Source organism: Spirosoma areae (genome assembly GCF_054781775.1).
On the sequence record NZ_BAAGTT010000023.1, the window covers coordinates 173,015 to 230,685 of the forward strand.

Consider the following 57,671-nt stretch of genomic DNA (forward strand, 5'->3'; position numbering starts at 1 on the left):
GCCCTGGGATGGCCCGGCGTCGATTTCGTTTACCGATGGCCGCATCGTGGGCGCTACCCTCGACCGGAACGGCCTGCGCCCCTCGCGGTTCTGGGTTACCAATGAGGACGTGGTTATCATGGCGTCGGAGGTGGGCGTGCTCGACATCGACCCGTCTAAAGTGGTCTCGAAAGGTCGTTTGCAGCCCGGTAAGATGTTTTTGGTCGATATGGAGCAGGGGCGCATCGTGTCGGACGAGGAGATTAAAGCCGACATCTGTTCCCGCCAGCCGTATCAGCAATGGCTCGATACCAACAAGATTAAAATCCAGGATTTAGAGGCCCCCATTCGAACCTACAATCATTACGACCCGGCCAAGCTGCTCAAGATGCAGCAGGCGTTCGGCTTTACGTCGGAAGACATCAGGATGATTCTGGCCCCCATGGTCGAAACGGGCAAGGAAGCCCTCGGCTCAATGGGAACCGACGTGCCGCTGGCCGTGCTGTCGGAGCAGAGCCAGCACATGAGCCACTACTTCAAGCAGTTGTTCGCGCAGGTAACCAACCCACCCATTGATTCCATTCGGGAGCGGTCCATCATGTCGCTCATTTCGTTTGTGGGCGCAACGTATAACCTGCTGAGTGAATCGCCCGAACACTGCCGTCAGGTTGAACTCGACCAGCCGGTTTTGACCACGCAGGAGTTCGACAAACTGCGCTTCATCGACCGGCCGAACTTTCAGGCCAAAACCATCAACTGCCTGTTCACCGCCGACGGGCAGGGCCGCTCGCTCGAACGAGCCCTCGACCGGATTTGCCGCTATGCCGAGGATGCGATTCTGGACGGGTACTCGATTCTGGTGCTGTCCGACCGCGCTATCGACTCCAGCCACGCGCCCATTCCGTCGCTGCTGTCCACGTCGGCCATTCACCACTACCTGATTTACAAAGGCTTGCGGGGTAAAGTTGGGCTGGTGGTCGAAGCGGGCGATGTCTGGGAAACCCACCACGTAGCTACCCTCATTGGCTACGGTGCATCGGGTATCAATCCCTACATGGCCTTCGAGACGATTGCCAACATGAAAGAAAAAGGCTTGCTGACGGTGGATTACGACCTCGACAAGCTCACTAAAAACTACGTGAAGGCCGTCAATGGCGAGTTGCTCAAAATCTTCTCGAAGATGGGCATCTCGACCCTGCAATCGTATCAGGGTGCCATGATTTTCGAGTGTCTGGGTCTGAATCAGGATGTGGTCAATCGGTATTTTACAGGTACGGTGTCGCGCATTGGCGGCATGGGGCTTGATGAAGTTGCCCGCGAGATTCTGGTGCGGCACTGCGTGGCGTTCCCCGAAATGCCCGTGTCGGCTCCCCGGCTGGAAGTGGGCGGCATTTATCAGTGGAAACAGCGGGGCGAAAAGCACATTTTCAATCCCGATACGATTCACCTGCTGCAACAATCCACGAAGAAGAATGATTATTCCATCTTCAAGAAATACTCGAAGCTCATTGACGACCAGACGCAGAAGGCCATCACCCTGCGCGGTCTGCTGAAATTTAAGAAAGGCGCGTCGGTGCCAGTCGACGAGGTTGAACCCATCGAAAGCATCTTCAAACGCTTTGCTACGGGGGCTATGTCGTTCGGGTCAATTTCGTGGGAAGCCCACACTACGCTGGCCATTGCCATGAACCGCATTGGTGGCAAGAGCAACTCCGGCGAGGGGGGCGAAGACGAACTGCGCTACACACCGCTCGAAAACGGCGACAGCATGAATTCGGGCATCAAGCAGGTCGCATCGGGGCGTTTCGGCGTCACGAGCTATTATCTGACCAACGCCCGCGAACTGCAAATCAAGATGGCGCAGGGAGCCAAACCCGGCGAGGGTGGTCAGTTACCCGGCTTCAAAGTCGATGACTGGATTGGCCGGACGCGCCACTCTACGCCCGGCGTGGGCCTGATTTCGCCCCCGCCCCACCACGATATTTATTCCATTGAAGATTTAGCCCAGCTTATTTCCGACCTCAAAAACGCCAACCGGGATGCCCGCATCAGCGTCAAGCTCGTGTCGGAAGCGGGCGTCGGCACGATTGCTGCCGGGGTAACCAAAGCCCATGCCGACCACATCCTGATTTCGGGGCATGATGGCGGCACGGGAGCCTCGCCCCTGTCGAGCATTCGCCACGCGGGTCTGCCCTGGGAATTAGGTCTGGCCGAAGCCCATCAGACGTTAGTAAAAAACAAACTGCGCGGTCGGGTAACGGTGCAGGCCGACGGACAGATGCGTACCGGTCGTGACCTCGCCATTGCCGCCCTGCTGGGTGCTGAGGAGTTTGGGGTGGCCACGGCTGCACTGGTCGCTACGGGCTGCATCATGATGCGGAAGTGCCACCTGAACACCTGCCCGGTGGGGGTGGCTACGCAGAATAAGGAACTCCGCGCCCTGTTTACGGGCAAGCCCGAACATGTCGTGAACATGTTCACCTTTCTGGCGATGGAACTCCGCGAGATTATGGCCGAACTGGGCTTCCGCACCATCAACGAAATGGTGGGGCAGGCGCAAATGCTCGAACTCCGCGATAACCTGCCGCACTGGAAATACAAAAACGTCAACCTCGACGCGCTGCTCTACAAAGAGCCAACGAACTTAGACGTGGCCCTCTTCAAGCAGGAAGAACAGAATCACGAACTGGACCATGTACTCGACCGCAAACTGATTGACCTGGCGCAACCCGCGCTGGCGTCCGGCGAGTCGGTGTATGGCGAATTTCCGGTGCAGAACATCGACCGGAGCATTGGCACGATGCTGTCCAACGAAATCTCGAAAGTGTATGGCGGTCCGGGTTTGCCCGATAGCACGATTCACGTCAAACTGCGGGGAACGGCGGGTCAGAGTTTCGGGGCGTTCGCTACGGCGGGCATTAAACTCGAACTCGAAGGAGATGCCAACGATTACTTCGGTAAGGGGCTCTGCGGTGCCCAACTGATTGTGTATCCTGACCGGACAGCGACGTTCAAACCCGAAGAAAACAGCATCGTCGGCAACGTGTCGTTCTACGGAGCCACGTCGGGCGAAGCCTTCATCCGGGGCATGGCGGGAGAGCGGTTCGGCGTCCGCAATTCCGGGGCTAAAGTGGTGGTGGAGGGCGTAGGCGACCACGGTCTGGAGTACATGACGGGTGGTTTAGCCATTATTCTGGGCCTGACCGGGCGCAACTTTGCCGCCGGGATGTCGGGTGGGGTAGCGTATGTGTATGATCAGGACGGCACGTTTGCCTCCAAAGTAAACCCCGAAATGGTAGACCTGGAAACCCTCACCGATGAAGACCAGGGCATCATCCGCGAATATGTCGAGAAGCATTTCCAGTACACCACGAGCAACGTAGCCCTTGCCCTGATTCAGGACTGGGATAACCAGATTGGCCGGTTTGTGAAGGTGATGCCCGGCGATTTCCGGCAGGCGCTGGCCGGTCGGGGCATCTCGCTGGCCGAGCAAATCCGCGATAAAAGCGTTGTTTATCAGGACATAACAGTGGATGTGACGCACGGGTGATGACTGTTCCTTATGCCCATAACGCTGAAATTCCTGACAGAAAACTTACTGGCTACCTACTCGACCACGCTCATCCTCAAAATAACGGTAAAGCTGCGTTCTACGAAATAGTAGGCTTTACCAAAGAAAATTCGGATGAGTTGCGAACAGCCTTGTTGAGTCATGTTCTCACTTATGAAGTTGCAAAGTTCATTCAAACTGACTTTGGGATTCGTTACGTTGTAGAGGGTTGGATGCAGTGCCCAAATGGGAAACAATACCCAATGCGGTCGGTATGGTTTATTGACAACGGCGAGAAAATCCCTAAATTAGTAACAGCATATCCAAACTGAGAGGTTATGATTAACGAAAGTGATTTGGTCGCACTGCTTATCGATTTGCCTGATGCTGATTTAGTGCGTGGTGACGTGGGCACTGTTGCTATGATCCATGGCGACCAGAAAGGATTTGAGGTTGAGTTTGTAAATGCGGATGGTAAGACAATCGCCGTGGAAACACTTCACCAAAGTCAAATCAAGAAAATCAAGCAGGAAAAAGCGATCTTACACGTTTCAGAGATGGAATTACAGCTATGAAAAACTGGGAAGAAATAACATCGCATTCAGAACTGCTGGCCGCACAGGAAATCAAGCAGTCACTCCACGAAGGCAATCTGGCCGATGTGGAGGAAGGTTTATCGCAATTGATTGACACAATGGCACGTTCGGAGAAGCGTGCGTTGCAGAGTCAGCTTATCCGGCTTATGATGCACGTAATAAAATGGCACATTCAGCCCGATAAACGGTCACGTAGCTGGCTAATAACGATTAAAAACGCTCGCTACGAAATAAAGAGCCTTCAGAAGTTTACCCCTTCCCTCAACACTGACTTTGTAAACAGCATTTGGGACGAATCCTTGACTGAAGCAACTGATGAAGCAGAAACCGAGACAGGTTTGTCAGCAGAGCATGTTGAGTTAACCTGGGAAGATGTGTTTGACAAGCCGTATACGCTTTAGATAAATGGGAAAACCTACCGGATTTTTAGAATTCACGCGCGAACTCCCCAAAAAGCGCGACCCGCAGCAGCGGTTTTACGATTTATCCCCTCGCTGTTGATGTCGGTCGTTCTTTTTATTAACGGATATAAATTCAAGTTTTACAGTAACGAAAACGACGAGCCTCCTCATATTCACGTCACGAAAGGTAGTGGTAAGGCTAAATATTGGTTGACACCGTCTGTTGAGGAAGAGTATAGCTATGGATTTACTGTTCGTGAACGTCGTGACATTCGAGAATTAGTTTTGGCAAACAGCACCCTGTTAATTGACAAATGGAATGGCTATTTCGGAAAATGAGATTTTAGACAAGCCAGCAAAGGACCCGCTCGACAAATTAATTTTTGAGCAGGGCTTACGCATTAAAAAACTGTTCTTCGATACCGAACTGGACTTGATGCTTATCTTATTAACCAACGGTCGGGTACTGAATCTGAAACTATCTGGTTTTGCCCGACTTAAAAACGCAACGGCTGAGCAACTTGCCAGTTATGAACTGGAAGATAACGGCATAGCCGTAAGTTGGGAATCATTAAACGAAGACCTGTCCGTTCGCGGCTTCATCAAACAGGCTGCTTTGGAAGAAACCTTATTTCATTTGGCGAAAGTCGTTTAAATTATAATGAAAAGGCAATTATCAGACAGCGAAAAGCAACAAGTAAAAACTCAGCAAATAGATAGAGATGGTTCTCTTCGCTGTTTTATCTCAGGTGAAGTTATTGGTGAAGACGACACTGTAGAATACGACCATATTCTACCTTTTTCTAAACAAGGAGATACTAATTTATCGAATATAAGAGTCGTTTTAAAAGAATATAATCGTAGAAAATCCGACCAGTCCCTATACGAAGTTCGAGATAATCTAAAACTGGAGCGATTATTCAATGAAAAAAAGAATAACATAAAGCTCCAAGATATTTTTGAACTTAAGGAAATCACTAAAAAATCATTCCACACTAATATTGAAGATGGTATAATAAAAATTGATGACGGTGTTGACTGCAAAAATTTCACTTTACTATTTGATAACATTCTGAATGTCTCGTATTTCTACGGACGGATTCCGATTAAATGGCTCGAAAATGATGACCAAGAGGGTCTCCAACCGAGAGTAATTGATTATAAGAGGTTAATAATTTTAAGAGATCACTTGAAAGATCATCCACAGTTAGCGCCATCCATCGCACGATTGATAGATAATCGTATTAAATTGTTTGATGGTCAGCATAAGTTAGCAGGCCAAGTATTAAATAATATTTCTGAAGTAGATATTAAAGCATATTTATCCCCAAGCGAGTTTGATAAAGCGAAAAAATTGTTTGACGACTTGATGATCACTAATCTTGATGCTCACTCAAAACTCAAACAGATTCCGTTTTACACATCTACGTTGCTTGATAGATTATCCGTAATTTACAAGGAAATGCTTGACGAGTTCACCTCTACAAAACCTGTAGAGAAGCACTCAGAAGCAAATTTTGTAAATTTTCTTATATCCGAAAAACAACATAGCAGAGCAGATGCTAAACAAATGTTAAAGAGCGCGATTCGAGTCAATGCTCTTGAGTTGTCAGCTATAAAAGAGTACACTGCAACTGCCTCTAAAGATGCAAATTTTGCTTTATCAATTGACTTATTGAATACCGTTGTATTCCCTAATACATTGTATTTAGAGCCATCATCAGCAAATTTTAAGTCTACAGGCGATTATCGCGATGCGGAGTTAGAGAATTTTAAAGTATTAGCTGCTTTATTAGTCCAATATGGGAATTTACCAAATTGGGTGCCTAATATTCGAGGAAAATCGTTGACTAACATACAACTGAAGGCCCGTAGAATTTGGCATAAAGGTTCTGTACTAACTTGGGCACCGTACCTGAAAAGTATATTAGGTGTTGCTTTCGATTTCGTTACAAATGACGATAGAGAAAAACTACTATATAGAGAAACAATTGATGTTGATCAAAAAGGCCGCATAGCTAATTGTTTACAGAGACTCTTTGGGCATCCGATGTGGGATGAACCAGAGGGTGAACTTGATACTTTTTTAGTATCCGCTAAGAGACAAGACGACTTATTCAACCGTAAAGGTCTCTCAGAGCGATTTGTCTTGATTGGAAAAAATTAGATACTACATAGTGTACTACCAATGGGAAAACCTACCGGATTTTTAGAATTCACGCGCGAACTCCCCAAAAAGCGCGACCCGCAACAGCGGATTCATGATTACAAGGAAATCGAGATGCCGCATTCGGAGCAGGACTCCGGGCGGCAGGCAGCCCGCTGCATGGACTGCGGTACGCCGTTCTGTCATAGCGGCTGCCCCCTGGGCAACATCATTCCTGAGTTCAATGACGCGGTCTATGAACAGAACTGGGCCTATGCTTATGAGATTCTGGCCAGCACCAACAACTTCCCGGAGTTCACGGGCCGCATTTGCCCGGCTCCCTGCGAAGCGTCGTGCGTGCTGGGCATCAATAAACCGCCCGTTGCCATCGAGTTCATCGAAAAATCAATTGCCGAAGTCGCCTTTGAGCGCGGCTACGTAACGCCGAAACCGCCGAAGGAGCGCACCGGCAAACAGGTGGCCGTTGTGGGGTCTGGCCCAGCGGGGCTGGCGGCTGCGGCTCAACTTAATAAAGCAGGCCATACGGTAACGGTGTTCGAGCGGGCCGACCAGATTGGCGGTTTGCTGCGCTACGGCATTCCTGATTTCAAACTCGAAAAGTGGACCATCGACCGCCGACTGGCCGTTATGGAGGCCGAAGGAATCACCTTCAAAACGGGCGTAAACGTCGGCAAAGACCTGAAAGCAAACGACTTGCTTGAGCAGTTCGACTTAGTCATGCTGACGGGTGGGTCAACCGTGCCGCGCGATTTGCCGATTCCGGGCCGCGATCTGAAGGGCATATACCCGGCCATGGAGTTCCTGAGCCAGCAGAACAAGCGCAACGCCAACCGGCCGTTGGTGGTTGACCACCAGGGCGAAATTTACCTGGATAACGACCTGCGGGCAACGGGCAAAAACGTGGTGGTGATTGGCGGGGGCGATACGGGTTCCGACTGCGTAGGCACCTCGAACCGGCACGAAGCCAACAGCGTGACCCAAATCGAACTCATGCCGATGCCGCCCAAAGACCGGGCCGAAAACACCCCCTGGCCCAACTGGCCCATGATGCTCCGTACCAGCACCTCACATGAGGAAGGCTGCGAGCGGCACTGGTCCATCAATACCAAAGAATTCATTGGTGATGAAAATGGCAATCTGAAAGCGTTACGCATCGTTGACCTGACCTGGAAGGCCGAAAATGGCCGGATGCAGATGGTCGAGTTGCCCGGTTCAGAGCGCGATATCCCCTGCGAACTGGCCCTTCTGGCGGCTGGCTTCCTGCACCCCCAGCATAATGGCCTGCTTGACGACCTCGGCGTTGACTACGACGAGCGCGGCAACGTGAAAGCCACGAATTACCAGGCAACCACCAACCCGAAAGTTTTTGCGGCTGGCGACATGCGCCGGGGGCAATCGCTGGTAGTGTGGGCCATCTCGGAAGGCCGTGAAGCCGCCCGTGCCGCCGATGGCTACCTCATGGGCGAAAGCCTGCTCGAAGCCAAAGCCGTGTCAATGATTGAGGTGGTATAAACGGATACAAGTACAAACTTTCCCGTAAGCAGTCTTACGATACTCGGATAAGCAAAAAGCTCCTAATCAATGCGTTAGGAGCTTTTTGCTTATCCGAGTATCCCCTCCTTCATCTCGCTGCGAATTCTTTTTTTATCAAGTTTGCCAACGCTCGTTTTCGGAATTTCAGTCACCAGTATGATGCGGTCAGGAACATACCACTTGTTTAACTCGCCCTGCGCTACTCGGGCCTGTAGCTGTGCCCGAATCTGCTCGGAGGTCAGGCTCCCGACAACATCGGGCTTCAGCACGACCAGCGCGTGGGGCCGCTCGCCCCAGCGTTCATCGGGCAGGCCCACCACCGCCGATTCGGCTACCCCCGCCACCTGCGACAAAGCATCTTCCATATCGAGGGATGAAATCCACTCGCCCCCGGTCTTAATAACATCTTTGGTTCGGTCGGCTACCAGCACCCAATGGTCAGGCGTGATGCTGGCCACGTCGCCCGTATGCAGCCAGCCCCCGCGCCAGAGTTCTTCGGCCCGTTCGGGGTCGTTGTAGTAGCCCTGCGTCATCCAGGGGCCACGCGCCACCACTTCGCCGAGCGAATGGCCGTCGTGCGGCACAAAATTCCCGTCATCGTCCATGAGCCGCAGTTCCACAAAGGGCGAAATCCGACCCGCACGGGTCCGGTAGTCAATCTGCTCGTCGGCAGACAGAGCCCGTTCCTCTTCGTTCAAATGTGTGATGCTCATGATTGGGGCGGTTTCCGACATACCGTAGCCCTGAAATACCTGAATGCCCAGGTCGGTGGCGGCTTTGGCCAGACCTTTGGTTAGGGCTGAACCGCCAATGATGACTTTCCAGCGACTCAACTGCGCCCGGAATTGCTGAACCGCCGGACTACTGACGAGCATGTTCAGAATCGTTGGCACGCAGTGCGAAAACGTAACGCCCTCTTTCAGCAGCAATTTCAGCAGCAGTTCGGGTTCGTAGCGACCCGGCAGCACCTGTTTAGCCGCAAGCGTGACCGCCAGGAACGGGAACCCCCAGGCATGAACGTGAAACATGGGCGTAATGGGCATATACACATCCTGTGCCGCGTCGAACGGTACGGCCTTATAACCAGTCGTGCACATCATTAGCCCCATCGTGTGCATGAACAACTGCCGGTGTGAAAAGTAAACACCCTTCGGGTTGCCGGTCGTGCCGGTCGTATAAAAAGTAGTAGCCCACGTATTTTCGTCAAAATCCGGGAAGTCATAATCAGGCGATGCTTCGCGCAGGAGCGCTTCGTATTCGCCGGCAAAACCATCCGGCACCGGCACCGAACCGGCGTCGGAATAAACGTTGTCGCTGATGACAATGAAGCGGTCGGCGGTGGTGAGCTGCCCCCGGACCGCCTGAAGAATCGGCAGGAAGTCCTCGTGAATCAGCACGAGTTTATCTTCGGCATGATTCATCGTGTACAGAATCTGGGCAGGCGACAGCCTCACGTTCACCGTGTGCAGAATGGCCCCCATGCCCGGCACGGCAAAAAACGCTTCTAAATACCGATGGCTGTCCCAGTCGAGGACAGCGACGGTATCGCCCGGCCCAACGCCGTGCTGAACCAGCACATTGGCTAACTGCTGAACGCGCCGGTTGAACTGCCGATAGTCCATCCGAAACAAATCGCGGTAAACAATTTGGCGTTGGGGTTCGTATTTCAGCGATTGGGCCAGCAGGTTTTTCAGGAGCATCGGCGTTTCGTGGGCCGACGCTGTGCGTGGAATTAGTTTGGTAGGCAGCATAAGGAAGAAAATTGTCTTTTGCAAAGATAAAATTGACTTCCAAACTGACAAGTTAATTTATCAGTTGTTACCTAAATAAACGAATAGCGCGGGAGCCAGGACGGGACTGCCTTCATCACCCAGCCTGCAGCCCCTGCCTGACAGCTCTCGCTCCCCTGCGTCTGACGCCCAAAGGGGCCTGTGCCGGGTAGGGATTGTTTGACACTAAACCTAAAAGATTTTGGAAACCTTTTAGGTTTGGAGCAGTCTACCGTCTGGTTATCCAATCCAGGATGGCGCTGGACCGCGCGCCGGTTTCGCCCGTGCTGGGGCTTTTGCCTTCACCCCGTAAGTCTTTCACAATCAACTCAATCAGGGGTTGCTGCACGTGCTCTGGAAATGGAATCGTATGTTGCGCCGACCCTGTTTCCGTTTCGACGGTGATGATGAAGTTCTCGAAGAACGAAAACGTGATTTTCCCTTTGGAACCGATAAGCTGCGTTTGCTCGATGCGCTGCTCTTTGTTCACCGTATAGCACCAGCTTCCGGTTCCCAGCACGCCCGACTCGAATTCAAACTGGGCCACCACAATGTCGTCGGCGGCATACAGTCCGGCCTGATTCCGGGCGATGCCGCTGGCGGTTTTGATGGGGCCAAGTGCATATTCCAGAAAATCGAACTGGTGCGACGCCAGGTCGTGAAAAAGCCCGCCCCCCGACATGGCCGGAGAAACCCGCCAGTTGGGTTCTGGCCCTTCACCCATTTCTCTGGCCGCCAGTTGCCAGTTCAATTGCACCGACACATACCGAATATCACCAATAGCCCGCTGGTCGATGAGTTCTTTCACCTTGAGAAAATACGGCAGTGCCCGGCGGTAAAATGCCACAAACAGCGGCACGCCCGTTTCCCGGCTCACCTGGTTCATAGCCGCGCATTCGTCGGCGTTGAGCGCCATTGGTTTCTCCACATACACGGGTTTTCCGGCGCGCATGGCCCGAATGGCGTAGTCGGCATGGCTGTCGGGTGGGGTCGCCACGTACACCGCGTTAACGTTGGGGTCGTTAATCAGGGCGTCGGCATCGTCGTACCAGGTTGGCACATTGTGTCGTCTGGCATAATCGGCGGCTTTTTCGGCATCCCTCCGCATCACGGCCACCACCGTTGAATCAGGCACTTTTGAGAAGGCCGGGCCGCTTTTCACTTCGGTTACGTCTCCGCAACCAATAATTCCCCACTTGATTTGATCCATTTGGCTACTAACAGATTGATACATTAAGCTGAATTCACCCCCATGCAGAGCCTCTTTTCAGGGGGTTGGGGGTGAATTCAGGTAGGTTCTGATACTATTTATAAAAGCAGATTAGTTCATAGTTTACCGTAGACCCGTTAACTGATGTTACGCCCGGTCTATTGCTACGCCCCTACGGGGCTGAAGCCGATGGGGTGCGACAGGCTACCAAAGCTAACGCCCCTACGGGGCTGCGGAATGGTGCTGGTTCAGCCCCGTAGGGGCGTTAGCTTTGGTAGCCTGTCGCACCCCATCGGCTTCAGCCCCGTAGGGGCGTAGCAATAGACCGGGCGTAACATCAGCTGTTAATTCAGAAGCAGGTTATTTTTTAGCGAACAGCGCCGATAGGCGTTGGCGACGGCTTCCTTTTCGCAATTCATGCGTCAGATTTATCCGCACTGCCCGCCTGAAATCTGCGTGCTGATAAATCCAGACATCGCCGGTTGTCAGGTCATACACGTTGGAATAAACGGTTAACTCGCCCTGATGCGTTTTGGCCAGAATTCGGGTGGCGTTGACCCGTGTTGCCGACGAGTCGGCAGCGAGCAGGACAGTGGCCATCTGGTAGCGTTCGCAAACCGGCTCATTCCCGTAGTCAGGATCGCTAAGATTGAAGTTTGTGAGCAACTGGAACGAGTGGCCCATTCGCTTGTGCAACACCAGTTTTCCGTCGTAGGCACCCAGCACAACCGAGGCTCCACTTTTGTCGGCTAAGGTCATATGCACCCGTTCCAGGTCGGGCAGCCGGTAGCGTTGCAGAAACGAAATTGCCTCGTTTATGGTGGCGCAACGCTCCAGTAAAGCCTGCCAGATAGAGCCGTTGAAGATTAGTTTCTGCCCGAAGTCGAGGGGAACGAAGGGCGTAGCGGTTCCGTCGAAAAACAAACCGGTGGTGTTCATGCCCCCCTGTAGTTGCCCATCGCTGGCAAACCCAAAGCCGACAAATCCGTAGCGCCCTTTTGCCGGAGCACGCACCACAACCTCCGCATCCTGAGCCGTCCAGTCTTCATGATTGGCGACCAGTACATGGTTGCCGCTCGTGAGCACCAGAATCAGGCAGGCATAGGCGGGCTGTATGCCCAGCAGCACGCTCAACAGAGCAAGAAATCGGTTCATGGCTGAATAGCGGTATGTTGAAAGCGCACCCGAAGGTCGGGGCGCATTTTGGGACCGTTGCCCGTGAAGTCGGCATAGGTCGCTAAGCCAATCTGAACGGTATCGGGGAAATCAGCCCGGTCGATGGTTTTCAGCAGGGTCCAGTTGGCTTCGTCCGGCGGGCGGGCCGACAGGCTGAAGCGGGCACCCTGTCGTTCGATACGCAAATACCATTCCATAGCGGCCGCCTTTGTCGGCTGCACCGCCGACTGCCCACGAACCGTATTCTGTAATAGTAGTTTCAGGTTCGCGTTGCCGCCCGTTCCTACGCCCAGAAACAGGTGATTTTCCGCGTCGCCGGTTGCCTGACGAATCAGCAGCCCACCCGCCTGAAAGCCCCGGTCCGGCGCGGCTGTGGTATCGGTTGCTTTGCTGACCTGCACCCGCGTTTCGACCCTGAAATTACCCTGACGCGTTTGGTAGAGCATTGGCCCGGTTTCGGCATCTTTCCAGCCCGACTTCATGAGGGGTTTCATCAGGATAGCCCCCTGTTGCTGATACAGTTTGACGGACTGCGGCTTAAAAACCTGCCAGACCGAGTCGACTACCGACCCATTGGTGGCCTCCTGCCGGTCGAATCCAGCGACAATAGCGCGCACGGCTTTGGTGGGGCTAATGATCGTATTCTGCCCCCAAAACGCTTCGTCGTAGTCGGTGGCGAGGTTAATGATCAAATTTTTGGGAAGCCATTTATCCGATGAAGCGATGGGTTGAACCGGGGCTGTGCTGCGCTCCGTTATCACCAGTTCCGTCGTTATGGCCACCTGTAAGTCGAGTTCTTTTTTGGGCTGTTGGTAGCTCATCGACTGATCAACGGCGGCAAACGCTAACTGCCATTTTCCGTTGGCAAAGCGGTAATCGGCCCGGACATCCTGCTGCTGGCGTTTGAGGGTGATGTTGAGCACCTTCGCCATTACTTTATCGGAACCGGTCAGATGCTTCAGGTAAGGCAGCCCACGCGGACTCAGGCCTCCCTCAAACCGGACAACGGCGTAGGTATCGGCGTCGATGAAAACAGTGCCTTTCTGAAGCGATTCCCTAACGCCTTCTTTCTGGTCGAACCGAACCGTGTACACTTGCCGCGCATCCAGCGTGGTCATCGAATCGAGCGCGTATTCATATTTATCGAGGAAATCGGGTTGCAAAAAAGTTGGCGGATTCAGGCGAATGTCCAATCCGGCCGCCAGCAGTGGCCCACCGCCCGGATGAAAATCGTCGAACAATCGGGTGGCTTTCACATCGTTGCTGGCCCGGCCCTGCACCAGCCGAAGCTGAAGAGTTTCCTTTTTACCCGGAAACGACAGCAGGTCGAAAACAGCCTCGGCTACGGACAGGTAGTCGGTCTGGTCACGAATTATTTCCCGGTAGAATCCCCGCACCTGTTCGGGTTCCTGCCCGTAATTTACCGGCATAGCGGCAATGGTTTTCTGAATCAGCGCCTGCGCTTTTTGGGGTTTGACCGTGACTTCGGCCAATTGGATAGCTGCCGGCTGCAACATGACCCTAAGTTCAGCCAGAACAGCAACCTGCTTTGGTTGATAGCCAAGCCGTGAGAGCGAAAGCGAATCCGCCTGAGACGACAGCATCAGCCGAAAATCGCCATCCTGATTGGTCATTGTGCCAATAGAACGGGGCTTGTTCGTCACGACATAAACATCGGTCAGCGGTGAGCCGTCCGGGCTGGTTACGTGCCCCGTTATCAGCCGTGTTTGTGCAATCGTCTGACCGGCTATTCCGCCACTGAACGCCAGAACCAAAATCCATTTCATACCCTTTTTTTTGTCATAAACCTACGCCTTCGATCCACGTTCACTGTTCTGTTTGGTCAAGTGGAACACCTTGCTGCGCTGATTTTCGATAATCGGATGGGCTTTGTCCCGTTAGTTTTTTGAAGGTTGTATTAAACGCTGTTTTCGAGTTAAACCCGGCCTCAAAGCCGACCCCTACCATTGAATAATGCGCTTTGGCCGGGTCGAGCAGCAGGCGTTTCGCTTCGGTAATCCGGTAGCCGTTGATAAGGTCTGAGAAGCTTTTGCCAAGTTGTTCGTTGATGACCTGCGAGACGTAAAACCGATTGATACCCAGCTCTTTCGCCAGCTTATCTAACGTAAGCTCAGGTTCCAGCCAGGGTTTCTGCTTCGCGAGATAGCTGGTAATTCGGTGCAGATGCTGTTGTTTATCGGCTTCGGTCAGGGTTGAATGCTGGTATTTGGCGACCTCTCGGGCAATTTCCCGGCGGGATACCTCCAGATCAGGCTGTATTAACGTCCAATACGACAGCGCGTACACCACCACGACACAACCCGCCTGAATGATCCGCAGCAGCCCACCCGCCTGGGGTATGTTGAACACCAGCAAATACATAGCCACGAACGCCAACCCGTAAACAACCGCCAACAGGCTTACGAGTATCTGCAGCCAATGGAGCATAGCAGGCTGGGCTGCCGATGTTTCCAGTCGGCGTTCCTGCCTCACCCGCTTCAATGCCTTGCCCGAATACCAGAATACGTGCAGAAAAAAAACATTGGACAACGCAAAATCGAGCAGTTCATGATCTCCCCATCCCCCGGCGGAGCTAAGGCTGAGCAACGCCCAGTACAGGCCCGGCACGGCGCCATGACGAATCAAAAACGACCGACTCAGGTCATCACCCAACAGGGTCTTACCGTAGAAAAAAACCAGCGGGCCATACAAAAATACCAGCCCGCCAACCGCCGAATTAACCAGCCCGGAGAGCTGAGGCTGATAAAGATACTCCGTCAGGCTCAGCGTCAGCAAAAGCACAAAAGCGGCTAAAAATCGGTTTGCTACGCGGTTTTTAGTTCTGAAAAACAACAATACGGCTACTAAAACACCCTGAACGGCCCCCAGTATCGACACTACTTCATTCCATTTCATCCTTGACCGGTGCTGATTACACACCTAAAGATGCAGTTTTGGGGACTTAGGTTGCCCGAATAGCTGGCCTTTAACCGTCATTCGTTTAAAACAAACTCAGCGCCCGCTCCAGAATCGTATCTTTTCCAGCCTGCCGGTCAACCTCGGCTAAATCGACCCGAATGTGTGGTTCTATCCCATTTTCGATAACCAGGCCATTGGGCAGGTAGGTAATCGACGAGGAAAAGTTGAACGACCAGCCATTGGGCAACTCCCACCCTACCGGCGCCCCACCCCCGCCCCCCGTGCGGTCGCCAACGATGGTTACATTCGGAAAGGCTTTCAACATGGCCGTGAAGAAATTACCCGCGCTGTAGACCGTGCGGTTGGTGAGCAGGACGATTTTTTTTGGAAAGGGTTTTCCTTTCGGCTCCAGAAAGGCATCATCGGGCGGGGTGAACTCGGTCGGGCCGGGGCCGTTTTTGTAAATCGTCGTATAGATGTGTCGTCGCTGGTCGGCAAGTCGCTGCGCCAGCCTGAATCCATTGATGGGATTACCGCCCTCGTTGTTACGAATGTCGATGATGACGCCTTTGGTATCCTTAAATTTTTCGGCCAGGTAATCCAGTTGATCCTCCGTAATGGGTTGGGTGAAACTGCTGTAGTAGAGATAGCCGACCTGCCCGTTTTTCAGGACGGTATTGATCAGTCGGCCCGTTCGTTCGGTGGTTGGCCAATACGATTTATCCAGTAGAGACCGGTCGAAATTGGCGGGCGCATCGACATACCAGTTGTAGTAATACACGTCAAACTCCGAGCGTAGGTTCACGTGGCCGTCCTTCAATACGTCCAGCATCGCCGACATCGTATTCCATAACTCGCGCTCCGTCGTTTGGGCCGTAACGCGGGGCCGGTAAACAGCATAAACCGAATCCCAGTCGATGTGTTTATAGGCAAAAAAGGAGTACCGCTCCTTCAGCGTTTTCCACAAAATATCGACGTTCTCGCCCGGCGAGTTGACCGGGTCTTTTTTGATGAATGCCTGCTCACAACCCGACAGGCATCCGGCCAGCGCAAGGCTGATCAGCATGTTCAGAGTACGCATAAAAAAGCTGGATTATAGTCGAACCACTAATTGAAGGGCCACCGTATGCCGACCTACATTGGCTGGAAAAGGGCGGTCGTAGTGATAAAAAGCCCATTCGTACCCCAGCCGTACCTGGTTTTCCCCGGCAATCGGGCAGGTCAGTGACAGGTTTGCTACCAGCGCCGGAAACCGATTGATGGTCACTAACCGCGCATCGTCGAGTCGCTCCTGGAGGAGGTCATTTTTCGGGTCGATGTAGTTGTAGAGATTGAGGTAACTGGGGCGGATAACGTGGCTCAATAAGGGCAGTTCGGCCATACCGTTGACGCGGATGAGTTTACCAAACAGCGGCAGTTTTCGTTCAACTCCGCCGGTCGCCCCAAGTGAGTTGGCAATCAGAAACGAAATCATGCCGGTATCGTTTTGTTCGGTAAGGCGAAGCGAGTTATGCCATCGGTAGGCTCCGCCAGCGAACCACCGCCAGCGGGCCGTTTCGTCCGACAGCCAGCGATTGTAATTGATTAGCAGATCGAGCCGGTACACACTGCTCTGCATGGGGCGCAGTTTAGTGGCATTGGCCGAATGAAGTTTCCCCACATCGCCCGCCAGGCTCCATCGGGTGAAGGACCGGGATTTGCGTTTCTCGAACCCCAGACCCACCGAAAACAGGCTGCCGTGGTAGGTCATCGGCGATACGGTCGGGTCTTGCAGCGTATAGGCCGATGTACCTAAACTAAGTATACCGTACTGTTCGTTGAGGGCTTGGCCATAAGCCAGTTGATTGGCCAGAATGATGAATAGAACCAGGAAGTGAATCATAACGGGAAGCGGGATTTTTGGCAAAACTCCGCTTCCCGATTCGCTTTACTGTTCAGATTGATAGTATGGAACGCCTACTGTCGATTAGCTTTTCTTTTGTTTTCCGGCCACGGCCTGTTTCTCCGCCATCGCCGTGATTGCCGCTACGAGCCGGTCGAGGTCTTTGGGCGAATGATAAATATGGGGCGTCACCCGAACGCCATGAATGTTCTCCCACTCGATGCCAACGGTGTGAATTTTGTATTTATTCAGCAGTTGGCCGTCAATCTCGGCGGGTTTCATGCCGTCGATGGAGAACAGGGCAACGGCACCGGCATATTCGGGTTTGAGCGACGTATGAATGTTGACTCCCGGCAACTCCCGCACCCGCTCCATCCAGTAATTTTTGAGGTAATGCGCCCTGGCAAACTTGCGGGCCGTGCCGATGCTGTTGTGAAAATCGACCGCCGTGCCAATCGCCATCTCGGAGGCAAACGAGCGCGTACCGAGGCTCTCAAACTTGCGAATGTCGGGGCCATCGGGTTCGTTGTTCGACAGCAAGGCCCATACGTTGCGAATCTTGTTCTGCCGGATGTAGAGCATCCCGCTGCCGAACGGCGCACAAAGCCACTTGTGCAGGCTGGTGGCATAATAATCCGCGCCGAGATCAGGAATTTTAAAGTCGAACAGGGCGAACGAATGCGCGCCGTCGGCAATGACCTCGATGCCGCGTTTGTGGGCTTCGTCGGCAATCTTCCGGACCGGCAGCACCTGCCCTACCCAGTTTATCAGGTGCGTAACGTGAACTACTTTGGTTTTTGGCGTGAACGCTTTCACAAACTGCTCGACAAGGGCATTGTCGTTCTCACTGGGCAGGTCTAAATTCAAATACACCAGTTTAACCCCATCGCGTTTTTCGCGCTGTTTCCAGGCGTTGAGCATGTTCGGGTAGTCCTGTTTAGTCAGTACGACCTCATCGCCCGGCTTCAGATTCAGGCCAAAAATAACCGTGTTCAGTCCCTCCGTAGCGTTTCGGTTGATGGCAATTTCTTCGGCTGAACAGCCCGCCAAATCGGCTAACTTTTCGCGCAGGGCTTCGCGGCCCTGGTCCAGAATCCGCCACATATAATAGGACGGGGCTTCGTTGGCGTACTGATAAAACCGAATGTGCGCGTCCTGCACGACTTTCGGTTGCGGACAAACCCCGCCGTTGTTGAGGTTGAGCAGATTCGGCGAGACGGTATATTCTGATTTTACCCACGCCCAGAAATCTTCATTCTGCGCCCACCCGGCCGCCGATTTTTGGGCGGCATCGGCCGTGATAAGCGGGCGGGCGAAGGTTTCGGGTAAAAACTGCGGGAGCGTCAGAGCGCCGGTGGCTGCGGCTGCAGTCTGGCGAAAAAAGGTTCGGCGAGAAGTAGACATGGTTGTATAGCTGCGTGAGGATGAACGAACTACGGTAAAACTACACGTTTTAGGCTATAAATCAAGGCCTATAAACAAGCAGAATTAGTCTGCTTCTGCCTCAGCCCGTTCAGTCTACTGTTCAGTACAGGTAAGTCAGTACGAACACATTAGCTTATTTTTGTTGTGCAGACAAAACCATTTCGCCCATGACCCCCACGGAAGTTGTCACGACGTACCGCCCTACTTTAGTGTCAATCGCATACCGCATGACGGGCGAAGTGATGGTCAGTGAAGATATTGTACAGGAAGTGCTGCTGAACTGGATGAATAAATCGGCAGACGGGATTCAGGATACCAAAGCGTACCTGGCAAAGAGTGTGCTGAATGCCTCGCTGAACCACCTGGCCCAAGCAAAACGCCAGCGGGAATTGTATAAGGGCCTCTGGTTACCCGAGCCGGTTCTGGCGGGTCAGCACGCCCTCGACGCGAAGCTGGATATTTCCTACGGATTTATGCTCCTGCTGGGAAAGCTCTCGCCGTTGGAGCGGGCCGTTTTCGTACTCAAAGAAAGTTTCGACGTTCCCTACCCCGAATTAGCTCAACTCTTCGACACGACGGAAGCGAACGGTCGTCAGCTTTACCACCGGGCTAAAGAGAAAATGGCGGCAACGAACCGACGTTTCGCGCCCGACCCCGAACAGCAGCAGGCTCTTTTGCAGGCCTTCGCCACGGCCAGCGAGACGGGCAATATCGACAACCTGATTCAGTTGCTCAAAACGGATGTTGCTCTTTACACCGATGGGGGTGGCAAAGTGCCTGCCGCCGTTAAGACGCTGTTTGGCCGGGTGGTGATCGACCAGTTCCTGCGTTCATTAGCCGACAAATACGGTGATCAGCTGAGTGTTAGCCCAGCGTTGGTTAACGGCGACGTGGCCCTGCTGTTTATCCAAAAAGATAGCCAGTTGGTGAGCACCGTTTTGGTTATGGAACTGGACGAAACGGGCATCCGTCAACTTTTCTCCATTCGGAATCCCGATAAACTGGCGCATGTCAAACATAGTTTTTAGTGAGCCTGTCACAAACGTGAAGGCTGGTTTGTCTAACGTGAAAGTTTCTGTTTTCTCAACCATTCACGCACATGCAAACCAACCAACCCCGCTGGGTGCGGGCTATTCTGCTTTATTTCATGCTGGCCAATACCGTACCGGGCATCTGGGCTTTATTCATGCCCCAGGCTTTCTACAATCACTTTCCCGGCTTTGGCCGAACCTGGATTGCCATCGACGGCCCCTACAGCGAACACCTGATTCGGGACGTGGGCGCTTTCTTTCTGTCCCTCACTGCCCTCTGTTGGCTGACCCTGCTTCGGCCTCATTTAGTCACCGTGCGGGCAACGGCCATCTGCCTGCTCGTGTTCAACGTGCCCCATCTGTGGTATCATCTGAATCACCTGCACAGGCTTCCGCGAATCGACCAGGTCGGGACTGTCGGGTCTCTGTCCCTCAGCGTGCTGCTGACACTGCTGCTGTTGCTTCACCGACCCGTTTCTGAAAAATCGAAACCCACTTTTTTGAGCTAAATCAACTATCAGCCATGAATAAAGTCTTAGTCACTGGCGGTTCGGGCGTACTCGGGTCGGCGGTTGTTCATACATTCCAACAAGCGCAACTTGATTTTCTGACCGGAAGCCGGAAGGCGATCAAAAAAGAGTCATACAGTACGGTCAATCAGTCGACGAGCGTTCCCTGGACGCACCTTGATTTAGTGACGGGGGAAGGCCTGTCGGTCGCGCTCGCCGGGGTCGATACGGTTCTTCATTTGGCCAGCGCTCCGGGTAAACTTGGCAACGAACCGGTTGAAACCGTCATTACCCGGAATCTGCTGAAGGCCATCAGGCAGTCGGATGTGAAGCATCTGATTTACAGTTCTATCGTCGGCGTCGATAAAATTCAGCATGGCTACTACAAGGCCAAGCGAAGAGCAGAAGTATTGATTGAGGAAAGTCGGGTGCCTTACACGATTCTGCGGGCAACGCAGTTCCACGACCTGGTTGATTTCGTTATAAGCAAACTCATGAGCTTACCCGTTGGGTTTGTGCCAAAGAAATTGCTGGATCAACCCATTCACGTTGATGCCGTAGCGCAGAAGTTATACGAGCTGGCCCAATCAGGCCCGCAGCAGACCATCCTCAATCTGGGTGGCCCGGAGGTACTGGATGCGGGAGCACTGACGCAGACCTGGATGACGCACCGGAAGATTACCAAACCAATCGTACCGATCCCTGCTGTTGGCGGCCTCATGACGAGTTTCGCCAGGGGAGAGCATACCTGTGCGGAAAAGGCTATCGGCTCAAAAACCTGGGAAGCGTATTTAGCGGAGCGCTACGGATAGGTTTACCTAATCATAAATGGTTTAGGTGAATACAATCTGCATCTTAGTTTGACTCCTCCGGGGTCAAACTAAGATGCAGATCCTAAGACGTAGATTGGCTTTAATCAGCCAGTTAAGAACATTAATCTACTACATTCATGCCGATAACGCTACTTGTTGTTTATCGTCAGTTCGTTAATAATGTTGGTGGCTCCGCCGAGTTTTTCGATGCACCACAGCACGTAGCGAACATCCACACAGATGGTGCGGTTGAGGTCTTTGTCGAAGGCAATTTTGTGGCTCAAAGCCTCGTAGTTGCCGTCGAAGGCCAAGCCAATCAGTTCACCTTTTGCGTTCAGCACGGGACTGCCCGAATTGCCACCTGTGATGTCGTTGGTGGTAATAAACGACACCACCACGTCGTTGCGAACCGGGTCTTTGTAGCGGCCAAAATCGCCTTTTCGGTACAAGTCAACGAACCGGGCGGGCAAGTCGAATTCGTAATCGCCGGGCTTGTATTTTTCCATCAGCCCCTTCATCGTGCAGACGTAATCATACTGCACGGCATCGCGGGGCTGGTAGCTTTTGACAGTGCCAAACGACACCCGCATCGTGAAATTAGCGTCGGGGTACATTTTAGCGGCCTGAGCCGGATTCATGGTTCTGATTCCCTTCAGATACTGCCGGCCGAGTTCGTTATTCTGGTTGGTAAAGGCCAGGTATTTAGGCAGGTAGTTCTGCCGGTAGTTGGTCAGAAACGCGCTGACATACCCGTAGGCCGGGTCCTGCTGCAACGCACTCACCGACGGATTGTCGCGGAATGCCCGCCATTTGGCATCATCCAGCAGCAGGGTGTTGGCGAACACGTCGGCTGCCCATTTTTCATACGTAGCCGCATTGATCAGCTCGCCGTAGCGACTTTTCAGGTCGGTGTAAAATTGGGCAGGCCGCTGGGTGCTGTCCACATCCGTATAGAACATCCGGGCGGTGGCAGCCAGAATCTGCCGGTCACTCGCCTGATCTTCGGCTTTCAGAAAGGCCGTGCGGGCTTCGTCTACGGTTGTTAGCGCCCGTTTGAGGGCATCGGCCCGGCCCGACTCGGCCGTTAGCAGGGGTTCGAGGGCACTCAGTTGTGCGGCCAATGCCGCCAGGGGGCTTCCCAGCACTCCCTCGGTTATGTACATCCGGTGGCGGGCGTAGGGCCGCCAGGCGTCGTAGGCCCGCTGCCAGTCGGCAAACAGGTTTTCGTAGTCGGCTTTGCCCTTCGCCCAGACCGAGAACCTGGCTTCGTCGGCCAGTTTGGCGTCGTAGATCTTAAACTTGTTGAGTTGCTTCGTTTCCCCATCGAAGAATTTCCAGTAGTTCGCGATGCCAGCATAGGACGAAGCCAGTTTGAGTTTCACGGCGGGGTCTTTCCGCATCTGCTCGAACATCAGCTTCAGCCGGGCATCGCGCAGGCCAACAAGGGCGGGGTTTTCAATATCCGTTTTCAGTTTCACCCCCAGGGCGGTCTCGTAGCGGTTGGTGCCGCCGGGGTAGCCGTAGATCATGGTGTAGTCGCCGTCTTTCAGCGGTTTAATGCTGATAGGCAGGTAATGTTTCGGCTTGTAGGGCACGTTGGCCGTGCTGTAGTCGGCGGGCCGCCCGGCCGCGCTCATGTACACCCGAAAGACGCTGAAATCGCCCGTGTGCCGGGGCCATTCCCAGTTGTCGGTGTCGCCCCCGAATTTACCGATGCTTTCGGGCGGGGTGCCCACAAAACGCACATCGCGGAAGCGTTCGTAGGTGAACAGCAGAAACTGATTGGCCTTAAAAAACGCCGAAACCCGGGCTTCGCGGTCGGTGCCGTTGGTAGCCCGCCGGGCGATGTTCTCGAATACCCGCGTCTGGGCAGCCGTGCGGTCGGTCCAGTTCAGCCCTTTCAGGCTGTCTTCGACCTGCGCGGTCACGTCGGTAATGCCGATAAGAAACTGCACCGTCAGTTTGGTCGGAATCTCGTCGGCCCGGCTTTTGGCCCAGAATCCGTCGCGCAGGTAGTTGTTCTGCACCGACGACGCGGTGGCGATGGCCTCGTAGCCGCAGTGGTGGTTGGTGAAAATGAGGCCTTCGGGTGAGACGATTTCGCCCGTGCAGCCCCCGCCGAAAATAATGACGGCATCTTTCAGGCTGCTCTTGTTCACGCTGTAGAGTTGCTCTTTGGAGAGTTTCAGCCCACGCTTCACCATGTCGTCATACACCTGCTGACCCAGTAGCTGCGGCAACCACATACCTTCATCAGCATAACTCCGCAGGCCAACGGCCAGCAGACTTATCAGCATTATCACTTTTTTCATCGTAGTTGACTTTTATAGTACGAAAGTAAGAAATTAAGCAACTTCGGCAACCTATCAAAAAATGGTAAATTTAATGGAGTAGCCCCAACGCTTTGGGTTGCATTCGGGTCTGCCTGGTAACTTTGTGTGGTTGCTCATTTTATCTGTTTCTTCTCACTTATGAAAGCTATTCTTTTTTTCTGCACGCTGCTGGCTTATCCGTTGCTTATCAGTCCGGCCACTTTTGGTCAGGGCCGGTTCGCTATTTCGGCAACCGTCTCGCCCATTTACCGAAGCCTCGACGGACGGAGTCAAATCCAGAATTTTGGCGCCGAGTTTTCGGGTAGGTACAGTGGCTTCACGACGGGCTTAACGGTCCAGTACGCGCTCCACCCGAACTGGTCAATTTCATCCGGTTTATGGTACAACCAGGTGAAAGGGGATGTCAATTTTCAGTCGTTCAACGGCGCTGCGGTAAGTCCGGCTGAGCCGGTCCGAACCGAGACCCTGCGAGCTGTACAGGTACCTCTGTTGCTGCATTATTCGCCGTCGGTCCGGCGGTTGTCGCCTTATTTATCAGCCGGTTTTTTGCTTACTGACAACTACCGCCGAACGTCTGTCAACAACCTGACCGGGCGTGAGTATGTCGATAAAGAATGGGGAGCCAGACTCCATGTCCTGATCGGCGCCGGGGTTCAATACCGCTTATCGCCAAAGGTATCCCTGATTGTTCAGCCAACGGCTACGTATCAGTTAGGGAGACCAGACCCATCCTATACGCGCTTTCAGGATGTGCAATTTGGGTTGCAAACCCAGGTAAAATTTACGTTGCCCTAATGCGAAAAAAACGCTGGTTTGGGAGCGCAGTTTATTACCAGAATTCTTTCTAACGCCGAATTGCAACCGCTGGCAAGTCAGTATTGGCACCAATCACCAACTAAAGCAGGCTGCTTTCTGCGGTTATCAATTTCGTTGCCACCCGGCAATGAAGCTAACTTTTCAAAAACCTGCTGAAATCGGAATAGCCGCACAAGGCGAATTAAACAAAATCAGCGTACACTGAACGAGCATACAGCTATCAATCAATAAATATTTATCTATAAAAGAGAAAATATTATTGTTTATCAATAAATTCTGTATTCCTTTGTATCGTTAATCAACTTCGCTACAATGGAAAAGCACTCAGCCACTTGGGTATTCCCAACCGTGAAGGTTTTGGCAAACCTCCTGTATTACTTTGTCCTGATTAGTTTGATCGTATTTACAGTGAAGAGTAGCCTGACGGTATTCGATCTGCCTGCGGAACGCTTTATCGCTGACGAAGAACCGGCTGGTTATGTGTCGGTGCCGGTAGCCTGGGGAGCCGTAAGCGACAAACCAATGGTCTCTACGGGCGAACCGCGCGTGGTCCTCAAGCCGCAAAAGCAAACGGGTCAATTACAGGTACCCATTCGTTCGACACCGGGCTTGTTAATCGTGGCACTGGGATTCGTTGGTCTGGCAACTGCCGTGTGGACGTTTTCACTGCTTCGGCAAATCTTCCAGAAGGTACAGACGGAATCTCCCTTCCATATCAACACGGCCCGCCGTATTCATCAGATGGGCTTACTCTTTGTTGGTCAGACGTTGCTGGAGATCGTACTGAAAATGGCGCTCTGGAGCCAAACAAGACCTTACTTTCGCCAAATCCATGTAGCGTACAGCAATTTCCTGAGCGTAGACCTCCAGTTGAATGGTCCCTGGTTGCTTGGCCTGATTCTGCTGGCTCTGGCGCAGGTCTACCGGCGGGGTATTGAATTACAAGCCGAAAGCGAACTAACCATCTGAGTCAATGGCAATTATCGTGAACGTTGATGTAATGATGGCCAGGCGGAAGATGTCGCTGACGGAATTGGCGGAGAAAGTAGACCTCACTATGGCCAACCTCTCTATTCTGAAAACGGGGAAAGCGAAGGCCATTCGGTTCAGCACCCTCGAAGCAATCTGTCAGGCGCTCCAGTGTAAGCCGGGCGACATTTTAGATTACGAGAAAGATGATAACGCTGATCCGGCGCAGCCACTCGAGTGAGTTTCCGTACCCCAGTCTGGGTTACGGAAACTTCGGAAACTTGCTGAAGTCAGGTTGCCGCTTTTCCAGAAAGGCGTCTTTACCTTCTTTGGCTTCTTCCGACAGATAATACAGTAGCGTGGCATCGCCCGCCAACTGCTGAATACCGGCCTGACCGTCTAACTCGGCGTTGAAGGAGGCTTTCAGCATTCGGAGGGCAATGGGGCTTTTTTCGAGGATTTTGCGGCACCAGGCAATGGTCGTTTCTTCCAGTTGGTCGAGCGGCACCACCTTGTTCACCAAACCCATATCCAAGGCTTCCTGCGCGTCGTACTGATCGCAGAGGAACCAGATTTCGCGGGCTTTTTTCTGACCCACCACCCGCGCCAGATAACTCGCGCCAAACCCGCCATCGAACGAGCCTACTTTAGGGCCGGTCTGTCCGAAACGGGCATTATCGGCCGCAATGCTCAGGTCGCAGACAACGTGCAGCACGTGCCCGCCCCCAATGGCATAGCCTGCTACCATCGCAATGACGGGTTTGGGAATGCGCCGGATTTGCATCTGAAGGTCCAGCACGTTCAGGCGCGGCACCTTGTCTTCGCCCACATAGCCGCCGTGCCCACGAATGGATTGGTCGCCCCCGGAGCAGAAGGCTTCGCCCCCCTCGCCGGTCAGGATAACGACCCCGACGCGCTCATCCTGCCGGGCCAGTTCCATCGCTTCCGACATCTCTCTGACCGTCAGGGGCGTAAACGCGTTGCGCTTGTGCGGACGATTGATACTGATTTTGGCAATTCCGTCGTAGTAGCTGAACAGAATCTCCTGATATTCTTTAATGGGTTGCCAGTTGGTCATAATGAGTGAATTAGCGAATGAGTGAATGAGTGAATAGGGTATGCGCCAGCTATTCACTCATTCACTCATTCGCTCATTGAAAATTCAGTTTCGTGATACTGCACATCCCACGTGTGGTCGGCCATCATGCGGACGGTGGCAAGGCAGCGTTCAAAGGGAAATTTGCGTCCCCATTCGGTTGGTCCGATCAGGGAAAGCAGGTCTATACCATTTTTGCGTGTGTAGAAATAGTAGGTGTGGCCCACCACCGGCTCAAAGCCCATCTGGGCCGAGTAAATCCGCTCCGAAATTTCGACGCGGTTTCGGATGGCGGTGGCCTGTTCGGCCAGCAACTGCATTTGCCGGTAAAGCTGGCTTAGCTGCATGTCGGTTTGCTCGCGCATGGCGGCCACCGCCCGGCCGGTGATTTTGCCTTTGTCTTCGGGGCGGATAACAGCTCCGCCCGCCGAGTGGGCATAGGCCAGCAGGCCCGGCGCGTCGGCAACTTTATCCGGCGAAATCGGATTGATGAAAACTTTCGCTTCTTCCATAGTTGTTAATGGGGTAACTGCCCGGCAAACGTCTTTGTTCGCTGTCGTTGAATGACAAAAAATAACGCATCTTTACGGGTGTAAATCGGCATCTGCCCACAAAAGTACGCGAAAACCGCTATGGAAACCACCCTGACGCCCATAGACTCACCTATAATGCCCCGGCACGAGTTTTTTCGGCTGGTTGGTATCAGCATCGGCGCTATTCTGTTAACCCGCTGCGTAGCGGGGTGCGCCAGTCAGGCCGGAGGTGATCCAACCCCCGATCCGAGCCAGAAAGTTGACTTTACCCTTCGGTTAAGCGACAAAGCCAACGAAAATCTACTCAAAAAAGGCGGCTATGTGACAACCAATGGGGTTATTGTTGCTCAAACCAAAGATGGACAGTTTGTGGCCGTGTCGGCCAACTGCACCCATCAGGGCACCGAATTAATCTATAAATCAACGGAAGGGCAGTTCTATTGCCCGCTGCATCTGTCCCGTTTCGACACGACCGGCAACGTAATCGTTGGCCCGGCCACCCTACCCCTCACCCAATTCACGGTTGAACCCAACCTCACCACAGGAACGGTACGGGTGCATAATTAATGAATAATGAATAGTGGATAATGGATAATGGATAATGGATAATGTAGCATACACGGTAGGACTGGTATCAGTTATACATTCTACATTATTCATTATCCATTAATTATGTTCCTCGCCCCCGCTGCCCCAGACCGCTGGCCTTTGCCCCAAACGCGTTACCAGATGCAGGCACTTGACTTTTGCCGGGCCTGGCTGAGTGGTCAGCCTGAGTTTACGCTGCATACATCCGGCTCGACGGGAACACCGAAACCAATCCGGCTCACGCGGGCGCAACTGCAGGCAAGCGCCCATCTGACGGGGCAAACACTTGGTTTACTGCCTGGTGATACCGCCTTAGTTTGCCTGAATGTGCAGTATGTGGCGGGTATCATGATGCTCGTTCGGGGGCTTGAACTGGGTCTGCCCATGACCATCATTGAACCAACCGGAAACCCCCTGGCCGGTTTTGACGCCACAAACGATCACTTTGCCTTCACGGCTTTTGTTCCCCTGCAACTCCAGACAATTTTAGCGACGAACAGTCCGGCGCAGCAACCCGATAAACTACCGATTCTGAATGGCATGAAGGCCATTCTGGTCGGTGGAGCCGCAACCAGCGCAGCATTGGAACAGGCGTTGCAGGTCATTACAGCCCCGGTTTATGCAACTTACGGCATGACCGAAACCGTCTCGCACATCGCCCTCCGCCGACTCAATGGGCCGGAGGCTACGGATGTGTTCACGGGTCTCGAAGGTGTAGAGTTGGGCACTGATGAACGTGGTTGTCTGCATATTACCTCGGCGGCTACGAATTTTGAGCGTGTCCAAACCAATGATGTTGTCGAACTGATTACCCCCGCAGCCGCTGGCCCGGCATACTTCCGGCTGCTGGGCCGGGCCGACAATGTTATCAATACGGGGGGCGTGAAGGTGCAGCCGGAGCCGATTGAGCAGATCATTCAGGCGGTACTGGCTCAGGTGGGTGTGCTGCCGATTCCGCGTTTGTTTGTGGCGGGCCTGCCCGACGAACGGCTGGGGCAGCGGCTGGCGGTATTTGTGGAAAAACAGACTATTCCTCAGGATCACTGGGCCATCATCCAGGAAACAATACGGCAGCAGGTAGGGCCCTATGCGGCTGTAAAAGAAGCCATTACGGTGGATGAGTTCGTTGAGACACCCACTGGAAAAATTGATCGGCTGAAAACTATCCGGCGTTACCGCTAAGTTTGTACTTCTGTTTTGTACCCTGCTATGTCGTTCAAACACCTTCAGATTCGCTACCAGACGGCCCGTTCGCTGCCCGCGCCCTACGCGTATTTCTACACCCTGACCGCCGAAGCCGTTGGCAGGGAGATTCAGGTTGACCTCGCCATTACGTATCCCGACCGCGACGATATTGACGATGACGAGCTGATCGCCGAAGGTTATACCCGTGACGACGATTTCAGTTGGTCGGGGCGATTGCCCGGCGCGTGGCTCGACACCCTGACGCAGTTAGTAAGTAAAACCCGCCTGCAACCGCTCGATGAGGATGCGCTGGGCGAAGACGATGATTTCTGGGCGATTATGCTTGACAGCGGTGGGAAAGAACCCAAACAGGGAAGACCCCAACAGGCCGACGACTGGCAGTATACCGTTCAGGAATTAATGCAGGCCGCCTACGAATCCATTGGCCGGGAGCGCCCATTCGACCTGACGTACCTGAGTCTTAGCCAGCAAAATGAGTTTAACCTACATCTGACGGCCTCGTTTGCCGAACGTTCTGTAACGGTTGTGAACATTCAGAGCGGGCGGGAGCGCACCCGAACGTTACCCTGGGCGAGCCTGCAACGCCTTATGCGTCAGGTGTATGAACACGAGTATGACCCCAACGATGCCCAGCTTAAACGCCCCAAACGGGCGGGCAACTGGCTAAACCTGGGCGGTGAGGAATGGTATGACGTTAGACCGTTTCGGAAGCTGGTATCGCTGTTGAACGAACTCTGATAAAGTAGTCTGACCCCAACGGGGTCAAACATGGCGATTCATACGTATGAACTACGTTTAAGTGGCTGTGAGGGCACAGCAACGGCAAGAGGGTTCTTTACCTGCCCTTTCTGAACCGTCTGGATTTTAGCCCGATCTGGTTTGATGAAAATAGCCAGCCAGGTACGGCGCGCTACCCTGAAGAAGTAAGGCGTTAACAGAATCAGGGTCGGTATCAGCCCAATCAGGTAGTAATCCAGGTCGATATTCAGCCAGACCATAACCCCAAACGTGAGCAGGGTATAGAGGGTATAAAACGCATAACTCACAAACATGGAGGCCCAGTAGAAACCCGGCTCAGGCATGAAGTTTTCAGCACAGTGCGGGCAACGCGGATGCATTTGGTCGAATCGTTTACTGAATGCGCTGTTCGTCACAAAAAAGTCACCCTGGTAACAGCGGGGGCATTTATTGAACAGAATGCTGTATAATCGGCTATCGGTTTTCATGACTTCGTTCATCAGTTAATCGAAAAAAGACCCTCACACTTTTTGTTAATCAGGCTATTTTCATGGCACAAAGATACCTGACAGCGAAGGCCGATGAAATGAGAAATCAAGCCAGATATGGTACAAATCAACGATGCGTATCGGCACGCTGGCGAAATTCGGCCGGTGTTTGCCGGGCGTATTTCCTGAAGAAGCGAACGAAGTAAGACGGGTCATTGAAACCCAGATGAAACCCGATTTCTTTGACGGACTGCGTCGTGTGTGTCAGTAACCGCTGCGCGTCAATAACGACCCGCTCATGAAGTAGCTGGCTGGCAGTTTTTGCCAATACTTTTTTGCAGATGTGGTTGAGGTAATTGGGCGTCAGGTTCATCTGGTCGGCATAAGCGCTAACCTGCCGAACGGTCAGAAACTGGTGTTCCAGCAAATCCTCATACTGACGAATCCGGTCATACAGATGAGTATCGGTTCCTGCCCGCTGCTGGTGGTACAGTCGGTTAGCGGTTTCCAGCAGGATATGCACGAAGGAAAGAAACACCTCCGCGCGGCTCGGCTGGTGCTGTTCGTATTCGTTGTAGGCATACGTCAGTACATCCCCAAAAAAGGCTTGCCGGTCGGTAATTTCCAGCAGGGGCTGGTGCTGGTGTGAGTGGTAAAACGGGTACTGATGCAGCCGGTTTCCGAAGCGCGTGCGAAAAAAATTGGCCTCAAAAAACAGGTTATACCCTTGTGTATCAGCCGATAACTGCCAGCTATGCACTTGTCCGGGGGTCAGAAAGTAGAGTTGGTGAGCCGCTATTGGATAGGTTCTGAAGTCAATCGTGTGCGTGCCGCTCCCCTGGCTGATCCACATCAGCAGATAAAACGTGTGTGCATGCGACTTGTCGATGCCGGTAAACTCCTGCACGAGTTTTTCCAGCCGGGTCATGTAAAAAAGCGTGTCCGGCTCGTGGCGGGGAAACGACTGGAGTTTATAAACGGGTAGGGCTGATTTCATAAAACAGTACTGATCAGGTTCCTTTCTTCCACACCTCCGACGAGACCATACCACCCACCTGTGCCTGCTGTTTTTGGCGGATTAATCCTGATTCAGCCAGGAGTTTCGACCAATCGGCTACTTGCCGAATTTGACTACCCGCCGTTAACCGAAAAAAACGAATCATCGCCCAAAGTACGGCTTTTTGCCACCAGATTTGGGGGTGAACAAAATCAGTAACGAACCATAACCCGTTCGTTTTCAACGTAGTGAGTAAGCGGGGAACCAACTGAGTTTGCAGCGTTTGTTCGGTAAACAGGTCCAGCACAAAGGGGGTCAGGATAATGTCGAAATGCTCGTTAGTACTCAAATTGAGGGCATCCCCTACCCGAAAGTCAACCGAACCCAACAGGCCATTCCGAATCATCCGGCGACTGGCGAGGCTCAGCATTCGGCTTGAGGCTTCGAGGTAAACGACCCGGCGCGGCTGGCAGCGCGTCAGCACCTGTTCGAGCAGCCAGCCGGTGCCACCCCCCACAATCAACACCGACGCACCGACGGGTATTTTCCTCAACCAAACTACTTGTGCCCGTTGCAATCGTCGCCCAAAGACGGCAAAGGCAAGGGCGTCATACGCTGGGGCAATCGCGTTGAAATTCCCTCCTACGGTGGGTTGAGGTTTCATAATAAAGGCAGTAAAAGGCTGGGATACAGAGATGCACAGAGGAAATAAATAAAATACTTTGTGCATCTCTGGTTCCAGCCTTTTCAAGAAAATTACTCCCCAAACGACAGGAAATCTTTGTACATCGCACACTCGCGAATCATTTCCTGATGAAACGCCGAGCGGGTGTGGTTTTTGAAGAAATCGGTGTAAACAGTGGCGTATTTTGATTTACGCAGCGTCGTCATCGTCTTCACAAACGTCGAATCGTCATCGGCAATGTACCCATTTCGGAGTTGCTCGATGGAGCGATTGACCGCAAAGGCATTGGCTTCGCACCGGGCGGCCATGTAGGCGGCCCGGTCGGCAAGGGTGGGCGTTTTGGCCGCTTTCGCCGACTGCTCAAAGTAGGTCCGGGCGTGGGTCGTCGTGTAATAATCCGTATTCATCACCACGTCGAAGTATTTTTGCTTCGCCGTAGGGTCGGTTGGCGCGTCATATAAGGGCGGTTCCGCCGAACTCCAGTACGATTTTGCCAGCAGCCAGGCATTGCCATACCAACTCAGGTTCCAGGCTCCGCAACCCAACTCGTAATACAGCCCGGCAGCCTTGTCGCCGGTTGCGGCTTTGGCCTGCTGCTCCAGGTCGGCCATGTGCCGGGCAAACGAAACCGGTGTATAAGGGTTCTCTTCTTGTTCAGCCGGAAAATTCAGTCCACCGGCGGGCGCATACAGGCGGGGCATTTTTACGGCAAATGGGTTCTTCTGAAAATAGAGCGTAAAGGCTTCACCCGCCCACGTTTTCGGATCGACCTTCGCCAGGGCATCGGCGGCTTCGGCGTAGTGGTGTTCCATCATCAGCCGACGACCCAGCAACAGGTGCAGGTGGTCGTTGGTGAGACCCGACAAGGCCAGCAGTCGCTTGTCGAAATCCGTAGGAGTAGCTTGATTAGCAAAAGCGATAACCTGCCGAACGGTGCTTACCCGGACCGTATCCTCAATGTAGCGCGGGTCGGCAGTGCTGGCGAAATACGTCTCTGAGCCGGACTGCGTGGTGAGCATGGTCATCAAATAGGCCTTCGCCTGACTTGGCCCATCCACCAGTGACGTTCTTAGTCGGCTGCATCCCGACAGCCAGCCGGTTTTCGCGTTAGCTTTGGGCTGGTAAAGGTCTGCAAACTGGTTACAGACCGCCACAAAGGCGTTGTTGAGCCGGAAATTACCCGTACTGTCGAATTGTTCTATGTAGCCAATCAACTGTTTTTCAACGTCGGGTGTTACGTTCTCCGTCTGCGCGGCCAGCAGTAACATGCGCTGCACGGCAATCTGCGTCTTCAGGTTTTTGTTTGTTGTCGGTAATAGAGCCGCCTGGTCTAAGTAGGTTTGAGCGGCTTTGTACTCTTTCCCGCTATACGCTAAATAAGCCGCAGCCGTGTACCAGAAGGCCGGATTACCAAGCGCCTTGTTCTCCGCTGATTCGACCGCGAACGCCCGCAGTTTTGTAAAGTACGAGGGAGACTCGGCCTGACGACCCACAAATAGCGTCGAATCGGGCCGCTCCGAAAGGCCATAGTTGGTGAATACCTCGCTACTCGTAAAAAAATAGTACTCATTCCGGTTGATTTCACGCGCCATCACCAACTCCACTAATGAATTTTTGGGCGACAGATGAACCAGCGCCTTGAGCAAATCCAGCCCATCCTGCCGACCCGTCGGGCCGCCCGGCTGAATGGCGCAAAGGGCATACACAGCCGCTCGCTCCCGATCGGTTTTGGCATATTGCAGGGCATCTTCCCGAAACCGAATGCCGTACTTGCGTAAACTCGTTTCGGCGGCTTTCCGGCGCGATGGGCAGCGGTCGAACACCTGCGCGAACTCGTAGATAGCCCGTGCGGTATCCCCCAGCGCCAGTGTGGCCCCTGCCCGGCGGCACAATGCCCAGTCGCTGATAAAGGTCGGCTTCGGCAGGGGCTTGACGAACCCGTCATACAATTGCTGTGCCTGTTTGTACGCGCCGGTTTCGCAGGCCAGCTTCACAGCCTGAAACGCCCACCGTTCTTTCAAAAACGCATCGGTTGTGGTTGCGTAGGCCGCTTTGGCGTCGTTGAGCAATTGAGGGAGTTTGGCGCTGTCGGCTTTGGGAGCATCGGCATTCCAGGGGTTACCCTGCCCGTTGTCGGCTGCCCAGGCGAAGTCTAAGTAAGCCACCGCCGGCGTTTTACCTTGCTCCAGTTGCGCCTTTAGTTTACCGACAGCCCCTTGTTCTTCGTTGTATAACGCCTTGCTGATGAGACTCTCCGACAGGTTGCCGCCCGCGTATGTCGCCCACGCCTGCACGTTCTCGTCAACAACGGCACTGTCGCTATACTGTTCGGCGATTTCGGCGTCGTTGTAAAACTGGGGCGTAAAAAAGTACCGGCTGTCGTCGGGTTGAGTAGTAGCCGTTTCGGGCAGAAAAAAACTCATGAATTCGCTGGGGTCGAAGGAGGGGCCACAGGCAAAGCCCAGCAACACGGCAACCAGCAGGGCGGGCCTACGGAATCGACGCAGGCCGAAAGAGGGTTTGGAGCGTTTCACGCGGATAAGCAGATAGACTGATCGAGTCGAGGTGATATAGGGCAAATGTAAGTTGCTTACCCCGAATCTGATTCAGCAGGCGGGCTTTTTCCTTAAGCAGCATGTCTGACGTAACAGCCTCGGCCCGAAACAAATCACCCCGCCAGATGGAAAACCCAAACGCCGATGTGTCGCGGGTAGCCACAAAGCGCATCGAATCGGGCTGAGCCGCCAGAAAACTCCGATCAGCCAGCGTTTTTCGGTCGATGTTGCTCAAGAACGTCAGGAAGCGATTGTTGCGGTACACCACCGTCCAGCGAAACAGCGGCAGCACCACATCGAGCGGCAGCGGGTAGGTTGGCAGAAAAGACAGATACTGGTCGGCCACGTCACGGTCGTAAATGGAATTGCGGGTATCGGCCCGTTTCCAGTCGGCCATGTTGTAGAGCATGAGCATTCCCCGCGACACGGGCGGAATGCCGGTCTGGTCGGTGTATTTAATCTGATGCAGGCGAATGGTAGCCGAAAGCGGGCAGCGGAGTTGATTTTTCAGCAGTGTCAGGAGCCGGAAATAGCGGTCGCGGGTGCCGGTGCTCCAGTCGCAGTCAATCTGTAATTCGCTGAATGTCAGCGCATTTTTCTGGCTGATACGCGCAATGGTTTGCGTAATGTGCGTGGCAAGTTGGGGCAACGCGGCAGGCAGAATATGGGTGAGTGTACGGTTGGTGATGAACACCACCGGCACGACGTTTCCGATAAGCTTTTGCCGAAACTGCACCCTCGCTTTGGGTATGGGCTGGCGGCTTCGGGCGTCCCAGTCCACATCAAAAAAATGGATATATAATTTCCTGACATGCAGCCGGTTGAGCTCGCTTAGTTCAGAACGGGTGGGGTTGTAAGCAACTTTCCAGTGGTAAAAAGCGGGCGTCAGTTGTTTGGGCGATTCGGCCTGCTGGCAGGCGAACAGGCCCGCGCAAAGCATTAGAAAGACAACTCCGTTTCTATACCACGTTCCCACACGTTTCATAGAGCGCGAAGTTAGGGGAAATGCGTGGGTTCCCTCACCCCAACCCTTCGCGCAACGGCGTACTGCCCAAAGGGTAAGTGGCCGGGGTGAGGGAACATGTTATTTCTTAGCCGTGAACTTGAGTTCGAGTGTCTCTTTTGTTTGCGGGTCGGTCTCATTCAGGTTAAAAATGATGTTGTTGCCATCGACGTCAGCGACCAACTGATTATCGACATACAACCCATAGGCTTCGCTGGTCTTTTTTACCTCCACATTGTCAATATCAATCGACTGGTCCTGCTCCCCCGTTACTTTCAGCGTGAGGGTGAGCGTCACGTTTTCCTCCGATGTGGGGCTAAGTTTGACCGTACCCGAAACCGTTTGGCCGCCCTGGGTGTACGGCATTTTAGGCAAATTAATCACATCCGAACCTGACGCATATCGGAAGGAAGTCAGCGTATAGGTGCCCGCAACGGCTTCGGCTGCTTTTTGCGGGTTGACGTCGTTTTCTCCTTTTTTGCAGGCGGTGAACGATACGAGGACGAGTAGGAAAAGAATGAGCGTTTTCATGATTTTTGGTTGTTTTGCAGGGGCGATTACCGTCAATCACCGAGGCAAAACTATCGGCTCATTCCGGGCCTGACAATACCGCAAATGCATGATTTTCAGATTGGTTTAATGAGTGAATGACTGAATGAGTGAATGAGTGAATAGCTGACGCAAGCCCTATTCACTCATTCGCTCATTCAGTCATTCACTCATTAATTTACCTCCGGCCCAGGTACTTATTGACGGCTTCCACTCTGGAGTGGACCTGGAGTTTTTCGTAGATGTTGAAGATGTGTTTCCGCACGGTGGTTGGGCTGACGAACAAGTCATTGGCAACCTCCTTGTGGCTGTGGCCTTTCGAGAGCCGCTCCAGAATTTCGCGCTCACGGGGCGTCAGCACGTTTAATTCGTTCGGTCCTGATGGGCTGGTGTGAAACGAACCGGCGATTTTACGGGCAATGGTGCTGCTCATGGGCGCCCCGCCCTCGTGCAGTTCGGTGATGGCTTCGAGGAGTTTATGGGGTGGGCTGCGCTTGAGAATATACGAATTAGCGCCCGCTTTGAGGGCTTCAAAAACCGTTTCGTCTTCGTCATACATCGTACACATCATGAACTGTGTGTCGGGGCAGAGCGATTTCAGATGCCGCACGCAGTCGATGCCGTTCATACCCGGCAGGTCGATGTCCATCAGCACCACATCGACGCAGTGGCCGGGCAGGGACTCCAGGGCGGCTTCGGCGGTCTCGAACGTAGCCTGACAGGCGAACCCATCGGCACCATCGACCAAAATGGCCAATGATTGTCGGATAGGCTCTTTGTCTTCAACGATGGCAACAGTTATGGGGGTTTTCATCCGGCAATATTGACCGTTTTTCCGGGCAAATGCTATACTACATTTGACGTATTTTCTCGGCAGGCACCGGCGCGTAAGGATAGGTTATTTTAACGCCGGTGCCCGTCGGCGACGGTAAAATGTCGCAATTCCCGCCCGATTCGGCCATTCGGTTCTGCATATTGCCCAACCCATTCCGCAAACTGGCCTTGCCGCCGGGCGTAAATCCACGCCCGTTATCGCATACGTCGATTACCAACTGGTCGGCCTGGGGCTGAATGCGGAGAGTTACTTCCGTTGCATGGGCGTGCTTAACCACGTTGTTCAGGGCTTCCTTAACGGTCAGAAACACGTTTCGCCGGTCCACACCCCGCATTGGAATCTCCTGGGGTGACTCTTCGACCTCCGTTCGCAGATGCAGCGGGGTGTTGTCGATAAACTCGCTGGCATACGAGCGGGTGTAGGCAATCAGCCCGTTCAGGCTGTCGTTTTTGGTGTTCAGCGACCAGATGATCTCATTCATCGACGTGATCATGTCCGCCGAGATGCTGGAGATTTTTTCCACTTCGGGCGTGGTGCTGGCCCCCATACGGCTCTTGACCACTTCGCTTAGCAGGCCAATAGCGGTCAGCGATGCGCCCAGGTCGTCGTGCATTTCTTTGGAGATGCGGAGTCGTTCTTTCTGCTGGCCCTGCAACTCCGACTGCACCACCGCCAGTTCGCGCTCCCGCTCGGCAGCAAGCAGAGCATTGGCGGCAGTTCGCTGCCGCTGGCGATAGTATAAATAGCCAAACACCAGCCCGCCAGCCACGCCCGCAACCACTAAAGTTGCTATCAGCAGCCAGAGATTCTGGCGTTTTCGGTCCGCTTCCAACTGGGTAATCTGCCGTTGTTTTTCGGCGAGTTTCTTCCCATTTTCGGCCTGTTTGAGTTTCAATTCGTACTCCTGGAGCAAATCTTTGGTTTCCTGATTATTCAGCGAATCATCGACGCCAATGTATTTGTCCAGCCATTCGGTCGTCGCTTTGTACTGTTTAAGTCCGGTGTTGGCAATGGCATATTCGCGGTAAATATTTCTGAATTCGGCCAAACCAACCTTGTTTTTTGTAGCGATGGCGTAGGATTCGTCCAATAGTGTTTTAGCCTGTGCATACTGCTTCATGCGGCTGTTTGTCTGCGCCAGAGCCATTAACAGATGCAACTCATGGCGGGGGTTACCCAAACGGCGACTCATCCGCAGGGCCTCGCGCTGGTAGTACAGGGCCGAATCATATCTGGCTTCGTCGCCATACTGATAGCCGATGTTGTTGTAGAGGTTCACCATGAAATCCAGGTCATTTTTTGGGTCAACCCAGGGCTTCGCTTTCAGGTAATACGCCCGTGACTCCCGAATTTTTTTCTGTTTGCTGAGTACATTCGCGATGCTGAAATAGTCGATGGCAATGGACCGCCTATCCTGTTTATCCGTACTGTCGAAGGCCAGTGCCCGGTTGAAATGGTCCAGTGCCTGCGGATACATTTCCTGCTGTTCGTAGATATAACCCAGATTCTGGTTGATGACAGCCACATTTTTCAGTTTCCCAATCAGCCTCATGAAGTGAGCCGCCCGGTGGTAGTTGGGTACGGCTTCGCTCAACTGGCCCGAATACAGGGCGGTATTGGCCAGGGCGAAATAACTAAGGCCCATATTCCGCTTCGATGTATCCTGCTTTGCCTTTTGCAGCGCATCCTGCGCGATTTTTTTAGCCTCGGCATGACGACCCATGTTATTCAGCAGATAAGCCATCAGCCGAACACTCTCGAAGTAGCCTTTCGTGTAGTTGATTTTTTGCGCGAACGCATAGGCTTTCTGGTAATAGTTCAGAGCCGCTGCGGTCTGTTTGGTTTCAACGGCTTCTCCTTTTTTCAACAGCGCCAGCACATAGCTGGTATCGGTGGGGTTGGCCGCCAACTGGCCGAAACCGAGGGCACAAGATACCATAAGCACTAAGGTGACAACCAAAAGTCGTTTAACGAACCTAACCATGATAGTTGAGCGAATACGTTACTCAACAAAGATAAACGAACCCGACGTAATCGCTTCATAGGCTGCGGGTGATTAGCGGTTTATGGCCTGAATCGATTTGATAAACGAAATGGTCCGCTCCACTTCCTCAAAGCCTACCCGCTCATGAAAAGCCGCACCCAACGTATTGTCCAGCAATACGTCGGACGCCAGTTCCGTACAGCCCTGTTCTTTAGCCCATTGCTCCGCCCGCCCGATGAGCGCCCGCCCCACGCCCTGCTGCTGGCAACCCGGCACCACGTAGATGCCTTCGACAAAGGCGACCGGCGTTTGTGAGGCCCCCGGCACGTAATCGACCCGAAGCGACAGATTCATAAAACCAATGGCCGTGCCCTGCCCATCCCGAACAAGAAACCCAGCCTGCTTTGGCGCTTGGTAAATCTCGTTCAGTACTTCCTGCATTTCGGCCTCCGTAGAATCCGGCCACAAGGCCAATGCCAGCCGTTGCCAGTCCTGAAAATCGCCTTCGGCTACTTCTTCGATACGCATACGAATGGGGTTTATAGCTTATACTGCTCTAGCGCATTTTTGCCTGATCACTTACGTAAGCAAATTTAGTTTTTAGTGTGTGGGTGTATATATTTTTGACCAGCAAACACCTACACACTTAAAAACTCTAAACTAATATGACTTGGGTTTTAAGTAGTTAAGTGCCGTAGGCACGAGATGTTTGTAGCCATTTGGCTACAAACATCTCGTGCCTACGCGACGATATTATTCCCGAATTCATGTTAAACTAATTTTGCCTGACTACTTACTTAAAAATAAGTATTCAGTAAATGAGCGGCAGCGCGACCACAAAATCAGTTGCGGTTTCCTCCACGATGGGTGCCGCCTGCCCCAGCAACTGGTATTTCGACAGAATATTCAGCAGACCTTTTTGGGTGGAATTGACCCGATTGATGGGCTTGCGCTGGAGTGTGTTGCTCACCCGCAGCCAGCCGTCGGGGCTGGTTGACAGCCGAATGGTTAAGGGTTGTTCGGCGGAGACAATGTTATGCTTCACTGCATTTTCGAGCAACAACTGGAGCGTCAGTGGGGGTAGTTTGCAGGGCAGATACGACTCATCGATGGTTTTGGTCAGGTCGATGGCAGGTCCGTAGCGGGTTTTCAGCAGGTGGTAATACGAGTCAATGAACGTCAGTTCGGCTTGCAGGGTCGTTAGCTGGTGGTCATTATTGCGAAGCAGGTAGCGATACACACTCGACATCTCGTCCACAAACCGTTCGGCTTTGGCCGGTTCGTCGGCGATGAGCGACGAAAGCGAGTTGAGGCTGTTGAACAGAAAATGCGGATTCAGTTGGGTTTGCAGGGCCATCATCTGCACCGCCGACATCTGTTGCTGCAACTTCTCGGTAACTAACTCCGCTTCAACCTGTTCGCGCTGATGCTGTTCGCGTTCGCGGGCGAGTTTCTGCTCAATAATCGCACTCCGGATGGCGCCCCGGCGCTGGCGGTAGCCCAGCACTAAGGTAAAGCAGATTAACTCGGCGATAATACCGAACATGAACCAGGTCAGCGGAGCCGACAAAAATGAAGTGGATGTCTTGGAAGGCAAAAACAGTATGGTCAGCAGCATCGACGCGATGCCGCCCGCCAGCAAGAAAGCGGACCCCAGCGCAACGTAGCGCGGCACCACACCCTTCAGCCGGCTTAGCCGCCAGATGCCATAAATCGCCACCGCAACCATAAGCAGCCGCATGAGGGTATGGGCGGTATTATACACGGTTTCGTGCCACTCGTCTACGCCGAAACACAAGACCCACATAAGCGCTACATAGGCCAGAATGAGGTATTTAGCGCGGGTAAACAGCCGAAAAAGCTGGGGCAGGCGGGTACGTAACAGAATCAGGGTGTCGGCAAAGTCAAAATAAATAAAATAGGCCAGCATTGGCGCGGCCACCCGCACAAAATACCAGGTGTTGGTCGACACATACGTATTGAGTTCATCCGCCCGCAACCCAAAATACACCAGCCAGGCCAGCATGTATAGCGTGTAGAGACCGTATAGCCGCTCACGGTAGATGCCCCACTGCACGATGTTCAGCAACAGAATGGAGCTGACCATACCCGTGAACAGCAGATTCCAGGTGGCAAACGTCATGAAGTGTTTTCGCTCAGTTAGGTAAAATGCCTCAAAAATGGGCATTTTCCGGTTGCCGAGTCAACCTTTGGATCAATGAACCGGCAGAAGCTATCGGTGAAGCGTCATAAAGGGGCAGCCAGACAACCTGGTGGCCGCCAACCCAAACCCATAAACCCCGACCCATAAACTAACGTGATTACGTGATTAAAAAGGGCCGCGTAGCGGTCTAACAAATTGACTTTAATCCCGAACTCACATTAAACCACTCAATCCAGGTACTTCTTATAGACAGGCCGGTAGCCAGCTAAATACGCCAAGGGTGATACCAGGCCAAAAACGACCTGCTGAATGATTCGCGACGGTTTAGCTAACCGAAAAACGGCTGAAAAGTAGTTCGCCAGCAGGGTCGTTTGCAACAAAGGAGGCATCCCGGTCGGGCCGACCTTACCATCGCTGGCCAATCCGAAAGCGGTTTCAAAAAAATACTCCGTGTTCAGGGCGGGACTCACCTGCCAGTTGACAGTGGTCTCCGTGGCCGAGGCATTCCACATCGAATGAACCGTATTTTGGGGAACGTGCAGCCTGTCGCCCGCTCGAAGCGTTTTCACCTGCCCATCCACCTGCACCGTCAGTTCGCCGGTTAGGACCGTAAAGTTCTCGACCTGATGCGGATGATAATGAGCCGCCGGTTTGGTACTATGCGCCCGAAATGTGGATTCCATTTCGAGCAGTTGGCCGCCGGTGTCGTGGCTGGACCGGATAAACCGGATGGTCTGCCCGGTTTTGGGGTTATGAATCGTTTTGTTGGAAAAGGCCATGGTCGTCTGTGTTTTATGGAACGATTGCCGTATTTGGTTTCCCTAAAGGTCCTGGCCTACCCCCATCTGTCCAGCGCCATTTGTGCTCAACCGGAACAACTTTACCCTGAAGCGTCATTGCCGACCCACCGGGCAATAAGGCGCACCCCACGTTTTTAGCGGGTCATCGTCCTGCTTTATCCATCCATTCTTCCGTTTCGACGTAGATGACCGCTTGTCTTTCCGCTATTTCGCGTATTTTCGTTATCGGAATGCCAATGAACCGAATCGTAACCTGTCCATGACCTACGAAGCCTGGTCTCCTCTTTTTCTGGGTATGGTGCTGGCCATGCTGCTGGCTAACTCCGTGCAGTGGTTCATGTACCGCGAACGCATTTATGGTCTCTACACGATCTATACCCTGATCTGGGCGCTTTATTTCACCATCAACCACTTTGACCTACCCAAAAACATCAGCAATTTCTACAAGGTCCTGCTGTCGTATTCGGGGTATATTCTGTACTTAGAGCTGGCCAAGCTCTTCCTGAACCTGAGCGACCGACCGCTGCTTCGGCGCTGGATCTGGCGGGTGCAGGGTCTGCTGCTTTTCTATATTGTGGCCAAAACCTACATTTATCTGTTCACGGATTTCTGGCAAACACCCCTCCACAGTCTCCTGCTTCAGCCCGTGCGGTTTGCACTGATGGCTGTGGGGGCCTACATCGTTTTTTCCTTCTATCGTTCCAAAGACACTGTGGCCCGTTTTTTCGTGGCCGGAACGGCGTCGCTGCTCATCAACCACCTCATCACTACCCTCCTGCTGCTCCGGTCGCCGGTCTACAGCCTGCAAATGCCCTTTTGGCAACACCCCGATCTGTTTGTGCAGACGGGCGTGGTGCTGGACCTGATTTTCTTTGGCTTAGGCATCAATCACCGGCACCGGCAGGAAGCCGTTCGAAAGGCGGTTGTGGAGCAGCAGCTTGCCCGCGAGCGCGAACAGCATCAGCGGGAGCACCTCGAAGCTGACCTGACGATGGAGCGGCTCAAACAGGAGAAAACCGAGGTCATGATGCGGGCGCTGCAAAGCCAGATTAACCCGCATTTTCTGTTCAACAGCCTCAATACACTCTCCTCCCTGATTGATGAAAGCCCCCGTCAGGCGGGCGAATTTGTCGACGAACTATCGAGTGTGTACCGCTATCTGATCCGAACTAACCGGGCGACCGACCATGACGGCGACCTGACAACGGTCAGCCTTGAACTGAGCTTCATTCAGTCGTATTTTCACTTACTTCGCACCCGTCACGGGGCCAGCATCCGGCTGGAAATTGACGTTCAACCCATCTATGCCGAAGCCCTGCTGCCGCCCCTCACCCTGCAACTACTGGTGGAAAACGCCGTGAAACACAACATCGTGTTGCCCGAACAGCCGCTCACGGTTCGTATACGCACTACCGATGCCGGGCAGTTGGTGGTCGAAAACAACCTGCAACGGAAAATCCTGCGGGTCGAGTCCACCGGTATGGGGCTGGTCAACATTGCCACAAAGTACCGAATCATGAATCAGCCCGAGCCGTTCATTGACGAAGAAAACGGCTGGTTTCGAATCACCCTGCCGTTGCTGCTGTCGAAGAACCTGCTGGTTAGTCAGGAGGGTTTGCCGTGAGTGGTCATCAGGTTCTGTGGATGCTATGGATGCTAAAGAATCCATAGCATCAATAGCCATATTTGTAATCAATCCTCTTTCCGTTCGTATGCGATTGCCTGCTTACTCCCGTTACGACTGGCTTTTACAGGTCATTGTTCTGCCTCTCTACGTAAGCGTGCTGAACTGGCTGCTGATTGGAAACGCGTATTGGCAGAGTTGGGCCACGCTCGGGCTGGCAACCGGCATCACCCTCCTCGACTCGTTTTTCAACTGGTACGTCAACAACAGTATTGCCCTGAAAATGAACCAATTATATCCCGATCCGCAGCAGTATGTGGTTCGGGCAATCCGGCGGTTTGTTGCCTGCGCCATTAGCTCCAGCCTGCACGTTGTCGTTCTGTTTTTTGTGTACTGGTTTATCGGCATGTCTGGTTTCGAGCCGGATATTCTCCGGCTGGGGCTGGCCGTGCTCTTTACCACTATCATTGTGGCAATTGTGGTCATTACCTACGAGAGTATGGATAGTTTCGGCTACTGGCAGCAGTCGCGCAAGGAGGTCGATACCCTCAGCAAAGCCCAGTTACAGGCCCAGCTCGACGCCCTTCGCCAGCAGGTTAACCCCCATTTTCTGTTCAATAGCCTCAATTCGCTCATTTCGCTCATCGGCGAAGACCCCAAAAAAGCCGAAGCCTTCGCCGAAGAACTCAGTTCGGTATACCGTTATCTGCTGCGGGCCAATGATCAGCCACTGACGTCACTGGCGAGTGAACTGGAGTTCATCCAGTCGTATTACCAGTTGCTGCAAACCCGCTACGGCGAGGCCCTGACCTTAGTGACCCGCATTCAACCCGGTACCGAAACCCTGCAACTGCCGCCCCTGACGCTGCAACTGCTGGTGGAAAACGCCGTGAAACACAACATCATCCTGCCCGAACAACCCCTGACCATTAGCCTTGCCACCACCGGCCAGAATCAGTTGGTGGTGTGCAACAACCTCCAGCGCAAACCCAGCCGGGGGTTCTCCAACGGCGTGGGGCTGACCAACATCCTGGCCAAGTACCAGATGCTGGGCCAGCCTATGCCCATCGTTGAAGACGACGGCCGGGAGTTCCGCGTGAGTCTGCCGTTGGTGGCGGCTTAGCCGCACCGCTTATGAAGCGGGTATGACCACGCGCAAAGTAGAACCGGCCTTCAGCACACTCGTTCCGTCGGCCCCGTCAAACACCAGGTAACCGTCCACCGGCAGGGGACTTGTCTGGATTCATTTAAAGCAAAATACCGGTTCACCTTAGGAGTTGGTGAGAATACGCCGGGCAGCCGCAGGGTCATTGAGCCTTCTGATTACGTTGATAGCGTCGCCCGTTAAGCAGCACCCCGACCCACGTACTGCGAACCCCATACTGATAGGTCAGCAGCAGAATAACGAAGGTGGGGATGAAAATGAGGGGCAGCTTCAGCAGCCAGTGCAGCGGAAGCGGGGTCACCAGAATCTGGAACAGCACGACCACTGGCAGGTGCGCGATATAGAGCCAGTAAGAAGCATCGGAGAGGTAGCGGATATGTTGGCTGGGGTGGTTGAAGTACGTCAGAATCAGCCCGATAAAGGCAAATACGGCGGTCATCGACGCAATGGCATAAACACTATTATAGAGTAACAGCACGTTGGCAACGGCCGCCGGGTCGGGAGCCGGGCTTTTGGGCTGAGTCGATACGGAGTAAACCAAATTCAGAAAAAAAGCGGTTAGCCCGGCTATTAGCAACCCACTGATGAGCAGATTCTGCCGCCAGTAGTTCCTGAACCCGTTGAGACTACCTGCCTGCCGGTGCAAAAACCAGCCAAAGGCAAAAAAAACGCCGTACAAAACAAGCGGACCCAATTGCGGTACTAACCCCCGATTGGGTGTATCGACCCCAAACCAGCTTTTCATGCCACTCATGGGCGCTACAATCAGGAGACTCATACCGACTCCGCCCCACCATTTTCCCAGCAGATAAGTTAATCCCCTGTCCAGACCCCTACGCAGCCGGCCATTAGCATCCAGTCTGGCTACTAATGGCCGAACCAGCAATACAGCCGCGCACAATAGGGTGAGGTAATACAGAAACCAGAGATGCGTAATCGGTACGTCGGCCTTGACCCATTTCAGCCCCACCACATCCTCATACATCACGCGCCAGGGCGACATCAGGGCAGTTGGCGAGTTGGGTAGCGCCAGCTTCTGCTGCCCCCATACCCACAGCACGCCCAACAGGACATACATAATCGGCCAAAACAGCAGAAATGGAAGCAGAATCCGTTTGGCACGGTTTTGCAGAAAGCCAATGGCCCCCCGACGGTGATACAGGAGGTGTGCAAAATAACCGGCAATGACAAAGAAAGCCTGCATCCGAAACAGGTGAGCCACATAAAAAAAGCCATCCAGAAAAACACTGTGCTGGCCATCCTGAATTGCCCAATCGGTTGGCGAAATGTAAGAAATGAATGGCTCTACACCGTGAAAGAAAATGCCCAGTATCAGCGCAAAGGCCCGCACGGCGTCTAAGGCATGGAATCGCTCCGACTGAGCCGATACGGGCAGGGTGGTTTCAGGATTGGGAACCGTTCGCATAGAACTGACAGGATTTGAGCCAAGGAGCAGGCTGGCCGGTAGTGATACAAGCCAGCCTGAGACGTTCGACAATACTAATCATCTGAAACGTAACATCTTGCGGCTCTACTTTTTGGCTACTTCGGGCGGGGTAATTGTAAAGCCGAGCTGGGTTAAAATGGATGACCGGTCGTAATAAATCCGGTCGCTCATGATCGTACCATCAGCGACACGGGCTGTGTACTGAAACGGAAACGAAATGGCTTTTCCAGCCTCCGTAAACGTGTAATCGCCCCAGAGTGACACCCAGTTGCCTTTCAGATTACCGGCTGCCACCCGGAACGTCTGGGTCACAAAACTGACCTTGCGGTTCATCTGGGTTTTGTACGTTTGCTGCCATCGGGTAATGGTCTGCTCAGTGGTGCTGGAATCGGTTGCGGCAGGGCCATGACCCATGTAGGTCGCAGAAACCAGGCTTTTAGCCTTATCTACGTCGCCCGACACCAGCGCGTTCACAAAGCCGCCGACTACGTTCATATCGGCTTCAGCCGTGGGATTGTCGACCACGACATCTTTGTAGCGGGGTGGGTTGGCGGGGGTATTCTGGGCCTGCGCCAATGCACTGACGAACAGGAGGCTGGCGACTACGGCCACGAGCGGAAAGCGAAAACTGGTTTTCATTGGTGAACGCGGGTTTATTTAGGTGAATGCACTGTGAATAGAAGTGAAAAGCGGTTAGATTACTTCGATGCCTGTACCGCCGGGGTTTTCACGGCAAACTCCTGTAAATAATATACTTCCTGCCGGACTATGTCGCGGGTAGCGTAAACCTGGCCGATCATTTTCTGTATATCACCGCCGGGCATGGCTTTCTGGAAGGCTTCGGTGTAGTGGGCATCCCCCATCTCTTTCATGTTCGGGTAGAAGTTGACGGTGGCGTAACTGTAGCCCTTCTCAGTGCCCGACGGATACCTGAGACTCGCCAGATTCCAGCCAACAATGTTGTTCATGGCGATGCGCTCTTTATGCAGGCTTTTCATGCTTTTTTCCATCGCTACATACTCCGCATACTTGTTGTCTTTTACTTGCATCAGGTCAAAAACCCAGATCGGCGACTTGTCGGGCGCAACCCGTTTTTCGGCAAATACGCCATCGATGGTTTCCCACAGTTCCATTTTGCCAAAATCCTGAACGGCCTCCGTGCGCTTGAGCAAATCAGCCCATTTAGCGCTGGCAGTGGCACCAAAGACTTTCTCATTAAATTTAGCGGGGTAGGCATTGTCCATTACGCCGAAGTCACTAAAGGTTTTGATGGTTATGTAGTCGTACTCCCGGTTGTTGGGGTTCGAGGTCAGTACCGACGATAGCATATACCAGCCCGTAATAAAGTCGGCGTCAAGCTGCGCCTGGTGTAGTTTCTTCCATTCGTTTTCGATGGCCCGGGCCTCCTGAACTGTATGGCCGGGTTTCAGCTTGTGGTAGTACACCTCCGAATAGGTGCGTTGCGGGGCTTTGTCGGCCTGGCCGTAATTGACAGTGGCAATACACAGACCCAACACAAGGGTCAGCAGGGAGCGGAAAATCAGGTTCGTTTTCATAGTGAACGGGGGTTTGTTTAGGTGAATCAAAAAGAAAAACTCAAAAAGAAGTAGTTAAGCCGAAATAGAGTTCATCAGCCAGGCAGCGTAAGGGAGTGTTGTCGGTTCATGGTTACCAAAGGAGGTTCGAACGGTGATGTACATACGTTAATGTATGCTGGACGTGGGCAGGACGATCGAAGGAATCCTGATGAGGGCCTTTTCGGTAACAGTGTTAGCTGGCTCTTCGCGTTGACATACCCGAAAATAGTGGATAGCAGGTTCGATTGGCACATAGGCAGCCCTGCTCGAATGAAATTCAGCCAATACTGAATTACGGTGCAGGCAGGCTGTCGGCAATGGCACCTGGTCTGCCACTGGCCAGTACGGTCTGAGCGAATGCTGGCAGACAGCATATCCTACCGGGCAGGATCAACGAAATCCGTCGGACAGCCATAATCAGGAAGACAAAAAGTCGAGAGAATGTCCGGGCAAGGTAACTGATTATCAGCACAGTACCAAGTCATTATAAAACCAGGTATTTAGAACGAAATTTTTATATCCGATTAGTTTCATGGCACCCAGTCCGTCTTTCTTGTTCGTTATCCACTGAATACCTCCTGTTGTGCATTGCCGCTGGCAATCAACACGAATGAGCACGTAGTTAGCGGCATGAAAACGATTACAACCATCAACTGGATCAGTGTCGGCATCTACGGACTCGTGCTTTTATGGGGCTTTGCGTCGGGTTCCAGTTCCGGGCAGGATGCCGCAGGCCGGGGCATGCTGTCGGGTCTTTTATTGTTGACCGGCCTTTTCCTGGTAACCATTGTGGTGTTGAACTGCCTGCCCTATCAGTGGTCTAAACTAACGGCGCTGGTGCTGGGCGGAGGGCCACTGATTCTGTTTTTGATTAGCCAGGTTGTTGGCCCGCTGCTGGCAAACCGTCGGCAGAAAGGCTATTCGGATGAAATGCTGGCACGGGGCAGTGGGGCCTATTATTTCCACGATCCGGTCCGCCGGCAGCTTGCCGCCCACGTTGCCGCCGGAGATGTTACCCAACTTCAGGCCGGTTTGCAGCAGCCCGTTCCAGTACTGAATGACAGTGGCGAAGAACAGACCACCCTGCTTGACTTTGCCACCACCCGGGCACTGGAAAACCAGTTGCCCGAAACGCTGAAGTGCATCGAGTTACTCCTGGCGAAAGGGGCTACCCTCGAAACCACCGACACCCTCCACCAACTGCTACCAAACCAGACGCCCCTACAGGGCTGCGGAATGGTGCTGGTTCAGCCCTGTAGGGGCGTCTGGTTTGGTAGCAGTTGGGCGTAACGTCAGTTATTCAGTCGAGACGAAACGTGACAGGCAATTCAACCAGGCTGCTGACGGCCACACCCGACCGGTGTGCCGGATACCAGCGGGGCATCCTGCCGACAACCTTAACGGCCGCCGAATCCAGCAATGGCCCACGCGACTTCACCACCTGAATGTCAGTCAAATAGCCGCTGGGCTGCACCCGAAACCGTACCCATACGGTCCCTTCGGCCTGTATCTCCCGAGCCAAATAAGGATACAGGTCAAGGGATTCAATATGCTTCTCCAGGGCTTGTTTACCGCCCGAAAAAAAAGCCACATTGTTCAACGGGACAAACTTGTCGGAGGATTGCACAGACAGGGGTGGCTCGAATGTGTTCTGAACAATCAGTGTAGACGGGCTATTGTCTGCCAGCGTTGGATTAAGTACCTGGGCCTGCGTAGTGGCTATTGTACTTAAAACCGTTAAATAAGCAGCGATGAACGGGCTTGTTTTCATGATGAAAGAGGATTTAACGTGTATATATGGACTAAAGGTTGCTACTGAAATTCCCCGATAACCAGGTTTGTCTGTACGATTTTTGTATCGCTTAGAACAGACCAAAGGTCGCCTGCCCGGCCAAGAATGAATGGCGGTTTTGAGTCAAAATCTATCTCATTTGGGAATGAAGCCGGTTTTTCTGCCCTCAATTGGTTCACTACCCCGGTTGCGGATACAGATAGCACATAAACAGCAACGCCCAAGCGATCAGTCGCTCGGGCGTTGGTTAGTCAAGGACGGGCCTGTGGGTTAGGCAACCACTTTACTGCTTACCGTTTTCTGACTCCCGGCCTTCACGGTCACGTCTTTCCCATGCAGGTTGATGGTAATGGGCTGGGCCGAAAAATTCTGCACTGTCGCGTCCTGCTGGGTGGTCGTCACCTGTAGCAACACCCCCCGAAACCGAATCGTGAACGCCAGCGACTGCCAGTTGTCGGGGCAATACGGGTTCAGCACGAGTTGGTCATTCCCGACCCGCAGGCCACCAAACCCTTTCACAACGGCCAGCCAGGTGCCGGCCATGCTCGTAATGTGACACCCATCTTCGGTATCGTTGTTGTAGTCGTCGAGGTCGAGCCGGGCCGTGCGGAGGTACATTTCATAGGCTTTTTCGTTCAGGCCTAACTTCGACGCCTGAATGCTGTGCACGCAGGGCGACAGCGACGACTCATGCACGGTCATGGGTTCGTAGAAGTCAAAATTACGCCGGAGGGTGTCCGTATCGAACTCGTCCTCAAAGAAATACAGCCCCTGCAACACGTCGGCCTGCTTGATGAAGCAGGACCGCAGAATCCGGTCCCACGACCAGTGCTGATTAATGGGCCGCTGCCCCTTGGGAATGTCTGAGACGGGCATCAGGTCTTTGTCCAGGAACCCCTCCTGCTGCAGAAAAACACCTGTTTTCTCATCCTGCGGCAAATACATTTTATCAATAATCTGCCGGGCAGTGGCTAATTCTTTCTCTTCGCGAAAGTGAATCCGGTCAATCAGGTCGGCGTATTTTTCAGGGTCTAACGCCTTCACTTTGCCGACGGCTTCGGTGGTGTAGCGGAGTGTCCAGGCGGCAATGTAGTTGGTATACCAGTTGTTGTTAACGTTGTTTTCGTACTCGTTCGGCCCCGTCACGCCCAGCATCACATACTGCTCTTTTGTCGTCGACCAGTTGACGCGCTGACTCCAGAAGCGGCTGATGGCAATGAGCACCTCCAGCCCGTAGTCGACCAGATACTGCTCGTCGCCGGTGTAGCGCACGTAGTCGTAGATGGCGTAGGCGATGGCCCCATTGCGGTGAATTTCCTCAAAGGTAATTTCCCATTCGTTATGGCATTCTTCGCCGTTCATCGTCACCATCGGGTAGAGTGCAGCTCCAGCCCGAAAACCAAGTTTCCGGGCGTTTTCGATGGCCTTGCCCAGTTGTTTATAGCGATACACGAGCAGGTTTCTGGCCACTTTCTGGTCTGCTGTTGCGAGGTAGAACGGCAGGCAGTACGCTTCGGTGTCCCAGTATGTAGACCCACCATATTTCTCGCCCGTGAAGCCTTTGGGGCCGATGTTCAATCGCTCATCTTCGCCGGTATAGGTCTGGTGTAACTGGAAAATATTGAACCGGATGCCCTGCTGGGCAGCAATGTCGCCTTCAATAACAATGTCGTTGGTCCTCCATTTGTCGGCCCAGGCTTGCTTCTGCTCAAACAGCATCTTCTCGAAGCCCTTCCGGGTAATTTGCTGAATGGCCTGGCGGGCATCTTTGAGAATGGTGTCCGGGTCATAATTGAGGGATGATAGATTGACGCCATACTTATAAATGACCGTTTCCTGCCCTTTCCGGCAATCGAGCGTGATGCGGTTGGCCACATATTTTTCGTACTTTATTGGCTGCGACTGGTAGTCCACCTTCACGCCATCCTGCTCAATCTCCACGCACATGCCCGTAGCCACGTGGAAGCCCGTTTTGCGGGTGCGAAGTTCGATGTAGGCTTCGCCATAGGCCGTTTCCTTCCGCACTTCGTCCCAGAAGGTTTCGTCGTAATTGGCATCGCGGTTGCGGATGGCCCCGTCGATGTAGGGGGTGATGGTAATCTTCGCGTCGAAATTCAGCGGTTTGATGGCGTAGCGGATGGCGCCGGCTTCGTCGTCGACGATGGAGCAGAACCGTTTGGCGTTGACCTGTAGTTGTTTACCACTTTTAAGCACGGCGATGAACGAGCGTTCGAGGTAGCCTTCCTGCATGTTCAGCACCCGCCGAAAATCGCGCACCTCGCACTGGTTCAGGTCAAGACTTTCGTACTCGATGTCGATGTCGATGCCAATCCAGTTGGCGGCATTGAGCACTTTGGCGAAGTAGTCGGGGTAGCCGTTTTTCCACCAGCCGACGCGCGTTTTGTCGGGATAGTAGACGCCGGCAACGTAATTGCCCTGTAAGGTTTTTCCGGAGAATTTTTCTTCAAATGAACCGCGCCCACCGAGCCGGCCATTGCCGAGCGACATCAAACTTTCCGTCACCTCATTATACTCACGGTGAAATCCTTCTTCAACAATATGCCAGGGGTCTTGTGTAAGGTAGTGTTTCATCAAGGGATATCAGTTGTTGCGCGAATTTAAGCGGAACAATGGGTAGTTCACGATTTTTTGTTGGATATTCGGTCGGCGCAGGCCGACGATTCACCGCTTAAATTGGCTACTTCACCGCCTTTTTTCGCCTTCAGAGGCAGGGCCAATCGTATCTTTAACACCCTCCGTCGATTCGGCTGGCGGAGCGTTGGTAAACAAGCTATGCGGCTGCATCAACCTGTTCAGAAAGACCCTTCCAGCAAGCGGCTGCACCGCGAAATCGACAAGATTCTGGTGCGGGCATCGGTGGTGACGGGCTTGTTTATGGGGTTGATTTCGCTCCTGTTCTACGAGGTAATCGACGCCCGTCCGGAGCCGGAGGTAGCCTTGTTTTCGTTCGGGATGGCGTTCATCTTCACGGTGTTGATCTGGATGTTCAATATCTACATCAATAACAATCGGGGCCTGGCTGTTGTGTATCAGTTCATTAACCCCGACTATGAATTCACCCTGCGGGTGCTGATCTGTTTACTCATCAGCGAGGGTCTACTCCGGGTCTGGACGGGCCTGGATGTGCTGTATCAGATGGAAAACACAGGCACCACCAACTTCACCGGCGTTTTGCAGGTTCGGGGGCTGCTCATTGTGGCGTTCTCCCTGATTACGACCTGGGGGGTTGAAAAAGCATTGGCGCAGCAACAGGCAATGGGGCTGATAAGCCGATTGAAGGAAGAAAATTTTCAGGCGAAATACGAAGTGCTCAAGCAGCAGATCAACCCGCATTTTCTGTTCAATTCCCTCAACATTCTGAAGGGCATGATCCGAACGGGCAACGAAGATGCCGAAGCGTACCTGATTAAATTGGCCGAGGTCTACCGCTACATTCTGCAAAGCAATGCGAAGGAAGATGTGGTGCTGGCCGATGAGTTGCTCATGCTCGAATCCTACCACTACATGCTCAAAAATCGGTTCCGCGATGCCATCGACCTCACCATCGATCTGTCGCCGGAAACCCGCCGGTCGGTGCTGCCCCCGCTCACGTTCCAGATGCTGATGGAAAACTGCGTGAAGCATAACGTGCTGACCCAGAGCCGCAAACTGCGCGTGAGCCTAACCGAGGAGGCTGGCGCCGTTTTGTTTCGCAACAACCTGCAACCCAAACAGTCGCTGCAATCGGCTAACCACATTGGCCTGGAAAACCTGACCCGTCGCTACGAGCACCTCTGCGGCCAGCCCCTGCGGGTGGTGCAGGATAACCAGTTTTTTACCGTTTACTTACCCATCATCCCGCCCGATTATGACCGTTCTCATTCTGGAAGATGAAGCCATCACGGCCGAAGAACTGCGCCATTACGTGCGCGACATCGACCCCACCATTGAGGTCCTGGCCTTGCTGGAAACCATCGAAGATGCCGTGCATTTCCTGAAAACGCACGAGAGTCCCGACCTGATTTTTTCCGACATCCAATTAGCCGACGGCCTGAGTTTTGAGGTGTTCGAGCAGGTGCCTGTCCGCTGCCCGGTCATTTTCTGCACTGCCTTCGATGAGTACGCGATGCAGGCGTTTTCGGCCAACGGCATCGACTACGTGCTCAAACCTTTCGACCGGAAAGCCATTGCGGGCAGCCTGAGCAAATTCAGAACCCTGCAGGCCGCCTTTCAACACCATACTCCGGCACCCCTCACCCCGCCCGCCCTGAATGAACCGCTGCAACGACTCATCGACCAGCTACGGCCCGCCCGGCGTTCCAGTTTTCTGGTTAATTACCGGGGAAAATATTTCCCCATTCCGGTGGGCGAGATTGCCTTCTTCTATACGGAGAATGAAATCGTGTGGCTCTACAAATCGTCGGGCGAGAAATACGACCTCGACCACACCCTCGATGAGTTGGAAACCCTGCTCGACCCGGCGCAGTTTTACCGGGCTAACCGGCAGTTCATTGTCCGGTATGAGGCTATTCAGGAGTTTGAAGCTTATTTTAACCGCAAACTCGCCGTTCGGCTGCACCTCGCTACGCCCGAACCGGTCATTATCAGTAAAGCCAAAGCAGGCGAGTTTATGCGCTGGTTAGAATTGCGGTGAAGAGGATGGCTTACCGGAATTCATACCTTCAGCAAACACCACCCCCAATCTGGTCTGTTTGGCTCCCAAAATTGCCCGCTTCACCGGGTTAGCCGGTCCTGCTCGTTTCTACCCGGTCTACTTTTGAGGCATCGGTAACACACCAATCGCCACTTAGGTATGAAACGACTAATAACGGGGCTATTTTGTTTGATTCTTAGCAAACCGACCTTCAGCCAGACACCCCCCGACGCCGATTCGCTCCGGCTAACGCTCCCCCAGGCTGAAGACCAGTTTCGCCGGCACAACCTGTCGCTGCTGGCCACCCGGCTGGGCGTCGATGAGTACCGGGCCTACCAGGCGCAGGCCAAATTGGTCAGCAATCCAACGATTTACATCGAGCAGATGCCCTACAACCGGCAAACCCGCGAGTTCATGCCCGTTGGTCAGAGCAATTCCGAGCAGGTCATTCAGGTGCAGCAATTGCTGTTGCTGGCTGGAAAACGAAACAAGCAGGTAGCTATAGCGGCTACCAACACCAGATTAGCGGCCGACCGTTTCGACGATCTGCTGCGGACGTTCTCCTTCCAGTTGCGGTCGGCGTTTTATGATCTCTATTATCAGCAACGGGCCCTGGGCGTTTATGAACAGGAAATCAATACGCTCAGCCAGACCGTAACGCTCTACCAGCAGCAATACGAGAAAGGCAATGTACCGCTGAAAGACCTGGTCCGGCTGAAAGCGTATCTGTTCAACCTGTCCAGCGAACGTCAGCAGCGGCTGGCCCAACTCACCGACGATCAGGCCACCCTGTCGGTGCTGCTCAACACGGCCCCAAACCAGCCCATCCGGCCCGTCGTGACCGATTCCGACACCGATACCCAGCGCGACCCGGCCCGGCTGTTGCTCGATAGTTTAGTGGCCAGCGCCGAACGCAACCGGCCCGACCTGCGCGGCTACCGCGACCAGATGACCGCCGAACGGCAGAATCTGACCCTGCAAAAAGCGCTGGCCGTTCCCGACCTGACCCTACAGGGCACCTACGACCGCAATGCCGGCTATATTCCCAACTACTTCGGGCTTGGCGTGGGCATGTCGCTGCCGTTCTTCAACCGCAATCAGGGCAATATTCAGGCCGCCCGCATCCGCACCCAAACCAGCCAGCAATTCGCATCGGCCTACCAGCTTCAGGTGGAAAGCGAACTCCAGCGGTCGCTCACCAAAGCCCGGCAGGCCGACCAGTTGTACCGCACGTTCGACCAGCGTTTCAACAGCGATTTTGGTCGGCTCATCGAAGGCGTTACGCTCAACTACCGTAAACAAAACATCGACGTGGTTCAGTTTCTGGATTTCCTGGATGCCTACAAAACCAGTCAGATTCAATTCATTCAACTACAAAACGACCGGATGCAACGCCTGGAAGAACTGAGTTTAGCTGTCGGTGCCAATCCATTTACCCAGTAAGTCAACCAACCGAAACACGCTTTCTAACGTCTCATGAAAACACGCCAATTTTCCCGTACTGTCTGGCTGATGCTGCCCATCAGTACGCTGGTCAGTACGTTGCTGACCAATTGCCAGTCCGATGCAACAGCGACCAACGCGCCGGATGCTTCAACCAAATCGGTCAACCTGCTGGCGTCGGCCAAATTCGATACGGCGAAGCTGATGCCCGTAACCACTGAGATTAACCTGACGGGAAAAATTACCTTCAACCAGGACAAAGTTGTAAAGGTATTTCCGCTGGTGGGTGGGCATATCGAAGCGGTCGAAGCCGACCTGGGTGCCTATGTCCAGAAAGGGCAGACGCTGGCCATCATCCGGTCGGGCGAGATGGCCGATGTGGAGCAGCAGGCCATTGCCGCCCGTGGGCAGTTGGCCGTAGCGCAGAAAAACAGCCAGGTGACCGAAGACCTGGTCAAAGGGGGCTTATCGTCCCAGCGCGACCTGATTGCCACCCGCGAACAGCTACAGGCGGCCAAAGGTGAACTGAACCGGGTTACCGAACGGCGGAGCATTCTGGGCGGGCGCGGCTCGTCGGTCTATCTTGTGAAAGCGCCCGTCAGCGGCTATGTGGTGGAGAAAACAGCCGCGCCGGGCATGGAACTGCGCTCCGACGACCCCGAAAACCTGTTCACCATCTCCAACCTGGACCACGTCTGGGTGATGGCCAATGTGTATGAGTCCGATGTTGCCAGCATTCACGAGGGAGACCTGGCCCGCATCACTACCCTGGCCTACCCGGACCGGGTGTATCAGGGAAAAATCGACAAAGTATTCAACGTGCTGGACCCCGACAGCAAGACCGAAAAGGTACGCATCACGCTCCTCAACCGGAGCGACGAACCGACCGACAATACCCTCAAGCCGGAGATGTTCGCCAACGTGAGTGTCCAGTATCCGGGTAAAGACCGGCGCGTAGCCATCCCGGCCAAAGCCATCGTCTTTGCCAACAGCCGTAATTTTGTTGTGGTCGCCAACGCACAGAACCAGCCGGTCGTGCGCGAAGTAGACCCGTTTAAAACCGTTGGCGCTACCACCTACCTGAACGGCGGTGTGCGGGCGGGCGAGCGCGTCGTCACCCAGAATCAACTGCTGATTTATACCGCACTGACTAATTAATGAGTGGTTGAATGGTTGATTGGTTGAATAGCTGACGCATAACCCATTCAACCAATCACCTTTTCAACCACTCAACCACTCATTAAGCACTATGAATAAGTTCATCAAAAGTATTCTCACTTTCTCGCTGAAGAATCGGTTTTTTATCTTTTTTCTGACGGGCCTGACGATTATAGCTGGCTACATCAGTTATCAGAATACCCCGATTGAAGCCTTCCCCGACGTCACCAACACCCGCATCACCATCATTACGCAGTGGCCGGGCCGCTCGGCCGAAGAGGTAGAGAAATTCGTGACCATACCGGTCGAAATCGGATTGAACTCCGTCCAGAAAAAAACCGATGTCCGCTCCACGACCCTCTTCGGCCTGTCGGTCGTGAACGTCATGTTCGACGATGGGGTGGACGACAGTTTCGCCCGCCAGCAGATTAACAACCTTCTGCCCGGCGTCGAACTGCCCGACGGGGCCAAACCCGACGTGCAGCCGCCCTATGGCCCCACGGGGGAGATTTTCCGCTACACCCTGGAATCGCCCACCCGCACGGTTCGCGAACTAAAAACGATTCAGGACTGGGTGCTGGACCGTCAGTTTAAGAGCGTGCCGGGCGTGGCCGATGTGGTCAGTTTCGGGGGAGAAGCCAAAACCTACGAAATAGCCGTCGATCCGCGCCAACTGGCCGACTACAACATTACGCCCCTGCAACTCTACCAGGCCGTGGCTAACGCCAACGTGAATGTTGGGGGCGACGTCATCGAAAAAAATGCCGAAGCCTACGTGGTGCGGGGTATCGGACTGCTCCGCAATCAGCGCGACATCGAGAACATTATGGTCAAAAACGTGAACGGAACGCCCATTATGGTCCGCAACGTGGCGCGGGTGGCTGAATCAGCGTTGCCGCGTTTGGGGCAGGCTGGCCGCGACAAACAAAATGACGTGGTGGAAGGGGTGGTTATTATGCGTAAGGGTGAAAATCCTACGGAAGTGATTGACTTAGTGAAGGCCAAAATTGAGGAACTGAATAACGGTATTCTGCCCTCAGACGTCAAAATCAGTACGTTTTACAACCGCGAAACGCTGGTCAATTTCGCCACGCATACCGTGACGCACAACCTGCTGGAAGGCATCGTTTTTGTGACGGTGATTGTCTTTCTGTTCATGGCCGACTGGCGTACCACCCTGACGGTGTCCATCGTGATTCCGCTGGCGCTGCTGTTTGCCTTTATCTGCCTGCGGCTCAGGGGCATGAACGCCAACCTGCTGTCGATGGGCGCCATCGACTTCGGGATCATCGTAGATGGGGCGGTGGTGATGGTGGAAGGTATTTTTGTGACGCTCGACGCCAAAGCCCACCAGGAAGGCATGGACCGGTTTAATAAAGCCGCCAAAATGGGTCTTTTGCGGACCACCGGCACCGAGATGGGCAAGGCCATTTTCTTCTCCAAAGCGATCATCATCACGTGCCTGATTCCCATTTTCTCATTCCAGAAAGTGGAAGGAAAAATGTTCTCTCCC

52 protein-coding genes (2 of these 52 running past the window's edge) are annotated in these 57,671 nt (G+C 53.4%); 25 read left to right on the forward strand and 27 right to left on the reverse strand.

Going from position 1 to position 57,671, the window contains the following annotated elements; genetic code table 11:
• From gltB to ACYVI1_RS09530, 8 genes are all read left to right on the forward strand, one after another.
• On the forward strand, positions 1-3,529 hold the 3' portion of the coding sequence (gltB, locus tag ACYVI1_RS09495) for a glutamate synthase large subunit (protein WP_460909229.1). Its footprint begins 1,046 nt before the window's first position; only the last 3,529 of its 4,575 coding nucleotides appear in the window; its start codon lies off the left edge, out of view; it ends in the stop codon at positions 3,527-3,529.
• A complete protein-coding gene (locus ACYVI1_RS09500; RefSeq protein ID WP_460909231.1) occupies positions 3,529-3,861 on the forward strand; it encodes a DUF6883 domain-containing protein in 333 nt (110 codons plus the stop codon). Before gltB ends, ACYVI1_RS09500 begins: the two co-directional genes overlap by 1 nt.
• Positions 3,862-3,867: 6 nt before the next feature.
• Positions 3,868-4,104 (forward strand): DUF4926 domain-containing protein, encoded by a 237-nt coding sequence (locus ACYVI1_RS09505; RefSeq protein ID WP_460909233.1) that lies wholly within the window; start codon positions 3,868-3,870, stop codon positions 4,102-4,104.
• A complete protein-coding gene (locus tag ACYVI1_RS09510) occupies positions 4,101-4,526 on the forward strand; it encodes a DUF29 domain-containing protein (protein ID WP_460909235.1) in 426 nt (141 codons plus the stop codon). Before ACYVI1_RS09505 ends, ACYVI1_RS09510 begins: the two co-directional genes overlap by 4 nt.
• A gap of 99 nt (positions 4,527-4,625) precedes the next feature.
• Positions 4,626-4,865, forward strand: a complete 240-nt coding sequence (locus ACYVI1_RS09515; protein WP_460909237.1) for a DUF4160 domain-containing protein — start codon at positions 4,626-4,628, stop codon at positions 4,863-4,865.
• Positions 4,846-5,181, forward strand: a complete 336-nt coding sequence (locus tag ACYVI1_RS09520) for a DUF2442 domain-containing protein (protein ID WP_460909239.1) — start codon at positions 4,846-4,848, stop codon at positions 5,179-5,181. The genes ACYVI1_RS09515 and ACYVI1_RS09520 overlap by 20 nt, the downstream gene beginning before the upstream one ends.
• Before the next feature lie 6 nt (positions 5,182-5,187).
• Positions 5,188-6,693, forward strand: coding sequence for an HNH endonuclease domain-containing protein (locus ACYVI1_RS09525; RefSeq protein ID WP_460909241.1), 1,506 nt, complete (start codon positions 5,188-5,190; stop codon positions 6,691-6,693).
• A 21-nt stretch (positions 6,694-6,714) separates the two neighbouring features.
• Positions 6,715-8,205 carry a glutamate synthase subunit beta gene (locus ACYVI1_RS09530; RefSeq protein ID WP_460909243.1) on the forward strand — a complete coding sequence of 497 codons (1,491 nt, stop codon included), beginning with the start codon at positions 6,715-6,717 and terminating at the stop codon, positions 8,203-8,205.
• Positions 8,206-8,294: 89 nt separating this feature from the next.
• Here ACYVI1_RS09530 and ACYVI1_RS09535 read toward each other — a convergent pair whose 3' ends face one another.
• The 8 genes from ACYVI1_RS09535 to ACYVI1_RS09570 all read right to left on the reverse strand — a co-directional run bounded on the left by ACYVI1_RS09535 (position 8,295) and on the right by ACYVI1_RS09570 (position 18,586).
• Complete coding sequence (locus tag ACYVI1_RS09535; protein ID WP_460909245.1) at positions 8,295-9,977, reverse strand: fatty acid--CoA ligase; 1,683 nt, start codon at positions 9,975-9,977, stop codon at positions 8,295-8,297.
• A gap of 247 nt (positions 9,978-10,224) precedes the next feature.
• On the reverse strand, positions 10,225-11,205 hold the full coding sequence (locus ACYVI1_RS09540) for a Gfo/Idh/MocA family protein (protein ID WP_460909247.1): 981 nt from the start codon (positions 11,203-11,205) through the stop codon (positions 10,225-10,227).
• 360 nt (positions 11,206-11,565) lie between these two features.
• A complete protein-coding gene (locus ACYVI1_RS09545) occupies positions 11,566-12,360 on the reverse strand; it encodes a linear amide C-N hydrolase (RefSeq protein WP_460909249.1) in 795 nt (264 codons plus the stop codon).
• The gene (locus tag ACYVI1_RS09550) at positions 12,357-14,168 is read right to left on the reverse strand and encodes a carboxypeptidase-like regulatory domain-containing protein (RefSeq protein WP_460909252.1); all 1,812 of its coding nucleotides are present in this window, start codon (positions 14,166-14,168) and stop codon (positions 12,357-12,359) included. The genes ACYVI1_RS09545 and ACYVI1_RS09550 overlap by 4 nt, the downstream gene beginning before the upstream one ends.
• A 40-nt stretch (positions 14,169-14,208) precedes the next feature.
• Positions 14,209-15,297, reverse strand: a complete 1,089-nt coding sequence (locus ACYVI1_RS09555; protein ID WP_460909254.1) for a helix-turn-helix domain-containing protein — start codon at positions 15,295-15,297, stop codon at positions 14,209-14,211.
• Between the two features lie 85 nt (positions 15,298-15,382).
• Entirely contained in the window at positions 15,383-16,381 is a 999-nt protein-coding gene (locus ACYVI1_RS09560) for a S41 family peptidase (protein WP_460909256.1), read from the reverse strand.
• Between the two features lie 12 nt (positions 16,382-16,393).
• Positions 16,394-17,182, reverse strand: a complete 789-nt coding sequence (locus tag ACYVI1_RS09565) for a hypothetical protein (RefSeq protein WP_460909258.1) — start codon at positions 17,180-17,182, stop codon at positions 16,394-16,396.
• Positions 17,183-17,266: 84 nt separating this feature from the next.
• Positions 17,267-18,586, reverse strand: coding sequence for an aminotransferase class V-fold PLP-dependent enzyme (locus ACYVI1_RS09570; protein ID WP_460909260.1), 1,320 nt, complete (start codon positions 18,584-18,586; stop codon positions 17,267-17,269).
• Between the two features lie 188 nt (positions 18,587-18,774).
• Here ACYVI1_RS09570 and ACYVI1_RS09575 point away from each other — a divergent pair, with 188 nt between their 5' ends.
• From ACYVI1_RS09575 to ACYVI1_RS09585, 3 genes are all read left to right on the forward strand, one after another.
• Positions 18,775-19,635 carry a sigma factor-like helix-turn-helix DNA-binding protein gene (locus tag ACYVI1_RS09575; protein WP_460909262.1) on the forward strand — a complete coding sequence of 287 codons (861 nt, stop codon included), beginning with the start codon at positions 18,775-18,777 and terminating at the stop codon, positions 19,633-19,635.
• A gap of 71 nt (positions 19,636-19,706) precedes the next feature.
• On the forward strand, positions 19,707-20,147 hold the full coding sequence (locus ACYVI1_RS09580) for a hypothetical protein (protein ID WP_460909264.1): 441 nt from the start codon (positions 19,707-19,709) through the stop codon (positions 20,145-20,147).
• A 14-nt stretch (positions 20,148-20,161) separates the two neighbouring features.
• Entirely contained in the window at positions 20,162-20,959 is a 798-nt protein-coding gene (locus ACYVI1_RS09585) for an SDR family oxidoreductase (protein WP_460909266.1), read from the forward strand.
• A gap of 149 nt (positions 20,960-21,108) precedes the next feature.
• On the opposite strand, the gene ACYVI1_RS09590 is transcribed toward ACYVI1_RS09585, so the two are convergent.
• Positions 21,109-23,271, reverse strand: coding sequence for a S46 family peptidase (locus tag ACYVI1_RS09590; RefSeq protein WP_460909268.1), 2,163 nt, complete (start codon positions 23,269-23,271; stop codon positions 21,109-21,111).
• Positions 23,272-23,430: 159 nt separating this feature from the next.
• Here ACYVI1_RS09590 and ACYVI1_RS09595 point away from each other — a divergent pair, with 159 nt between their 5' ends.
• The 3 genes from ACYVI1_RS09595 to ACYVI1_RS09605 all read left to right on the forward strand — a co-directional run bounded on the left by ACYVI1_RS09595 (position 23,431) and on the right by ACYVI1_RS09605 (position 25,318).
• The gene (locus tag ACYVI1_RS09595; protein ID WP_460909270.1) at positions 23,431-24,087 is read left to right on the forward strand and encodes an outer membrane beta-barrel protein; all 657 of its coding nucleotides are present in this window, start codon (positions 23,431-23,433) and stop codon (positions 24,085-24,087) included.
• Positions 24,088-24,420: 333 nt separating this feature from the next.
• Positions 24,421-25,077: a DUF2975 domain-containing protein gene (locus ACYVI1_RS09600; protein WP_460909272.1), complete on the forward strand. Its 657-nt coding sequence runs from the start codon at positions 24,421-24,423 to the stop codon at positions 25,075-25,077.
• Positions 25,078-25,081: 4 nt separating this feature from the next.
• Positions 25,082-25,318 carry a helix-turn-helix domain-containing protein gene (locus ACYVI1_RS09605; protein ID WP_460909274.1) on the forward strand — a complete coding sequence of 79 codons (237 nt, stop codon included), beginning with the start codon at positions 25,082-25,084 and terminating at the stop codon, positions 25,316-25,318.
• A 21-nt stretch (positions 25,319-25,339) separates the two neighbouring features.
• Here ACYVI1_RS09605 and menB read toward each other — a convergent pair whose 3' ends face one another.
• On the reverse strand, positions 25,340-26,155 hold the full coding sequence (menB, locus tag ACYVI1_RS09610; protein WP_460909276.1) for a 1,4-dihydroxy-2-naphthoyl-CoA synthase: 816 nt from the start codon (positions 26,153-26,155) through the stop codon (positions 25,340-25,342).
• A gap of 65 nt (positions 26,156-26,220) precedes the next feature.
• On the reverse strand, positions 26,221-26,685 hold the full coding sequence (locus ACYVI1_RS09615; RefSeq protein ID WP_460909278.1) for a DUF2452 domain-containing protein: 465 nt from the start codon (positions 26,683-26,685) through the stop codon (positions 26,221-26,223).
• Positions 26,686-26,805: 120 nt separating this feature from the next.
• On the opposite strand from ACYVI1_RS09615, the gene ACYVI1_RS09620 reads away from it, so the two are divergent.
• The 3 genes from ACYVI1_RS09620 to ACYVI1_RS09630 all read left to right on the forward strand — a co-directional run bounded on the left by ACYVI1_RS09620 (position 26,806) and on the right by ACYVI1_RS09630 (position 29,238).
• Positions 26,806-27,273, forward strand: a complete 468-nt coding sequence (locus ACYVI1_RS09620) for a QcrA and Rieske domain-containing protein (RefSeq protein WP_460909280.1) — start codon at positions 26,806-26,808, stop codon at positions 27,271-27,273.
• Between the two features lie 105 nt (positions 27,274-27,378).
• Positions 27,379-28,476 (forward strand): AMP-binding protein, encoded by a 1,098-nt coding sequence (locus ACYVI1_RS09625; protein WP_460909282.1) that lies wholly within the window; start codon positions 27,379-27,381, stop codon positions 28,474-28,476.
• 27 nt (positions 28,477-28,503) lie between these two features.
• Positions 28,504-29,238, forward strand: coding sequence for a hypothetical protein (locus tag ACYVI1_RS09630; protein ID WP_460909285.1), 735 nt, complete (start codon positions 28,504-28,506; stop codon positions 29,236-29,238).
• 38 nt (positions 29,239-29,276) lie between these two features.
• On the opposite strand, the gene ACYVI1_RS09635 is transcribed toward ACYVI1_RS09630, so the two are convergent.
• The 11 genes from ACYVI1_RS09635 to ACYVI1_RS09685 form a co-directional block, all read right to left on the reverse strand.
• Entirely contained in the window at positions 29,277-29,738 is a 462-nt protein-coding gene (locus tag ACYVI1_RS09635; RefSeq protein ID WP_460909287.1) for a DUF983 domain-containing protein, read from the reverse strand.
• Positions 29,739-29,853: 115 nt separating this feature from the next.
• Positions 29,854-30,723 (reverse strand): helix-turn-helix domain-containing protein, encoded by an 870-nt coding sequence (locus ACYVI1_RS09640; protein ID WP_460909289.1) that lies wholly within the window; start codon positions 30,721-30,723, stop codon positions 29,854-29,856.
• 13 nt (positions 30,724-30,736) lie between these two features.
• Positions 30,737-31,387: a class I SAM-dependent methyltransferase gene (locus ACYVI1_RS09645; RefSeq protein ID WP_460909291.1), complete on the reverse strand. Its 651-nt coding sequence runs from the start codon at positions 31,385-31,387 to the stop codon at positions 30,737-30,739.
• A gap of 92 nt (positions 31,388-31,479) precedes the next feature.
• Positions 31,480-33,942 carry a hypothetical protein gene (locus ACYVI1_RS09650; protein ID WP_460909293.1) on the reverse strand — a complete coding sequence of 821 codons (2,463 nt, stop codon included), beginning with the start codon at positions 33,940-33,942 and terminating at the stop codon, positions 31,480-31,482.
• Positions 33,899-34,948: a hypothetical protein gene (locus ACYVI1_RS09655; RefSeq protein ID WP_460909295.1), complete on the reverse strand. Its 1,050-nt coding sequence runs from the start codon at positions 34,946-34,948 to the stop codon at positions 33,899-33,901. The genes ACYVI1_RS09650 and ACYVI1_RS09655 overlap by 44 nt, the downstream gene beginning before the upstream one ends.
• Positions 34,949-35,047: 99 nt before the next feature.
• Positions 35,048-35,497 carry a carbohydrate-binding protein gene (locus ACYVI1_RS09660; protein ID WP_460909297.1) on the reverse strand — a complete coding sequence of 150 codons (450 nt, stop codon included), beginning with the start codon at positions 35,495-35,497 and terminating at the stop codon, positions 35,048-35,050.
• A gap of 196 nt (positions 35,498-35,693) precedes the next feature.
• Positions 35,694-36,329: a response regulator gene (locus ACYVI1_RS09665; protein ID WP_460909299.1), complete on the reverse strand. Its 636-nt coding sequence runs from the start codon at positions 36,327-36,329 to the stop codon at positions 35,694-35,696.
• A 37-nt stretch (positions 36,330-36,366) separates the two neighbouring features.
• Positions 36,367-38,289 (reverse strand): tetratricopeptide repeat-containing sensor histidine kinase, encoded by a 1,923-nt coding sequence (locus ACYVI1_RS09670; protein WP_460909301.1) that lies wholly within the window; start codon positions 38,287-38,289, stop codon positions 36,367-36,369.
• 117 nt (positions 38,290-38,406) lie between these two features.
• Positions 38,407-38,862 (reverse strand): aminoglycoside 6'-N-acetyltransferase, encoded by a 456-nt coding sequence (gene aac(6') / locus ACYVI1_RS09675; protein ID WP_460909303.1) that lies wholly within the window; start codon positions 38,860-38,862, stop codon positions 38,407-38,409.
• A gap of 283 nt (positions 38,863-39,145) precedes the next feature.
• Positions 39,146-40,522 (reverse strand): sensor histidine kinase, encoded by a 1,377-nt coding sequence (locus tag ACYVI1_RS09680; protein WP_460909305.1) that lies wholly within the window; start codon positions 40,520-40,522, stop codon positions 39,146-39,148.
• Positions 40,523-40,725: 203 nt separating this feature from the next.
• Positions 40,726-41,277 (reverse strand): cupin domain-containing protein, encoded by a 552-nt coding sequence (locus ACYVI1_RS09685; protein WP_460909307.1) that lies wholly within the window; start codon positions 41,275-41,277, stop codon positions 40,726-40,728.
• Positions 41,278-41,491: 214 nt separating this feature from the next.
• Between ACYVI1_RS09685 and ACYVI1_RS09690 the strand changes: the two genes are divergently transcribed.
• Both ACYVI1_RS09690 and ACYVI1_RS09695 read left to right on the forward strand, forming a co-directional pair.
• Positions 41,492-42,922 carry a sensor histidine kinase gene (locus tag ACYVI1_RS09690; RefSeq protein WP_460909309.1) on the forward strand — a complete coding sequence of 477 codons (1,431 nt, stop codon included), beginning with the start codon at positions 41,492-41,494 and terminating at the stop codon, positions 42,920-42,922.
• 88 nt (positions 42,923-43,010) lie between these two features.
• The gene (locus tag ACYVI1_RS09695; RefSeq protein ID WP_460909312.1) at positions 43,011-44,045 is read left to right on the forward strand and encodes a sensor histidine kinase; all 1,035 of its coding nucleotides are present in this window, start codon (positions 43,011-43,013) and stop codon (positions 44,043-44,045) included.
• A gap of 184 nt (positions 44,046-44,229) precedes the next feature.
• On the opposite strand, the gene ACYVI1_RS09700 is transcribed toward ACYVI1_RS09695, so the two are convergent.
• From ACYVI1_RS09700 to ACYVI1_RS09710, 3 genes are all read right to left on the reverse strand, one after another.
• Positions 44,230-45,513, reverse strand: coding sequence for an acyltransferase family protein (locus ACYVI1_RS09700; RefSeq protein ID WP_460909314.1), 1,284 nt, complete (start codon positions 45,511-45,513; stop codon positions 44,230-44,232).
• 105 nt (positions 45,514-45,618) lie between these two features.
• Complete coding sequence (locus ACYVI1_RS09705) at positions 45,619-46,173, reverse strand: hypothetical protein (RefSeq protein ID WP_460909316.1); 555 nt, start codon at positions 46,171-46,173, stop codon at positions 45,619-45,621.
• Positions 46,174-46,232: 59 nt separating this feature from the next.
• Positions 46,233-47,090 carry a hypothetical protein gene (locus ACYVI1_RS09710; RefSeq protein ID WP_460909319.1) on the reverse strand — a complete coding sequence of 286 codons (858 nt, stop codon included), beginning with the start codon at positions 47,088-47,090 and terminating at the stop codon, positions 46,233-46,235.
• 651 nt (positions 47,091-47,741) lie between these two features.
• Between ACYVI1_RS09710 and ACYVI1_RS09715 the strand changes: the two genes are divergently transcribed.
• Entirely contained in the window at positions 47,742-48,401 is a 660-nt protein-coding gene (locus ACYVI1_RS09715) for a hypothetical protein (RefSeq protein ID WP_460909321.1), read from the forward strand.
• A gap of 10 nt (positions 48,402-48,411) precedes the next feature.
• Here ACYVI1_RS09715 and ACYVI1_RS09720 read toward each other — a convergent pair whose 3' ends face one another.
• Together ACYVI1_RS09720 and ACYVI1_RS09725 are read right to left on the reverse strand one after the other, a co-directional pair.
• A complete protein-coding gene (locus ACYVI1_RS09720; RefSeq protein WP_460909323.1) occupies positions 48,412-48,882 on the reverse strand; it encodes an energy transducer TonB in 471 nt (156 codons plus the stop codon).
• Positions 48,883-49,173: 291 nt separating this feature from the next.
• Positions 49,174-51,495 carry a glycoside hydrolase family 65 protein gene (locus tag ACYVI1_RS09725; RefSeq protein WP_460909325.1) on the reverse strand — a complete coding sequence of 774 codons (2,322 nt, stop codon included), beginning with the start codon at positions 51,493-51,495 and terminating at the stop codon, positions 49,174-49,176.
• 57 nt (positions 51,496-51,552) lie between these two features.
• On the opposite strand from ACYVI1_RS09725, the gene ACYVI1_RS09730 reads away from it, so the two are divergent.
• From ACYVI1_RS09730 to ACYVI1_RS09750, 5 genes are all read left to right on the forward strand, one after another.
• Positions 51,553-52,797 (forward strand): sensor histidine kinase, encoded by a 1,245-nt coding sequence (locus ACYVI1_RS09730; RefSeq protein ID WP_460909327.1) that lies wholly within the window; start codon positions 51,553-51,555, stop codon positions 52,795-52,797.
• A complete protein-coding gene (locus ACYVI1_RS09735) occupies positions 52,772-53,557 on the forward strand; it encodes a LytR/AlgR family response regulator transcription factor (RefSeq protein WP_460909329.1) in 786 nt (261 codons plus the stop codon). Before ACYVI1_RS09730 ends, ACYVI1_RS09735 begins: the two co-directional genes overlap by 26 nt.
• A 159-nt stretch (positions 53,558-53,716) precedes the next feature.
• Positions 53,717-55,000, forward strand: coding sequence for a TolC family protein (locus tag ACYVI1_RS09740; protein WP_460909331.1), 1,284 nt, complete (start codon positions 53,717-53,719; stop codon positions 54,998-55,000).
• Positions 55,001-55,033: 33 nt separating this feature from the next.
• Positions 55,034-56,158, forward strand: coding sequence for an efflux RND transporter periplasmic adaptor subunit (locus ACYVI1_RS09745; protein WP_460909333.1), 1,125 nt, complete (start codon positions 55,034-55,036; stop codon positions 56,156-56,158).
• Positions 56,159-56,249: 91 nt separating this feature from the next.
• On the forward strand, positions 56,250-57,671 hold the 5' portion of the coding sequence (locus ACYVI1_RS09750) for an efflux RND transporter permease subunit (RefSeq protein ID WP_460909335.1). 1,722 nt of this gene lie beyond the right edge of the window; the window shows 1,422 of its 3,144 coding nt (coding positions 1-1,422); it begins with the start codon at positions 56,250-56,252; the stop codon falls past the right edge of the window.

Excerpts from the sequence above, each read along its gene's own strand:
- ACYVI1_RS09550 (WP_460909252.1), bottom strand. The coding sequence starts at position 14,168 with ATGAAATGGATTTTGGTTCTGGCGTTCAGTGGCGGAATAGCCGGTCAG.
- ACYVI1_RS09740 (WP_460909331.1), top strand. The coding sequence starts at position 53,717 with ATGAAACGACTAATAACGGGGCTATTTTGTTTGATTCTTAGCAAACCG.
- ACYVI1_RS09605 (WP_460909274.1), top strand. The coding sequence starts at position 25,082 with ATGGCAATTATCGTGAACGTTGATGTAATGATGGCCAGGCGGAAGATG.
- ACYVI1_RS09745 (WP_460909333.1), top strand. The coding sequence starts at position 55,034 with ATGAAAACACGCCAATTTTCCCGTACTGTCTGGCTGATGCTGCCCATC.
- ACYVI1_RS09615 (WP_460909278.1), bottom strand. The coding sequence starts at position 26,685 with ATGGAAGAAGCGAAAGTTTTCATCAATCCGATTTCGCCGGATAAAGTT.
- ACYVI1_RS09595 (WP_460909270.1), top strand. The coding sequence starts at position 23,431 with ATGAAAGCTATTCTTTTTTTCTGCACGCTGCTGGCTTATCCGTTGCTT.
- ACYVI1_RS09715 (WP_460909321.1), top strand. The coding sequence starts at position 47,742 with ATGAAAACGATTACAACCATCAACTGGATCAGTGTCGGCATCTACGGA.
- ACYVI1_RS09635 (WP_460909287.1), bottom strand. The coding sequence starts at position 29,738 with ATGAACGAAGTCATGAAAACCGATAGCCGATTATACAGCATTCTGTTC.
- ACYVI1_RS09735 (WP_460909329.1), top strand. The coding sequence starts at position 52,772 with ATGACCGTTCTCATTCTGGAAGATGAAGCCATCACGGCCGAAGAACTG.
- ACYVI1_RS09665 (WP_460909299.1), bottom strand. The coding sequence starts at position 36,329 with ATGAAAACCCCCATAACTGTTGCCATCGTTGAAGACAAAGAGCCTATC.
- ACYVI1_RS09525 (WP_460909241.1), top strand. The coding sequence starts at position 5,188 with ATGAAAAGGCAATTATCAGACAGCGAAAAGCAACAAGTAAAAACTCAG.
- ACYVI1_RS09710 (WP_460909319.1), bottom strand. The coding sequence starts at position 47,090 with ATGAAAACGAACCTGATTTTCCGCTCCCTGCTGACCCTTGTGTTGGGT.
- ACYVI1_RS09670 (WP_460909301.1), bottom strand. The coding sequence starts at position 38,289 with ATGGTATCTTGTGCCCTCGGTTTCGGCCAGTTGGCGGCCAACCCCACC.
- ACYVI1_RS09585 (WP_460909266.1), top strand. The coding sequence starts at position 20,162 with ATGAATAAAGTCTTAGTCACTGGCGGTTCGGGCGTACTCGGGTCGGCG.
- ACYVI1_RS09720 (WP_460909323.1), bottom strand. The coding sequence starts at position 48,882 with ATGAAAACAAGCCCGTTCATCGCTGCTTATTTAACGGTTTTAAGTACA.
- ACYVI1_RS09535 (WP_460909245.1), bottom strand. The coding sequence starts at position 9,977 with ATGCTGCCTACCAAACTAATTCCACGCACAGCGTCGGCCCACGAAACG.
- ACYVI1_RS09555 (WP_460909254.1), bottom strand. The coding sequence starts at position 15,297 with ATGAAATGGAATGAAGTAGTGTCGATACTGGGGGCCGTTCAGGGTGTT.
- ACYVI1_RS09600 (WP_460909272.1), top strand. The coding sequence starts at position 24,421 with ATGGAAAAGCACTCAGCCACTTGGGTATTCCCAACCGTGAAGGTTTTG.
- ACYVI1_RS09505 (WP_460909233.1), top strand. The coding sequence starts at position 3,868 with ATGATTAACGAAAGTGATTTGGTCGCACTGCTTATCGATTTGCCTGAT.
- ACYVI1_RS09660 (WP_460909297.1), bottom strand. The coding sequence starts at position 35,497 with ATGAAAACGCTCATTCTTTTCCTACTCGTCCTCGTATCGTTCACCGCC.
- ACYVI1_RS09680 (WP_460909305.1), bottom strand. The coding sequence starts at position 40,522 with ATGCCCATTTTTGAGGCATTTTACCTAACTGAGCGAAAACACTTCATG.
- ACYVI1_RS09685 (WP_460909307.1), bottom strand. The coding sequence starts at position 41,277 with ATGGCCTTTTCCAACAAAACGATTCATAACCCCAAAACCGGGCAGACC.
- ACYVI1_RS09520 (WP_460909239.1), top strand. The coding sequence starts at position 4,846 with ATGGCTATTTCGGAAAATGAGATTTTAGACAAGCCAGCAAAGGACCCG.
- ACYVI1_RS09540 (WP_460909247.1), bottom strand. The coding sequence starts at position 11,205 with ATGGATCAAATCAAGTGGGGAATTATTGGTTGCGGAGACGTAACCGAA.
- ACYVI1_RS09545 (WP_460909249.1), bottom strand. The coding sequence starts at position 12,360 with ATGAACCGATTTCTTGCTCTGTTGAGCGTGCTGCTGGGCATACAGCCC.
- ACYVI1_RS09620 (WP_460909280.1), top strand. The coding sequence starts at position 26,806 with ATGGAAACCACCCTGACGCCCATAGACTCACCTATAATGCCCCGGCAC.
- ACYVI1_RS09645 (WP_460909291.1), bottom strand. The coding sequence starts at position 31,387 with ATGAAACCTCAACCCACCGTAGGAGGGAATTTCAACGCGATTGCCCCA.
- ACYVI1_RS09575 (WP_460909262.1), top strand. The coding sequence starts at position 18,775 with ATGACCCCCACGGAAGTTGTCACGACGTACCGCCCTACTTTAGTGTCA.
- ACYVI1_RS09530 (WP_460909243.1), top strand. The coding sequence starts at position 6,715 with ATGGGAAAACCTACCGGATTTTTAGAATTCACGCGCGAACTCCCCAAA.
- ACYVI1_RS09640 (WP_460909289.1), bottom strand. The coding sequence starts at position 30,723 with ATGAAATCAGCCCTACCCGTTTATAAACTCCAGTCGTTTCCCCGCCAC.
- ACYVI1_RS09590 (WP_460909268.1), bottom strand. The coding sequence starts at position 23,271 with ATGAAAAAAGTGATAATGCTGATAAGTCTGCTGGCCGTTGGCCTGCGG.
- ACYVI1_RS09695 (WP_460909312.1), top strand. The coding sequence starts at position 43,011 with ATGCGATTGCCTGCTTACTCCCGTTACGACTGGCTTTTACAGGTCATT.
- ACYVI1_RS09700 (WP_460909314.1), bottom strand. The coding sequence starts at position 45,513 with ATGCGAACGGTTCCCAATCCTGAAACCACCCTGCCCGTATCGGCTCAG.
- ACYVI1_RS09500 (WP_460909231.1), top strand. The coding sequence starts at position 3,529 with ATGACTGTTCCTTATGCCCATAACGCTGAAATTCCTGACAGAAAACTT.
- ACYVI1_RS09510 (WP_460909235.1), top strand. The coding sequence starts at position 4,101 with ATGAAAAACTGGGAAGAAATAACATCGCATTCAGAACTGCTGGCCGCA.
- ACYVI1_RS09570 (WP_460909260.1), bottom strand. The coding sequence starts at position 18,586 with ATGTCTACTTCTCGCCGAACCTTTTTTCGCCAGACTGCAGCCGCAGCC.
- ACYVI1_RS09565 (WP_460909258.1), bottom strand. The coding sequence starts at position 17,182 with ATGATTCACTTCCTGGTTCTATTCATCATTCTGGCCAATCAACTGGCT.
- ACYVI1_RS09515 (WP_460909237.1), top strand. The coding sequence starts at position 4,626 with ATGTCGGTCGTTCTTTTTATTAACGGATATAAATTCAAGTTTTACAGT.
- ACYVI1_RS09630 (WP_460909285.1), top strand. The coding sequence starts at position 28,504 with ATGTCGTTCAAACACCTTCAGATTCGCTACCAGACGGCCCGTTCGCTG.
- ACYVI1_RS09705 (WP_460909316.1), bottom strand. The coding sequence starts at position 46,173 with ATGAAAACCAGTTTTCGCTTTCCGCTCGTGGCCGTAGTCGCCAGCCTC.
- menB (WP_460909276.1), bottom strand. The coding sequence starts at position 26,155 with ATGACCAACTGGCAACCCATTAAAGAATATCAGGAGATTCTGTTCAGC.
- ACYVI1_RS09625 (WP_460909282.1), top strand. The coding sequence starts at position 27,379 with ATGTTCCTCGCCCCCGCTGCCCCAGACCGCTGGCCTTTGCCCCAAACG.
- ACYVI1_RS09580 (WP_460909264.1), top strand. The coding sequence starts at position 19,707 with ATGCAAACCAACCAACCCCGCTGGGTGCGGGCTATTCTGCTTTATTTC.
- ACYVI1_RS09725 (WP_460909325.1), bottom strand. The coding sequence starts at position 51,495 with ATGAAACACTACCTTACACAAGACCCCTGGCATATTGTTGAAGAAGGA.
- ACYVI1_RS09655 (WP_460909295.1), bottom strand. The coding sequence starts at position 34,948 with ATGAAACGTGTGGGAACGTGGTATAGAAACGGAGTTGTCTTTCTAATG.
- ACYVI1_RS09560 (WP_460909256.1), bottom strand. The coding sequence starts at position 16,381 with ATGCGTACTCTGAACATGCTGATCAGCCTTGCGCTGGCCGGATGCCTG.